Source organism: Nonomuraea terrae (assembly GCF_004348995.1).
Lineage (GTDB): Bacteria > Actinomycetota > Actinomycetes > Streptosporangiales > Streptosporangiaceae > Nonomuraea > Nonomuraea terrae.
This window is the reverse complement of record NZ_SMKQ01000050.1, coordinates 1-45,009: the sequence shown is the minus strand read 5'-3', so window position 1 is coordinate 45,009 and position 45,009 is coordinate 1. Positions and strand designations below refer to the sequence as shown.

45 protein-coding genes and 2 pseudogenes are annotated in these 45,009 nt (G+C 71.5%); 24 read left to right on the top strand and 23 right to left on the bottom strand.

What is annotated here, in order from left to right:
* Window positions 1-553 (bottom strand): annotated as a pseudogene (locus E1286_RS18630) (CPBP family intramembrane glutamate endopeptidase); the annotation flags it as partial.
* 99 nt (window positions 554-652) lie between these two features.
* On the opposite strand from E1286_RS18630, the gene E1286_RS18625 reads away from it, so the two are divergent.
* Both E1286_RS18625 and E1286_RS18620 read left to right on the top strand, forming a co-directional pair.
* Window positions 653-1,360 carry a hypothetical protein gene (locus tag E1286_RS18625; protein ID WP_132614171.1) on the top strand — a complete coding sequence of 236 codons (708 nt, stop codon included), beginning with the start codon at window positions 653-655 and terminating at the stop codon, window positions 1,358-1,360.
* The gene (locus E1286_RS18620) at window positions 1,357-1,905 is read left to right on the top strand and encodes a DUF6529 family protein (RefSeq protein ID WP_132614169.1); all 549 of its coding nucleotides are present in this window, start codon (window positions 1,357-1,359) and stop codon (window positions 1,903-1,905) included. Before E1286_RS18625 ends, E1286_RS18620 begins: the two co-directional genes overlap by 4 nt.
* On the opposite strand, the gene E1286_RS18615 is transcribed toward E1286_RS18620, so the two are convergent.
* Window positions 1,895-2,827 (bottom strand): HpcH/HpaI aldolase/citrate lyase family protein, encoded by a 933-nt coding sequence (locus E1286_RS18615; RefSeq protein ID WP_132614167.1) that lies wholly within the window; start codon window positions 2,825-2,827, stop codon window positions 1,895-1,897. The genes E1286_RS18620 and E1286_RS18615 overlap by 11 nt on opposite strands.
* 160 nt (window positions 2,828-2,987) lie before the next feature.
* Here E1286_RS18615 and E1286_RS18610 point away from each other — a divergent pair, with 160 nt between their 5' ends.
* Entirely contained in the window at window positions 2,988-3,416 is a 429-nt protein-coding gene (locus E1286_RS18610; RefSeq protein WP_246074967.1) for a hypothetical protein, read from the top strand.
* Window positions 3,417-3,473: 57 nt separating this feature from the next.
* Here the strand turns inward: E1286_RS18610 and E1286_RS18605 are convergent, their stop codons facing one another.
* Entirely contained in the window at window positions 3,474-4,418 is a 945-nt protein-coding gene (locus E1286_RS18605) for an EamA family transporter (protein ID WP_132614165.1), read from the bottom strand.
* Between the two features lie 96 nt (window positions 4,419-4,514).
* Here E1286_RS18605 and E1286_RS18600 point away from each other — a divergent pair, with 96 nt between their 5' ends.
* On the top strand, window positions 4,515-5,723 hold the full coding sequence (locus E1286_RS18600) for a magnesium transporter MgtE N-terminal domain-containing protein (protein ID WP_246074966.1): 1,209 nt from the start codon (window positions 4,515-4,517) through the stop codon (window positions 5,721-5,723).
* Entirely contained in the window at window positions 5,713-6,183 is a 471-nt protein-coding gene (locus tag E1286_RS18595; protein WP_132614163.1) for a DUF1003 domain-containing protein, read from the top strand. Before E1286_RS18600 ends, E1286_RS18595 begins: the two co-directional genes overlap by 11 nt.
* 7 nt (window positions 6,184-6,190) lie before the next feature.
* On the opposite strand, the gene E1286_RS18590 is transcribed toward E1286_RS18595, so the two are convergent.
* Window positions 6,191-6,637, bottom strand: a complete 447-nt coding sequence (locus E1286_RS18590) for a MarR family winged helix-turn-helix transcriptional regulator (protein ID WP_246074965.1) — start codon at window positions 6,635-6,637, stop codon at window positions 6,191-6,193.
* Window positions 6,638-6,797: 160 nt separating this feature from the next.
* On the opposite strand from E1286_RS18590, the gene E1286_RS18585 reads away from it, so the two are divergent.
* Window positions 6,798-7,934: an Mrp/NBP35 family ATP-binding protein gene (locus tag E1286_RS18585; protein ID WP_132614161.1), complete on the top strand. Its 1,137-nt coding sequence runs from the start codon at window positions 6,798-6,800 to the stop codon at window positions 7,932-7,934.
* 57 nt (window positions 7,935-7,991) lie between these two features.
* Here the strand turns inward: E1286_RS18585 and E1286_RS18580 are convergent, their stop codons facing one another.
* A complete protein-coding gene (locus E1286_RS18580) occupies window positions 7,992-8,357 on the bottom strand; it encodes a sec-independent translocase (protein ID WP_132614159.1) in 366 nt (121 codons plus the stop codon).
* A 196-nt stretch (window positions 8,358-8,553) separates the two neighbouring features.
* On the opposite strand from E1286_RS18580, the gene E1286_RS18575 reads away from it, so the two are divergent.
* The 6 genes and pseudogenes from E1286_RS18575 to E1286_RS18555 all read left to right on the top strand — a co-directional run bounded on the left by E1286_RS18575 (window position 8,554) and on the right by E1286_RS18555 (window position 13,590).
* Window positions 8,554-8,946, top strand: coding sequence for a GntR family transcriptional regulator (locus E1286_RS18575; protein ID WP_132614157.1), 393 nt, complete (start codon window positions 8,554-8,556; stop codon window positions 8,944-8,946).
* A 59-nt stretch (window positions 8,947-9,005) separates the two neighbouring features.
* Window positions 9,006-9,740: pseudogene (locus E1286_RS18570) on the top strand (ABC transporter ATP-binding protein); the annotation flags it as partial.
* An 89-nt stretch (window positions 9,741-9,829) separates the two neighbouring features.
* Window positions 9,830-10,882: an ABC-2 transporter permease gene (locus E1286_RS18565; RefSeq protein ID WP_132614153.1), complete on the top strand. Its 1,053-nt coding sequence runs from the start codon at window positions 9,830-9,832 to the stop codon at window positions 10,880-10,882.
* Complete coding sequence (locus E1286_RS18560; protein WP_132614151.1) at window positions 10,879-12,294, top strand: S41 family peptidase; 1,416 nt, start codon at window positions 10,879-10,881, stop codon at window positions 12,292-12,294. The genes E1286_RS18565 and E1286_RS18560 overlap by 4 nt, the downstream gene beginning before the upstream one ends.
* Before the next feature lie 73 nt (window positions 12,295-12,367).
* Complete coding sequence (locus tag E1286_RS50275; RefSeq protein ID WP_246074964.1) at window positions 12,368-12,745, top strand: hypothetical protein; 378 nt, start codon at window positions 12,368-12,370, stop codon at window positions 12,743-12,745.
* Window positions 12,742-13,590, top strand: a complete 849-nt coding sequence (locus E1286_RS18555) for an alpha/beta hydrolase family protein (RefSeq protein ID WP_246074963.1) — start codon at window positions 12,742-12,744, stop codon at window positions 13,588-13,590. Before E1286_RS50275 ends, E1286_RS18555 begins: the two co-directional genes overlap by 4 nt.
* Before the next feature lie 57 nt (window positions 13,591-13,647).
* On the opposite strand, the gene E1286_RS50270 is transcribed toward E1286_RS18555, so the two are convergent.
* The 3 genes from E1286_RS50270 to sigE form a co-directional block, all read right to left on the bottom strand.
* Window positions 13,648-15,525 (bottom strand): trypsin-like peptidase domain-containing protein, encoded by a 1,878-nt coding sequence (locus tag E1286_RS50270; protein WP_132614149.1) that lies wholly within the window; start codon window positions 15,523-15,525, stop codon window positions 13,648-13,650.
* Window positions 15,526-15,691: 166 nt separating this feature from the next.
* Complete coding sequence (locus E1286_RS18545) at window positions 15,692-16,213, bottom strand: anti-sigma factor family protein (protein WP_132614147.1); 522 nt, start codon at window positions 16,211-16,213, stop codon at window positions 15,692-15,694.
* A 1-nt stretch (window position 16,214) separates the two neighbouring features.
* Window positions 16,215-16,847 (bottom strand): RNA polymerase sigma factor SigE, encoded by a 633-nt coding sequence (sigE, locus tag E1286_RS18540; RefSeq protein ID WP_111181302.1) that lies wholly within the window; start codon window positions 16,845-16,847, stop codon window positions 16,215-16,217.
* 194 nt (window positions 16,848-17,041) lie between these two features.
* Between sigE and E1286_RS18535 the strand changes: the two genes are divergently transcribed.
* The gene (locus tag E1286_RS18535) at window positions 17,042-17,680 is read left to right on the top strand and encodes an O-methyltransferase (protein ID WP_132614145.1); all 639 of its coding nucleotides are present in this window, start codon (window positions 17,042-17,044) and stop codon (window positions 17,678-17,680) included.
* Here the strand turns inward: E1286_RS18535 and E1286_RS18530 are convergent.
* Together E1286_RS18530 and E1286_RS18525 are read right to left on the bottom strand one after the other, a co-directional pair.
* Window positions 17,677-19,107 carry a leucyl aminopeptidase gene (locus tag E1286_RS18530; protein ID WP_132614143.1) on the bottom strand — a complete coding sequence of 477 codons (1,431 nt, stop codon included), beginning with the start codon at window positions 19,105-19,107 and terminating at the stop codon, window positions 17,677-17,679. The two genes, E1286_RS18535 and E1286_RS18530, sit on opposite strands and share 4 nt — an antisense overlap.
* A gap of 70 nt (window positions 19,108-19,177) precedes the next feature.
* Window positions 19,178-19,345, bottom strand: coding sequence for a DUF3117 domain-containing protein (locus tag E1286_RS18525; protein WP_020545024.1), 168 nt, complete (start codon window positions 19,343-19,345; stop codon window positions 19,178-19,180).
* Between the two features lie 181 nt (window positions 19,346-19,526).
* Between E1286_RS18525 and E1286_RS18520 the strand changes: the two genes are divergently transcribed.
* The gene (locus tag E1286_RS18520) at window positions 19,527-20,303 is read left to right on the top strand and encodes a PaaX family transcriptional regulator (protein ID WP_132614141.1); all 777 of its coding nucleotides are present in this window, start codon (window positions 19,527-19,529) and stop codon (window positions 20,301-20,303) included.
* The gene (locus E1286_RS18515) at window positions 20,300-21,076 is read left to right on the top strand and encodes an enoyl-CoA hydratase-related protein (protein ID WP_132614139.1); all 777 of its coding nucleotides are present in this window, start codon (window positions 20,300-20,302) and stop codon (window positions 21,074-21,076) included. The genes E1286_RS18520 and E1286_RS18515 overlap by 4 nt, the downstream gene beginning before the upstream one ends.
* Window positions 21,077-21,253: 177 nt before the next feature.
* On the opposite strand, the gene E1286_RS18510 is transcribed toward E1286_RS18515, so the two are convergent.
* The 8 genes from E1286_RS18510 to E1286_RS18475 form a co-directional block, all read right to left on the bottom strand.
* Window positions 21,254-21,967, bottom strand: a complete 714-nt coding sequence (locus E1286_RS18510; protein WP_132614137.1) for a hypothetical protein — start codon at window positions 21,965-21,967, stop codon at window positions 21,254-21,256.
* A 110-nt stretch (window positions 21,968-22,077) separates the two neighbouring features.
* Window positions 22,078-23,397: a helix-turn-helix transcriptional regulator gene (locus E1286_RS18505; protein ID WP_246074961.1), complete on the bottom strand. Its 1,320-nt coding sequence runs from the start codon at window positions 23,395-23,397 to the stop codon at window positions 22,078-22,080.
* Between the two features lie 177 nt (window positions 23,398-23,574).
* Complete coding sequence (locus E1286_RS18500) at window positions 23,575-24,126, bottom strand: DNA-3-methyladenine glycosylase I (RefSeq protein WP_132614135.1); 552 nt, start codon at window positions 24,124-24,126, stop codon at window positions 23,575-23,577.
* On the bottom strand, window positions 24,119-24,916 hold the full coding sequence (locus E1286_RS18495; RefSeq protein ID WP_132614133.1) for a hypothetical protein: 798 nt from the start codon (window positions 24,914-24,916) through the stop codon (window positions 24,119-24,121). Before E1286_RS18495 ends, E1286_RS18500 begins: the two co-directional genes overlap by 8 nt.
* 79 nt (window positions 24,917-24,995) lie before the next feature.
* Window positions 24,996-25,580, bottom strand: coding sequence for an LOG family protein (locus tag E1286_RS18490; protein WP_132614131.1), 585 nt, complete (start codon window positions 25,578-25,580; stop codon window positions 24,996-24,998).
* 11 nt (window positions 25,581-25,591) lie between these two features.
* Entirely contained in the window at window positions 25,592-26,485 is an 894-nt protein-coding gene (locus tag E1286_RS18485; protein WP_132614129.1) for an LOG family protein, read from the bottom strand.
* A 248-nt stretch (window positions 26,486-26,733) separates the two neighbouring features.
* Complete coding sequence (dapE, locus tag E1286_RS18480; protein ID WP_132614127.1) at window positions 26,734-27,801, bottom strand: succinyl-diaminopimelate desuccinylase; 1,068 nt, start codon at window positions 27,799-27,801, stop codon at window positions 26,734-26,736.
* Complete coding sequence (locus tag E1286_RS18475; protein ID WP_132614125.1) at window positions 27,801-28,634, bottom strand: 2,3,4,5-tetrahydropyridine-2,6-dicarboxylate N-succinyltransferase; 834 nt, start codon at window positions 28,632-28,634, stop codon at window positions 27,801-27,803. The genes dapE and E1286_RS18475 overlap by 1 nt, the downstream gene beginning before the upstream one ends.
* A gap of 37 nt (window positions 28,635-28,671) precedes the next feature.
* Between E1286_RS18475 and E1286_RS18470 the strand changes: the two genes are divergently transcribed.
* Complete coding sequence (locus tag E1286_RS18470) at window positions 28,672-29,484, top strand: hypothetical protein (RefSeq protein WP_246074960.1); 813 nt, start codon at window positions 28,672-28,674, stop codon at window positions 29,482-29,484.
* 4 nt (window positions 29,485-29,488) lie between these two features.
* Here the strand turns inward: E1286_RS18470 and E1286_RS18465 are convergent, their stop codons facing one another.
* The 3 genes from E1286_RS18465 to fdxA form a co-directional block, all read right to left on the bottom strand.
* Complete coding sequence (locus E1286_RS18465) at window positions 29,489-30,145, bottom strand: DUF4178 domain-containing protein (RefSeq protein WP_165969792.1); 657 nt, start codon at window positions 30,143-30,145, stop codon at window positions 29,489-29,491.
* A gap of 92 nt (window positions 30,146-30,237) precedes the next feature.
* Window positions 30,238-31,308, bottom strand: coding sequence for a succinyldiaminopimelate transaminase (dapC, locus tag E1286_RS18460; protein WP_132614123.1), 1,071 nt, complete (start codon window positions 31,306-31,308; stop codon window positions 30,238-30,240).
* Between the two features lie 93 nt (window positions 31,309-31,401).
* Window positions 31,402-31,728 carry a ferredoxin gene (gene fdxA / locus E1286_RS18455; protein ID WP_132614121.1) on the bottom strand — a complete coding sequence of 109 codons (327 nt, stop codon included), beginning with the start codon at window positions 31,726-31,728 and terminating at the stop codon, window positions 31,402-31,404.
* A gap of 105 nt (window positions 31,729-31,833) precedes the next feature.
* Between fdxA and E1286_RS18450 the strand changes: the two genes are divergently transcribed.
* The 8 genes from E1286_RS18450 (at window position 31,834) to E1286_RS18415 (ending at window position 44,207) form a co-directional block, all read left to right on the top strand.
* A complete protein-coding gene (locus tag E1286_RS18450) occupies window positions 31,834-32,064 on the top strand; it encodes a putative acetyltransferase (protein ID WP_132614119.1) in 231 nt (76 codons plus the stop codon).
* A 17-nt stretch (window positions 32,065-32,081) separates the two neighbouring features.
* Window positions 32,082-33,152, top strand: coding sequence for an ABC transporter substrate-binding protein (locus E1286_RS18445; RefSeq protein ID WP_246074959.1), 1,071 nt, complete (start codon window positions 32,082-32,084; stop codon window positions 33,150-33,152).
* 99 nt (window positions 33,153-33,251) lie between these two features.
* On the top strand, window positions 33,252-34,028 hold the full coding sequence (locus E1286_RS18440) for a class I SAM-dependent methyltransferase (RefSeq protein ID WP_132614117.1): 777 nt from the start codon (window positions 33,252-33,254) through the stop codon (window positions 34,026-34,028).
* A gap of 111 nt (window positions 34,029-34,139) precedes the next feature.
* On the top strand, window positions 34,140-36,470 hold the full coding sequence (locus E1286_RS18435; protein ID WP_132614115.1) for a hypothetical protein: 2,331 nt from the start codon (window positions 34,140-34,142) through the stop codon (window positions 36,468-36,470).
* A 4-nt stretch (window positions 36,471-36,474) separates the two neighbouring features.
* A complete protein-coding gene (locus E1286_RS18430) occupies window positions 36,475-38,319 on the top strand; it encodes a UvrD-helicase domain-containing protein (protein ID WP_132614113.1) in 1,845 nt (614 codons plus the stop codon).
* A gap of 48 nt (window positions 38,320-38,367) precedes the next feature.
* Window positions 38,368-40,209: a sigma factor-like helix-turn-helix DNA-binding protein gene (locus tag E1286_RS18425; RefSeq protein ID WP_132614111.1), complete on the top strand. Its 1,842-nt coding sequence runs from the start codon at window positions 38,368-38,370 to the stop codon at window positions 40,207-40,209.
* 33 nt (window positions 40,210-40,242) lie between these two features.
* A complete protein-coding gene (gene cysS, locus E1286_RS18420) occupies window positions 40,243-41,622 on the top strand; it encodes a cysteine--tRNA ligase (RefSeq protein WP_132614109.1) in 1,380 nt (459 codons plus the stop codon).
* A gap of 98 nt (window positions 41,623-41,720) precedes the next feature.
* A complete protein-coding gene (locus E1286_RS18415) occupies window positions 41,721-44,207 on the top strand; it encodes a penicillin acylase family protein (RefSeq protein WP_132614173.1) in 2,487 nt (828 codons plus the stop codon).
* 75 nt (window positions 44,208-44,282) lie between these two features.
* On the opposite strand, the gene E1286_RS18410 is transcribed toward E1286_RS18415, so the two are convergent.
* Window positions 44,283-44,696 carry a hypothetical protein gene (locus tag E1286_RS18410; protein ID WP_132614107.1) on the bottom strand — a complete coding sequence of 138 codons (414 nt, stop codon included), beginning with the start codon at window positions 44,694-44,696 and terminating at the stop codon, window positions 44,283-44,285.
* 5 nt (window positions 44,697-44,701) lie between these two features.
* Window positions 44,702-45,009 (bottom strand): hypothetical protein (locus E1286_RS49235; protein ID WP_223190092.1); only part of this gene is annotated, 308 nt, incomplete at its 5' end.

Genomic DNA, 45,009 nt, shown 5'->3' with positions numbered 1-45,009 from the left:
CCTCCCACCCCGCCCAGCCGAACATCGCCGCGTCCTGGCCCGAGTTGGCCAGCACCAGCCACTGGGCGGCCTGCCCGAGCACCATCGCGGCCAGGGCCAGCCCCACGCAGCTCATCAGCCATGACCAGCGCAGCCGCCCCGCCACCGACGACAGCGTCCCCGGACGGCGCCGCTGGATGAGCGCCGCCACCCCGAACACGAGCACCAGCGCGGGGGCGATGGACAACAGCGTCATGGCCAGTCCGAGCGGCGTCGGCTCGGGCGCCCCCGTCTCAGGGTCCACCGGCGACGGCAGCCCGAACAGGAACGCCGGCACCGTGAACGCCACGACCACCACGACGCCGATCGCCAGGAATCCCACGGCGACGAGCAGCGTGCCGACGATCGACCGCCACAGCTGGGCGGCGGGGTTCCTGGCGAGATGGTCGAAGCGGACCCCGGCCGGCGACGGCAGGAACCAGGGCTGCGGCTGGTACGGGATGCCCGACGGCGCCGCGCCGTACGGGAGCGGCCCGCGGTTGTCGGGGTAGTGCGGCCCCGGGTTCTCCTGCATCTCTCCATTCTGTCCGCTTGGTGCGCATTAGTTCACAGACGGCGCGCTCTTTTGGCCGGATGCTCGGGAGCATACGGAATCCGACCACGGGAGCAGACCATGTCGAGGCTGGGACCAGTCATCACCCTCGCGGCGGGCGCGGTGCTCGCCGGGGGGCTGGGTGTCGCGAGCGTCATCGCGATGCCCACGGCCGGGAGCCCGGCCGTCAACACCGCCGCCGAAGCACCCGTCGTACAACAGAACGGCGCCGCGGCGCAGCCCTCCGCCGCGCCGACCCCCTCGCCCTCCCCCACGACGCCGAAGAAGACCGTCAAGGCCGACTACGGCGGCCGGGTGAAGGGCAGCGGCGCCCTCATCGCCCTGTCGATCAGGAACGGCAAGGCCGTCGGCTACTTCTGCGACGGCAGGACCGAGGCCTGGTTCACGGGCGTGGAGTCGGGAGGCGAGCTGAAGCTGACCGGCGTGGCCGACAAGCGCGCCAAGGTCAGGGCCGAGCTGAAGGGCCGCAAGGCCGAGGGCTCGCTCACCGTCGCCGGCCGCAAGTGGAGCTTCTTCGCGCCCACCGTCACCAAGCCGTCGGGCCTCTACCGCGCCACCGCGACCGTCAGGGGCGCCAAGGTACGCGCCGGCTGGATCGTGCTGAAGAACGCGAACGGCACCTACACCCAGGTCGGCACCGCCTTCGCGGGCGAGCGGCAGGTCGACGTGCCGCGGATCGACACCGCGGGCCCCACCGCGCCGGTCCAGGTCGGCGGCGCCACGATCTACCCCAAGGACGTCGACGGCTTCATCGGGGAGATGTCATGACCACCGCGACGTACCAGCGGCCGTCCCGCGGCCTGACCACGCTGGTGGTGCCGCTGCTGGCGGGCGCCCTGGTGGCGGTCGCCCTCGGCGTGTACGGGCGGGCGCACACGCCGACCGGGTTCGCCGTCGGCGTGGCCGGGTTCTCCGCCGCGCTGCCGATGAAGGTGTGGCTCACGACGGGCGCGTTCGTGCTGGCGATCGTCCAGGTCGTCTCCGCCCTGTCGATGTGGGGCAGGCTCGGGGTCGCGATCCCGCCCGCCGTGCACCGCTGGTCGGGGCGGCTGGCGTTCGCGCTCACGGTCCCCGTCGCCTTCCACTGCCTGTACGCCCTCGGCCTGCAGTACGACGTGCCGCGCGTGCTCGTGCACTCGCTGCTCGGCTGCTTCTTCTACGGCGTCTTCACCGCGAAGATGCTGGCCCTGCCGAAGCGGGACGCGCCCGGCTGGACGCTGCCCGTGCTCGGCGGGCTGACGTTCACCGCCCTCGTGGGGCTCTGGCTGACGTCGTCGTTCTGGTTCTTCACCGCCGTCGGCATCAAGGTGTGAAGCTCTTCGTACGGCTCAGCCCGGCCGCCCGCCCCTTGGCGGCCACGACGAGCGCCATCTTGCGGGAGGCCTCGTCGATCATCTCGTCGCCCAGCATGACCGCGCCGCGCTTCTCCACGGTGGTGTAGTACTCGTACGCCTCCAGGATCAGCTCGGCGTGGTCGTAGTCCTCCTGCGTCGGCGAGAACACCTCGTTGGCCGCCTCGACCTGCGACGGGTGCAGCACCCACTTGCCGTCGAACCCGAGCGCCGCCGCGCGGCGGGCGACGCGGCGAAAGCCCTCGACGTCCTTGATCTGCAGGTAGGGGCCGTCGATGACCTGCAGGTCGTACGTCCTGGCGGCCATGAGCAGGCGCATGAGGATGTAGTGGTAGGCGTCGCCCTCCTCGTAGCCCGGGGGCTGCTCGCCGACGACGAGCGTGCGCATGCCGACCGAGGCCATGAAGTCGGCCGGCCCGAACACCAGCGTCTCCAGCCGCCTGGACGACCCCGCGATGGCGTCGACGTTCACCAGGCCGCGGGCGTTCTCGATCTGCGCCTCGATGCCGATGCGGCCCGGTTCGTACCCCATGGTCTTCTCGATCTGGGTGAGCAGGGTGTCGAGCCAGACGACCTCGGTCGGATTCTGCACCTTCGGCAGCATCACGCAGTCGAGGTACGCCCCCGCGCCCTCGACCACCTCGATCACATCGCGGTACGTCCACTGCGTGGTGAGGTCGTTGACCCGGACGACCCGCGTCTTCCCCGTCCAGTCGCCCTCGCGCAGCGCGGTGACGATGTTGCCGCGCGCCTCCTCCTTGGCGAGCGGCGCGACGGAGTCTTCCAGGTCGAGGAAGACCTCGTCGACGGGAAGGGTCTGGGCCTTCTCCAGGAACCGGGGATTGCTGCCGGGCACCGCCAGCACCGAACGTCGTGATCGCATACGCCCACGCTACTGTCTGATCATCCCGGGGTCCCAGGTCTCAACCGGTCAAGCGGTGAGCGCTGAGCCGGCCGATGAGCCTGTCGACGCCGCACGGCTCGCTCCAGCCGGCCGGCGGCGGCGGTTCACCCGGCCGCACGCCCGGATTACAGTCGCATGTGTGAGCGACCACACCCCGCCCGCCGGAAAGACGACGCCGCAGACGGCCTTGGAGCAGGGCGTCCCCGAGAGGGCGGCGGCCATCGCGGAGGGCGCCAAGAAGTCCGGCATCCTGTGGCTCACCCTCGACCGTCCGCGTCTGGCCTGGCACACCTGGCACGACGGGGCGATCTACCTCGTGACGGGCGGCGAGGAGCAGGCCCTGCCCGGCCTCGACGCCCTCGACCGGGTCCACGTCACGCTGCGCAGCAAGGACAACGGCGCGCGGCTCGTGGAGTTCGACGCGACGGTGTCGGTCGTCGACCAGGCGGCCTCGGCCGACGTCGTCGCCGCCCTGGCCAAGGACCGGCTCAACGCCCGCGACAGCGAACACCTCCCCGACCGCTGGGCCCGCGACTGCACGATCGTGCGCCTCACTCCCGAGGCGTGAGGCGAGGAGTGAGCCGAGGAGTGAGGTCGGTCCAGGCCGGCCATGGGCGCCGGGCGGTCAACTCTGGGCGGGGAGCGGCTCGGGCAGCGGATCCGGCTCAGGGAGGGTCGTGGTGGCCGTCTGGGCGAGCAGGGCGCCCGAGAGCACGATCAGGCCGCCGACGATCTGGAACAACCCCAGCGTCTCGCCCACCAGAACCCAGGCCACGATGGCGCCCGCGATGACCTCCAGCGAGGCGACGGTGGCCCCGACCGCCGCCGACAGCCGCCGTACGGCGTTGACGCCCAGCGTGTAGCCCAGCACGGTGGCCACGACCACCATCCACAGGTACGCCCCCAGCACCGGCAGCGTCTGCCCGCCCTCCGGGGTGGCGGAGACGGTGAACGCCTCCCACGGGATGTCCCACGGCCGGGAGAACGGCGCCAGCACGACGGCCGCCCCGATCATCCCCCAGGCGACCAGGCCGAGCGGGTCGATATCGTCCCCGAAGCTATCGTTCATCAGGAAATATCCGGCGCAGCACGCCCCAGCCAGCAGCCCGAGCACCAGCCCCAGCGCGTCCAGGCGCATCCCCTGCCACGCCTCGACGACGATCCCGAGCCCCACGACGGCCACCACCGCACCGAGGTAGGCCGCCCGCGCGAGCCGCACCTTGCGGACCAGCCGCACCCAGGCGACCACCATGACCGGCGCCATGAACTCCAGCAGCAGCGCGATCCCCACCGGCAGCCGCGTGATCGCCACGAAGTACAGGGCCTGCACCCCGGCGACCGCCATGATCGCGTACAGACCGAAGAACGGCAGCCGCGACCTCGGGATGCGCAGCGCCCGGGGGCGCACCACGGCGAGCACCGCCACCAGCAACAGCCCCGCGCCCGCCATCCGCGTCCAGACCGCCTCCATCGGCTCCAGTCCGGCGGCGATGAGATATTTCGCCATCGGCCCGGAGAACGCGAAACACCACGCGGACACGAACGCCAGCGCGAGCCCCACCGACCTCATCGCACCCCACCCGTTGAGTAATGACCGTCAAACGGGTTTGATACTGACATGTACGGCGTCCCGGGCGCAATGGGTCGCCTTTGTTAGCCTGGCGACGTGCAGATCTTCGTGGCCCGGCTGGCGGGGACCCCGGTCTTCGACCCGGCGGGCGACCAGATCGGCCGCGTCAGGGACGTCGTGGTCGGGCTGCGCATCGGACGCCGGCCGAACGTACACGGCTTCGTGGTGGAGGTGCAGCCGCGCCGCCGGGTGTTCCTGCCCATCACCCGCGTGCGCCGCATCGAGGCCGGCTCCGTGGTCTTCACCGGCAAGCTCAACATGCGCAGGTTCGAGCAGCGTGTCACCGAGACCCTCGTCATCGGCGAGATGCTCGACCTCGCCGTCCATCTCGGCGAGCAGCCCATGACCGTCTACGACGTCGCCATGGAGGAGGTCACGCCGTCCACCTGGCAGATCACCAAGGTCGCCCTCTACAAGGGCCGCCGGCGCGAGCCGCGCATCGTCGACTGGGGTGAGGTGACCGGGTTCGACACCCTGCAGAGGGACCAGGGGGCGGCCGGGCTGATCGCCGCGTTCGAGTCGCTGCGCGCCGCCGACATGGCCAGCGCCCTGCACGACCTGCCGAGCAAGCGCCGCATCGAGATCGCGCGGGCGCTCAACGACACCCGGCTGGCCGACGTCCTGGAGGAGCTGCCGCCCGACGACCAGATCGGCATCCTCGGCACTCTCGACCCCGAGCGGGCGGCCGACGTGCTGGAGGAGATGGGCCCCGACGACGCCGCCGATCTGCTGCACGACCTGCCGGACGAGCAGGCGGCCCGGCTGCTGGCGCTGATGGAGCCCGGCGAGGCGGCGCCGGTGCGGCGGCTGCTGACGTACCCGGAGACCAGCGCGGGCGGCGTCATGACCAGCGAGCCGGTGATCCTGCCGCCCACCGCGACGGTGGCCGAGGCGCTCGCGCACATCCGCCAGCAGGACCTGTCGCCCGCCATCGCGTGCCAGGTCTACGTCACCCGGCCGCCGACCGAGACGCCGACGGGCACGTACCTGGGGGTGTCGCACTTCCAGCGGCTGCTGCGCGAGCCGCCCTCGACACTGCTCGGACGCGTGCTCGACCCCTCGATCGACCCGATCAAACCCGAGTTCACCCTGCACGAGGTGACTTACTACCTGGCCAACTACAACCTCGTGGCCGCCCCCGTGGTCGACGAGCTGGGCCGGCTCGTCGGCGCGGTGACGGTCGACGACGTGCTCGACCACATCCTTCCCGAGGACTGGCGCGAGAGGCCCGACCGTGACGACTGACCGCCTCGACCAGCCCCGCGAGCTGCGGCCCTCACTGCGGGCCCACTACGACCCCGAGGCGTTCGGCCGGCTCTCCGAGCGCATCGCCCGCTTCATCGGCACCGCGCGGTTCCTCGTCTACATGACGGTGTTCGTCGCGGTCTGGGTGATCTGGAACGTGGCCGGGCCCGAGCATCTGCGCTTCGACCCGTACCCGTTCATCTTCCTGACGCTGATGCTCTCGCTGCAGGCCAGCTACGCGGCGCCGCTGATCCTGCTGGCCCAGAACCGCCAGGACGACCGCGACCGCATCCAGTACGAGCAGGACCGCGAGGCCGCCGACCGCAACCAGGCAGAGATCGAGTATCTGACGCGCGAGATCGCCGGCCTGCGCCTGACGCTGAGCGAGGTGGCCACCCGCGACTACTTGCGCACCGAGCTCGGCAGGCTGCTCGACGAGCTGCGCACCCGGCCGGAGTGAGGGTCTTTCAGGCGAGCTTGGCGAGCATCGTACGCATCTGGGCGAGCTCCCCCGGCTCCAGCAGGTCGGCGAACTCGCCCTTGACGCCGCGCAGATAGGTCGGCGTCGCGTCGGCCAGCCGGTCGGCGCCGAGGTCGGTCAGCACCGCGAACAACCCGCGGGCGTCGTCGGCGCACGCCTCCCGGGTCACCAGCCCGTCGCGCTGCAGCCGGTCGATCAGCCTGGTCAGGCCGCTGCGGGAGAGCAGCACGCGGTCGGCCAGGTCGTTCATCCGCAACCGCCGCCGCGGCGCCTCCGCCAGCTGCATCAGCACGTCGTAGGAGGCCAGCGGGAGATCGTGGACGATGAGCAGCTCCCCTTCCAGACGACGGGTGATGCGCACCTGGGCACGCTGTAACATCCGCCAGACCGCGAGCTCCTCGGCGGTCAGGCCCTCGTCGCGCAGAAGTGTCACGGAGTAACCTTAAAACGTTATTGCACAGACATCTAACAAGACGGATTAACCCAGTGAGCGCGCCGGTTCATACCATGGAGGGGCATCCTCAACTGGCGTCCAGCGCCTGCCACACATAGACGACTAAGGAGGGACGGCACTCCCTCGTGCCGACACTTCGATGGCACCTACCCAGGAACAGGTGACCGCGGCCCTCGCCACGGTCATCGACCCCGAGATCCGTCGCCCGATCACGGACCTCGACATGGTCAAGAGCATCGACATCGCCACCGACGGTGCGGTGCGCGTGGGCGTCTACCTCACCGTGGCCGGCTGTCCGATGCGTGACACCATCACCCGCGACGTCACCACCGCCGTCTCCAAGGTCGAGGGCGTGACGGGCGTCAAGATCGAGCTCGACGTGATGAGCACCGAGCAGCGCAAGACCCTGCAGACCAAGCTGCGGGGCGACCGAGGGCCGGAGAAGGAGATCCCGTTCAACCAGCCGGGCTCGCTGACCCGCGTCTTCGCGGTGGCCAGCGGCAAGGGCGGGGTCGGCAAGTCGTCGGTGACGGTCAACCTGGCCGCCGCCATGACCGCGAGCGGCCTCAAGGTCGGCATCGTCGACGCCGACATCTACGGCCACAGCATCCCGCGCATGCTGGGCGCCGCCGAGCGGCCCACCAAGGTCGAAGACATGATCATGCCGCCGGTGGCCCACGACATCAAGGTGATCTCGGTCGGCATGTTCAAGCCCGAGGGCAACATGCCGGTGGTGTGGCGCGGGCCGATGCTCGACCGGGCGCTCCACCAGTTCCTGGCCGACGTCTACTGGGGCGACCTCGACGTCCTGCTGCTCGACCTGCCTCCGGGCACCGGCGACATCGCGATCTCGGTGGCGCAGCGGCTGCCGTCGGCCGAGATCCTGGTCGTGACGACGCCGCAGATGGCCGCCGCCGAGGTGGCCGAGCGGGCCGGCTCCATCGCCGCCCAGACCCACCAGCAGATCGCCGGCGTCATCGAGAACATGGCGTGGCTGCCGTGCCCCCACTGCGACGAGCGCATCGCGGTGTTCGGCGAGGGCGGCGGCCAGACCGTGGCCGACGCGCTGACCCGTACGCTCGGCGCCCCCGTCCCGCTGCTCGGCCAGGTGCCGATCGACATGCGGCTGCGCGAGGGCGGCGACGAGGGCAAGCCACTGGTGCTGACCGAGCCGGACGCACCGGCCTCCGTCGAGCTGCGCCAGATCGCGGCCGGCCTGAGCAAGCGCTCCGGCAGTCTCAAGGGCATGCAGCTGGGTCTCGCGCCGCGCCGCTGACGCCTTTTCGCCTCGGGCCCGTTCCGGTTCACCGCCGGGGCGGGCCCGAGCCGTCTCTCAGGTGGCTTCCCTGTCGAACGGGGGGATCTCGCCGTAGGCGAGCTCGTCGACCACCGGCTCGGGCACGTACGGCGTCGTGGTGGCCGGCGCCAGCTCCTGCGACTTGTTGTTCCAGTCGTCCTCGAGGTCGTCGAGGAGATGCTTGCGGACGAAGTTGCGCGGATTGAGGTCGGCCGGATCGAAGTTGGAGAACTCCGGGCCGAGGCCCGAGCGCAGGTCGTCGCGCGCGTTGTTGGCCATCCGGCGCAGATTGCGCAGCGTCCTGCCCGCCTGCGTGGCGGCTTGGGGCAGCCTTTCGGGACCGAAGACGAGCAGCGCGATCACGATCAGCGCGCCGACCTCCAACCATCCGAGTCCGAACACCGTGATCTCCTACCGCAGTCCAGCCTCTCCGAGGACAACCCCGGCCTCTCCACAGAGTAAGGGCTCGCGACCACAACCCGGTCGCCTCCCCTCCTCATATCTCCCACCAAAGCGCCCGAATCGGAAGAGGCATCTTTTACGACCGCTTAACGCCCAGCTCCCTAAAGTGCTAGGAGCTTAGATAAATGGAGGAAGTGTGATCGAGTTCCACCTGGACGGCCGGTCGGGGGTCTCGCCGTACCTTCAGCTGGTCCATCAGGTCCGGCACGCACTGCGGCTGGGCCTGCTGCGCGAGGGCGACCAGCTGCCGACCGTGAAGGACGTGGTGGCGCGGCTGGCGATCAACCCCAACACGGTCCTCAAGGCCTACCGGGAGCTCGAACACGAAGGGCTCGTGGCCGCCCGGCCCGGCGTCGGCACGTTCGTGACGAGGACACTGGCCGATTCCTCCCTGGCCGCCCACGGCCCGCTCCGGCAGGAGCTGCGGCGCTGGCTGACCAAGGCCCGCATGGCGGGGCTCGACGACGAAAGCATCGAGGCCCTGTTCATGACCACCTTCCGCACCGCCGCACAGGAGGACATAGCGTGAACGGCACCGCCGTCCTGCAGGCCCGGGGCCTGGGCAGGAAATACGGCAGACGATGGGCGCTGCGCGACTGCACCCTCGACCTCCCGGCCGGCCACGTCGTCGGCCTGGTGGGCCCCAACGGTGCCGGCAAGACCACCCTGCTGAAACTGGCCGCCGGCTGGCTTGCGCCGTCCTCGGGCGGCATCAGCGTGCTCGGCGGTTCTCCGGCGGGTGGCCCGGCACAGCTGGCGAAGATCGGTTTCGTCGCCCAGGACACCCCCGTCTATCCGGGGCTGACCGTCGCCGACCACCTGCGGTTAGGAGCCCGGCTGAACCCCGGCTGGGACGCCGCCCTCGCGCGGGAGCGCATCGCACGGCTCGATCTCGACCCCGCGCACCGGGCAGGGAAGCTGTCAGGCGGGCAGCGCGCCCAGCTCGCCCTCACTCTCGGCCTGGCCAAGCGGCCTCGGCTGCTCCTCCTGGACGAGCCCGTCGCCGCGCTCGACCCGCTCGCCCGCCGCGAGTTCCTGCAGACCCTGATGGAGGCGGTCGCCGAGCTGGACTTGAGCGTGGTGCTCTCCTCCCATCTGGTGTCCGACCTGGAACGGACGTGTGATCACCTGATCGTGCTGGTCGACTCGCGCCTCCAGGTGGCCGGAGAGGTCGACGATCTCCTCGCCACCCACCACCGGCTCACCGGTCCGCGCCGCGATCCCGGCCGGCTCCCCGCCGGCCAGGACGTCGTCTCCGCGCATCACACCGACCGGCAGAGCACCATCATCGTCCGCACGGACACCCCGATCCTCGATCCGGCCTGAACGGTCAGCCGGCTGACCTTGGAGGACCTCGTGCTCGCCTACATGGACCAGCCCTCCTCCGGGCACGCGGCCCTGGATGCGGTGCGATGATCTGGCTGACCTGGCGGCAGTTCCGTGACTCCGCCGCGATGACGTCCGCGGCTCTCGTGCCGCTCGCCGCCGTCCTGGCGCTGACCGGGCCCGGCCTGGCCTCCGACTACGCCACCGGGCTCGCGTCCTGCGCCCCCGCCGACTGCGTACGCTTCTTCGACCGGTTCTTCGAGGCGCATCAGGGCGCCTTCATGGCCGTCACCGTCGTCGTGCTGGTCGTGCCCGGCCTGGTCGGGCTCTTCTGGGGGGCGCCGCTGATCGCCCGTGAGCTGGAGAGCGGCACGCACCTGCTGGTGTGGAACCAGAGCATGACCCGCACCCGCTGGCTGGCCGTCAAGCTGACGCTCACGGGCCTGGCCGCCGTGTCCGCCGCCGGGCTGTGCAGCCTCATGGTGACCTGGTGGTCCGCACCCCTCGACCGGTCCGCCACCCCGGGTTTCGCCCTGATGGATCCCGCCGTGTTCGCCGCGCGCGGCATCGTTCCCCTGGGATACGCGGCGTTCGCGTTCGTCCTGGGCGTGGCCATGGGGACGCTGATGCGCCGCACCCTGCCCGCCATGGCCGTCACGCTGGCGATCTTCGCTGCGCTGCAGGTCGCGATGCCGCTGCTGATCCGGCCGCACCTGCTGCCTCCGGTCAGCGCGGCCTTCGAGCTCGATCCCGCGAACGTGGGAAATTTCGGCGTGCCGCCCGACGGGTCCCCACGGGTGTCGGTGGACCAGGCGGTGCCCGGCCACCCGGGTGCCTGGGTTCTGTCCAGCCGCCTCATCGACCCGTCAGGACGGCCTGCCGAGACCGATGCCGCGGGCGCCGCCGTTCAGGTGTCGGTGACGTCGGGACCCTGCGCGCCCCCAGAGGTTCCCGAGGCCGGACGGAGCCTGCGGGTGTGCCTCGATGAGATCAACCGGCTGGGGTATCGGCAGGCGGCGACGTACCAGCCGTTCGAGCGTTTCTGGGCCTTCCAGTGGATCGAGACGGGCATCTACGCCGTGCTCACGCTCGGCCTCACCGGGTTCTGCTTCTGGCGGGTCAGGAGGCGCGTGCCATGACCGTCAGGACCGTGACAGCCGGCCTCGTGCTGCTCCTGACGGCCGCGTGCACCGGGGCGACGCCGCCGCGCACCGGGCCGGCCACGGCGGCCTCGGGCGGGTTGCCCGCATGCGGGCAACCCGCCCAGGGGGCCGTTCTCCCGCCGGAGACCGCCACCACGATCGACGTGGTCGAGCAGGCGTACCTCTGCGTCCTCGGCGCCTACTACGGCGGGGCCGCGCTGGACGCCCGCGCGCTGCTGACGGCGGGGTTCGCCGCCTTCACACAGGAGCTCGACCGTGGCGGGCGCGACCTGCCCGGGGCCACCATGCCGGCGCTGAGCGGTGACCGTGAGGCCGACTGGGCCGCTTTCGAGGCGGTGTACCGCCGCCTTACCGACGCGTTGCCGGGGGACATCAGAGAGAGGCTGGCTGTCGTCACCCTGGAGGCCGTCGTGGCCGCCCTGGGCGACGATCACGCCCGCTGGACGCACGGCGTACGGCAGCCGCCCGGCTCCTACGACGACGACCGGTACGGCCTGGGCCTCAGGGTGAGCGGTGACCCGGGGACCGCCGTGCCGCCGCTGTTCGTCACGACCGTCCTCGGCGAACCTGCCAGGGAAGCCGGGTTGCGCCCCGGCGACGTCATCGAGTCGGTCAGCGGATCGGCGCCCTTCGTCGACGGCGTCGTCGTCCCGGCCGCCGTCGCCGCGCTCCACCCGCGGTATCCGGAGGACCGTCCGGTCCGGCTGCGGCTGCTACGGCAGGACACCGGCAGGCGCTGGAGCGTGACGCTGAAACCCGGTTTGTACCGGCCCGACCCGGCCGCTCTGCAACCCCTCACGACCGAACTGCCGCGGGACAGCGTCGCGTACGTACGGCTGAGCGGTTTCGCGCCCGACTCCGCAGACCGGGTGCTCCGGGCGATCGCCCGGCTGCGGGCCGGCCGCACGCTCACCGGCCTCGTGCTGGACCTGCGCGGCAACGGCGGCGGCAGCCCCGGCGAGGTGAACCGGCTGCTGGGCGCGTTCGCCCACGGCAAGGTCACCGCGTACCAGTGCGCCGCGGACGGCACGTGCGACGCCATGCGCACCGACGACACCGTGGCGCTGCTCGGCCTGCCGCTGGTGGTGCTCACCGACCGCGGCTGCGCCTCGGCGTGCGAGCACTTCGCCTCCGCGGTCAAGGACCTCCGCCTGGGCGCGCTGGTGGGGACGCGGACGGCGGGCGCCGTCTCGGGACCTGCGCAACCGCACGTGCTGGCGAACCACACCATCCTCACGCTGCCGTCGAAACGCCACCTGGCGCCCGGCCGCGAGGTGATCGACCGGATCGGCGTGGCGCCCGACCACCACGTGCCTCCGACGCCGCGGGACGCCGCGGCCGGACGCGACCCGGCACTGGCCGCAGCCCTGACCCTGCTCCCCGGATGACACCCCGCCTGCCGGACCCGCCTGCCGGGCACGCCTGCCGGGCACGCCTGCCGGGCACGTCGAAAGGACGGACATGAGCCTCGCCATCGGGCGGAGACCGACTCTGCTGGCCGCCGCCGGGCTGGCCCTCCTCGCCGCCTCCGCCTGCGCCCCGCCGACCCCTCCGAGGTCCGTCGCGGTGGCGTCCGCCGCGACGTCGGCCGCCACCTACCCGGTGCTGCCCGCGCCCACCGGCGCCCATCCGGTCGGCACCACCCGCCTGCACCTGAGGGACGCCTCCCGCCCCGACCCGTGGGTGCCCGAAGCGGCGGCCAGGGAGCTGATGGTCATCCTGTGGTACCCGGCACGGTCCCGGGGCGGGCCACAGGCTCCCTACATGACGCCGAAGGAGTCGGAGCTCATCCTGCAGAGCCGGAGGAGTCGGAGCTCATCCTGCAGAGCCGGAGGGTGACCGGCGCGCCGTACGACATCCTGAGCAGGACACGCACCAACGCAGTCCGCGACGCCGAACCGGACGGGCGCACGAGCACCCTGCCCCTGGTGGTGCTCTCGCCGGGGTTCACCATGCCCGTCAGCACGCTTACGGCTCTGGCCGAGGACCTGGCCTCCCACGGCTACGTGGTGGCCGGCGTCGACCACGCGTACGAGAGCTACGCGACGACCTTCCCCGGCGGGCGCGTCGCCACGTGCGTCGCGTGCGACAGCGACCGGGACCCCGGCTTCGGCTCGAAGGTGGTGGGGGTCCGGGCGGCCGACGTCTCCTTCGTGCTCGACCGGCTGACCGGGCCGCGGGCGGAGTGGGAGGGCTCGTCCCTGGTGGACCCGTCCGCGATCGCGATGGCCGGCCAGTCGATCGGCGGGGCCGCCGCCCTGGCGGCCATGCGGGCCGACCGCAGGATCCGCGCCGGGATCGACCTCGACGGCACCACGTACGCCCGCATCCCGGAGGGGCTGTCGCGGCCGTTCCTGTTCATGGGCTCGGCCGAGCACCGGCCCGGTGGGCGCGATGCCTCCTGGGACCGCGACTGGAAACTCCTGACCGGCTGGAAGCGCTGGCTCGTGCTCCCCGGCGCGAACCACCAGTCGTTCACCGACGTACCGCTGCTGGCCGGCGCCCTCGGCGTGAGCATCGCCGGCGACCTGTCCCCTGCCCGCTCCCTGACGATCACCCGCACGTACGTCCGGGCCTTCGTGGACCTGCACCTGCGTCGCGAGCCGCAGCCCCTGCTGGACGAGCCGTCACCCCGCTTTCCCGAGGTCCGGCACTGCGCTCCGGGCGGCAGGACCTGCGAATAGCCCCGCGCTCATGCGCGAGCGCCGCAGGAGACGGGCTCCTGCGGCGCTCGGGAAGGGTCAGGACCGGGTCGGGGTGGGCTCGTCCTCGGCCATCACCGTGAGCGAGGCGTTGCGTTCCTTGCCGTCGCGCAGGTACTTGACGTTGATCTTGGAGCCGGGAGCCTTGCTGCGGATCAGGGCGATGAGCTCGTTGCCGTCCTGCAGCGGCAGCCCGTCGATCTCGAGGATCACGTCACCCGCCCGCAGCCCGGCCTTGTCGGCCGGCCCGCCCGGCGTCACGGGCTGCTGGCCCGCCACGGCCTCGGTCGCGATCTTGACGCCCTGGCCCCGGAAGTCGCGGTCGAGCAGGATGCCGATCTTGGGGCGCTTGGCCCGGCCGGTCGTGATCAGCTCCTCGGCGACCCGTCGCGTCTGGTTGACCGGGATCGCGAAGCCCAGGCCGATGCTGCCGCTCTGGCTGCTGCTCATCGAAGGCCCGAGCGTGGCGATCGCCGAGTTGACCCCGACGACCTCGCCCCGGCCGTTGACGAGCGGGCCGCCCGAGTTGCCGGGATTGATGGCGGCATCGGTCTGGATGGCGCTGATGTACGCCGGCTCCTCGCTGGTGGCGCCCGTGTCGTCGCCCGCGATGACCGGACGGTTGAGCGAGCTGACGATGCCGGTGGTGACCGTGCCGGTCAGGCCCAGCGGGGAGCCGATGGCGATCACCGGGTCACCGACGACCACCTGGTCGGAGTTGCCGAGCGTGAGCTCCGGCGTGCCGAAGGTCTCTTCCGGCTTGACCACGGCCAGGTCGGAGCCGGGGTCGCGGCCGACGATGCGGCCCGTCGTGGTCTTGCGGTTGTTGAACTGGATCCGGATCTCGCCGCCGCCGGCCGCCAGGGCGACCACGTGGTTGTTGGTCACCACGTAGCCGTCCTTGATCAGGAAGCCGGAGCCGGTGGCGCCTTCGGTGCTGCTGCCGTTGCCGACCTCGAGCGAGACCACGCTGGGCAGCACCCGCGACGCCACGCCCGCCACCGAGTCGGGCGGGCGGTTGGTGGCGCCGCTGGGCACCGGGCCGAGGCTGTAGGAGGGGTCCTGGGCACTGCTCGTGGGCCTGGTCAGCAGGTACGTGCCGACGCTGCCGAGCAGCGAGGCCACCAGGGCGATGACCAGGGCCATCGCGATCAGGAACCCGGCGCCGGGCCCGCGCCTGGACGCACCCGCCCCCGCGCCGTGCGCGCCAGGAGGCGGCGGCCCCCAGCCCGGACCCATGCCGAGGGCCTGACGCGGCGGAGGAGGCGGGTTGCCGTAGGGCTGCCCGAACGGCGGACGCTCGTAGGCCCGCGTCCCGTTGTCGGGGCCGCCGAAGGAGGGATTCTCGAAGCGGGGACCGCCCTCGCCGAACGGGCTGTCATAGGCGTGCGTGCTGTTGTCGCGAGCGCCGAACGCCGGCCTCTCGCCCGGACTGTCAGGCGGCCCGAACGCCGGCCTCTCGCCCGTCTCGAATCCCGACGGGCTCTCGAATCCCGACGGGCTCTCGAAGCGCGCCGGGTTCTCGCGCCCCGACGGGTTCTCGTGGCGCGCCGGGCTCTCGTACGGGTTCTCGTAGCGCGACGGGTTGTCGATGGACGGGTTGTCGCGGGACTGGGCGCCCGGGTCGGGCGCGCCGAACGACGGCGCCCCCTCCTGCGGAGCGCTCGGCGCGCCGTCGTCCTGCCCCGGCCTGCCGCGCCCGGCCTCGCCGTACGGCCGGCTCTCGTACGGTGGCGCACCGGCGGCTTCCGACCGGCCCGACGGGTCACCCCACGTCGTACCGAACGAGGCGGGCGGCTCGGGCCGCCGGCCCTGTGCGTCGGACCCGTCCTGTGCGGGCAGGAACTCCGGCCGCACCTGTGGCTCGGGGGTGTCCGACGGCATGCGCTCCTCGTTGCGGCGCGTCTCGTCGGTCATCTCAGTCTCACCACTCCTTGGCTCGGCCACCGCAAATCCTCGCTCTTGCGGCATACGAGGCTTATAAAGCTTTACCGGGACTTGCCGCCGACAAATCCCGAACCCAGATCGTATGCCCCGCGCGCCGCGGACTACGCCAACCGACTATGCCCGGCTTCCGGGAGTGTCAAGGCGTGGTGGGTGCACTCGTAGGCGATGTACGGGCCTGCTGCTGGAAGAGTTCAACCGGTGGGGCCGGATTGTTCTGCCCCACGCCACTCACCGCGAAGAAGGTGCCGAGCGCGACGGCCGCCGAGACGACGCCCACCGCGACGTAGGTCGTGCGCCGCCTACCACCACGACCCGGGCCGGAAGACCCGCCGGTGGCGTCTCTGCGCGGCCGGTTGTCCAGCGGCGCGATGGTGTGCGGGCCGGGGATGGGCACCCCACCGAAGGTGCGGGCCGGAAAAGGGCGCTCCCTCGGGGGCAGCGGGCCGCCCGGCTCCGCCATCCGGAGCAGGGACATCGTCAGGTCGGTGGGCATCGCCGGGGTCTCGAGCGAGCGCAGGCGCGACTTCAGGGCGCGCACCGACTCGACCTCTCTCCGGCAGTCAGCACAGAAGGTCAGATGAGCAAGCGCACGCTCGCGTTCGGTGTGGCTGAGTTCACCGTCCACCAGTGCGGATACGCGTTCTCCAAGATGAGCCATGTCAGACTTCCTCCCCACGGATCACGGTCGGGGGGAGTTGGGAATTACGGGGGGCTCGATGATCGAGCGCCTCCCGCAACTGCGCCCGGCCACGGTGAATACGGCTTCGGACCGTACCCAGCTTGACGCCGAGCGTGGCCGCGATCTCCTCGTATGACAGACCCTCGATGTCACACAGCACGATCGCCGCCCGGAACTCGGGGGCGAGCGCGTCGAGGGCCGCCTGGATGTCGGGCTCCAGATGAGCGTCGTCGAACGCCTGCGCCGGGGACGGCTCGCGCCCGCGCAGCCGTTCGGCCGCGTCGTCGGCGAGCCCCTCGAACCTGATGCGCTGCTTGCGCCGCGCCATGTCGAGGAAGAGGTTGGTCGTGATCCGGTGCAGCCAACCCTCGAAGGTGCCGGGGGTGTAGCTCGACAGCGACCTGAAAACCCGGACGAAGACCTCCTGGGTGAGGTCTTCGGCGTCGTGGACATTGCCGGTCAGCCGGTAGGCGAGCCGATACACGCGTGCGGAGTGAGTCCGCACCACTTCCTCCCACGTGGGAGGAGTCCAGTCAGACGACACGGGAGTATCCGCCTGGTGGTCGCTTTCGTCCACCAGAACTCCTCTCTCTGGGACCACCGCTACCGCCATAGTGCCTGGTTTCGTCCCTTCGTGCGCACTGACTGCCCTCCGGACCGGCAAAGCCCGTTTAAACCTGCAACGCCTCAGCACCCTCCTGAGTTCCCGTCCGGGCGTGTCTCCCTTAGGCTGCGAACGGTGTCAATCACGCGTATACCTTGTGCGGCCCATCCGGCCAATCGCACGAAAAGTGGGGGAGGAGGCCGATGACCACTCCGGTGGAGGCCACTCTGGCCTATGCGGAGCAGTTCCATCAGGAAGATGAGGTTCTGCACGCGGCGCGGCAGCGCGGGCTGGAGATGGGAGCGCCGCCCATCCTTCCCGGGGGCGGGGCCGCCCTGTGTTTTCTCGCCACCGTCCTCAACGCCAAGTCCGTCGTCGAGATCGGCACGGGCTGCGGCGTCTCGGGGCTGTGGCTGCTGCGCGGCATGCGTCCCGACGGCACGCTGACGAGCGTCGACGTCGAGCCCGAGCACCAGCGGCTGGCCCGGCACGCGTTCACCGAGGCGGGCTTCTCCGGCAGCCGGGTGCGGTTGATCACGGGCCGCGCGCTCGACGTGCTGCCGCGGTTGTCCGACGGCGGCTACGACATGGTCTTCGCCGACGGCGCGAAGCGGGAGTACACCGACTACCTGGCCGAGGCCGTGCGGCTGCTGCGCGTCGGCGGCGTGGTGGCCTTCGACAACATGCTCTGGCACAACCGCGTGGCCGACCCCACGCAGCGCGACACCGACACGGTGGCGCTGCGCGAGGTGGGCAAGCTGGTGCAGGCGGACGACCGCCTGCGCTCGGTGCTCATGCCCCTGGGCGACGGGCTGCTGGCGGCCGTCAAGATCGCCGACTAGGCGCGGGTGAGCCAGTCCAGCAGCACCCGCACGCCGAACCCGGTCGCGCCCTTACTGAGCGTGCCCTCGTCCACGGTGCTGCGGCCGACACCCGCGATGTCGAGGTGCGCCCACGGGCGGCCGCCGGTGAACTCCCGCAGGAACAGCGCCGCCGTGATCGACCCCGCCCCGAACCGCGACCCCGCCTCGACGTTGGACAGGTCGGCGATCGACGACTCGAGCGCGGGCGTGTAGTCGTCGATCAGCGGCATCCGCCACAGCCGGTCGTCGGTGACCTCGCCCGCCTCCAGGAGCTGCTTGGCCAGCACGTCGTCGGAGGCGTAGACGGCGCCGACGTTGCGGCCGAGCGCCACCGAGATGGCCCCGGTCAGCGTGGCGATGTCGACGACCGCGTCGGGGTCGAGGACGGCGTCGGCGTAGGCGAGCGCGTCGGCCATCACGAGCCGGCCCTCGGCGTCGGTGTTGAGCACCTCGACCGTGCGGCCGCCGTAGTGGGTGATGACGTCGCTGGGCCGCTGCGCGGTGCCGGAGGGCATGTTCTCGGCGGCGGCGACCAGCCCGGTGACCTTCACCCGGGCGCCCAGCCGGGCCAGCGCGCCGAGCACCGCGATGACGACCGCGCCACCCGCCATGTCGGTCTTCTGCGTCTTCATGTTCTCGGTCGGCTTGAGCGACAGGCCGCCCGAGTCGAACGTGATGCCCTTGCCCACCAGCACGATGTGCCGATCAGTGGGCTCGGCGGGCGTGTAGGACAGCTGGATGAGCCGGGGCGGGCTGGCCGAGCCGCGCCCGACGGCGAGGATGCCGCCGAACCCGTCGGCCTGCAGCTGCTCTTCGTCCCACACCCGGACGGGGACGCCGCTCTCGGCGGCCCGCTCCGCGAGCCAGGCCGGGTTCTTCACGGAGGAGGGCGTGTTGGCCAGGTCACGGGCGAGGGCCACGGCCTGGGCGACGGTCTGCGCCCGCCGCACGGCCTCCTCGTCCGCCCCCGCGAAGGCCAGCGTCCGCACGGCCTTCTTACCGCTTTCACCGATCCTGAACGAGTACGCCGCCAGCAGCGCCGCCTCCGCGAAGGCGGCCACGTCGCCCTCGGGCGTCACGACGGTCAGCCGGTCGCGGCCCTTGACCCGCCGGGACAGCGCGGCGCCGGCCTTGCGCAGGGCACGCGGGGAGCCGTCGCCCACGCCGTAGAGCAGCACGCGGCCCACTCGGGGCGTGGCGCCGCCGGCCCGTGCCACGGGCACCTCGACGATCTCGCCCGCCTCCCCCTTGGCCTCGTAGTGCGCCAGCAGGTCGGGCACCGGCAGGTGCAGCTCGACCGGGTGGGCGGTCTGGAGATCGGCGGAGTACGGGACGGCAAGCAGGTCGGGGTCGTCGGGAACCTCGGCGACCACCGTCGCAGTGGTCTCAATGGGCACGGAAAACATCTCCTCAAACGTCAGCGACCCTGGCGCCGGACTACGCCAGGGTCGTGGATCAAGATTCTCTCGGGAGGGCTCAGCCGACGACGTTCTTCAGCGCCTCGCCGAGCGCCTTCGCCTCGTCGGCCGAGATCTCCACGACGAGCCGGCCGCCACCCTCCAGAGGGACCCGCATGACAATGCCGCGCCCTTCCTTGGTGACCTCGAGCGGACCATCGCCGGTCCGCGGCTTCATCGCCGCCATGCGTGCATCCCTTCCTGCCTTGGGCTCCCGCGGCCCGCGATTTCCGACCTCCCATGGGGGGTGGTCGGCGCATTCACGTCTTCTGTGATGTCCTATTCTCCCGCATCGAGAGCGCTCATGGGTAACGATCTCCTCCCAGAATGCGTTGTCCAGGCGTGCGATCACGTCCAAACTGGACTTCGTGCATGCTCGCGCCGCTCTGTTCGACCTCTATGGAGACCACCTGCTCTCGCGTGGAGGGCAGGCGTCCGTCGCGGCGCTCGTACGGCTGATGAAGCCCATGGAGATCGCCGCTCCCGCCGTCCGCACGGCGGTTTCGCGCATGGTGCGACAGGGGTGGCTGAGGCCGGTGAGACTGACGCAGGGGCCCGGTTACGGACTGACGCCGAAGTGCGTGAGGCGGCTGGACGAGGCCGCACTCAGAATTTACCGAGCAGGAACATTGTCCTGGCACGGCCGCTGGCATCTGATCATCGTGGAGCCCGTACGCGAGCGTGCGCGCAGGGAGCGGCTGCGGGCCGACCTGACGTTCCTGGGCTACGCGGCGCTGTCGGAGACGACCTGGATCGGCCCGCGCTCCTCCATCGAGCTGGACAACCTGCTCGACGGCGAGGGGGTGCGGGCCGACAGGTTCGACGCGGCGCTGGAGGGCGACCCGCGGGAGCTGGTGTCGAGGGCCTGGGATCTGGACGCCATCGGCGAGGCGTACGAGCACTGGCACACCGAAGCTGTCACGCTGATCAGCACGCTGCCCGAAGGGGCGCCGGACGACCAGGTCTTCGCCACGAGGAGCCGGCTCGTGCACGGCTGGCGCAATTTCCTCTTCCGCGATCCCGGCCTGCCGCCGGAACTGCTGCCGCCCGGCTGGCCGGGCGACAAGGCCAGGGCCTACTTCGAGCAGGAGGCCGCCCGGCTGCTGCCCGCAGCCGCCGCGTTCGTCGACAGGGAGTTATCGTGATCCGCTATGACGTGGCCGACGCCGTCGCCACCATCACGCTCGACCGGCCCGACGCCATGAACTCACTGACGGTCGAGGTCAAGGAGGCGCTGCACGGGGCGCTGCGCCGCGCCGCGGGCGACCAGTCCGTCAGGGCCGTGCTGCTGACCGGCTCGGGCCGGGCCTTCTGCGCGGGCCAGGACCTGCGCGAGCACGCCGACAACCTGGAGGCGGGCCGCGGCCTGGCCAACACCGTGCGCGAGCACTACAACCCGATCGTCGAGCTGATCGCCACCATGGCCAAGCCGGTGCTGGCCGCGGTCAACGGCGTGGCCGCGGGCGCGGGGGCGTCGCTGGCGTTCGCGTGCGACCTGCGGATCGCCTCGGACAAGGCGAAGTTCGCGCTGGCGTTCGCCGGCATCGGCCTGGCTCCCGACTCAGGCGCGTCGTGGACGCTGCAGCGCCTGGTCGGCCGGGGCCGCGCAGCCGAGCTGATGCTGCTCGGCGAGCCGCTCGACGCGGCCCGCGCGCTGGAGCTGGGCCTGGTCACGCGCGTGGTGCCGACCGGCGACCTGGCCAAGGCCGCTCAGGAGCTCGCCGTACGCCTGGCGCAGGGCCCGACGCTGGCCTTCGCCGCCACCAAGTGGGCCCTGGCGTACGCGGCGACGCACTCGCTGCCGGACGCGCTCGCCATGGAGGCCGACCTGCAGGACAAATGCGCCGCCACCCGCGACCACGTCAACGCCACGGAAGCGTTCCTCGCCAAGGAACGGCCGACCTTCAACGCCGAGTGACCGCCCGCCACGCCCGCGTGGGAGTCGGCGCCATGCGCTCATCCCGTGGAGCGGTTCGCGCGACAGCCGTGGGTCTGCTCACCTGCGGTGGCGCCGACGCGTCCGACCCGTGTCCGTCGCGGCCACCCGCCTTCGGCGAGCGGGTGGCCGGGTGGCCGGCAGTGCCACCGCGCGGGGTCAGCGCCTACCGAGCGCGGCGCGGAGCCCGAACCAGCCGATGGCGGCGACGAGCGTGACCTGCAACAGGTATGCGATGGCGGCGGCCACGGGACCGGACGTCTCGGCCGGCAGCGCGACGAACATGATGACGTACACGATGCCCGCGATCGACAGCCACCGCGGCATCGCCTTCGACAGCAGCGTCCCGATGAGCGCGGTCAGCACGCCGGCCGAGATGGCGATCTGGGTGCCGACGATCGCCGGGACGAGCAGACCGAGGTGCGCGTTCAGGATGTCGAAAAGCTCGCGTCCCTCGGACTCCGGCAGCACCATGGGATCGGCCGCGAAGGCGAACGGCAGCGCCTCCGCGGTGATCGTGAGCGCGAAGAGGATCCCGCCGGCCCCGGACAGCAGAGCGCCGATCAGGTTCAGCGCGCGGCCCCTGCCGTGGGCTAGCATCACGATGAAGATCGCGGTGGCGACCCAGGAAATCGCGTATCCGGGGCCGCCGAGGTACAGGTTCATCTGCCAGTAGGCGCCGCCGAGCGCTCGCACGTCGTCGTACCGGACCGTGCCGTCGAAGGGCGGTTCCCAGAACGCGAAGCAGGTACGGGCCGCGAGCGAGACCAGCAGCAGGACGAAGAGCCCGACGACGGCGGTACGCCGCGGGGCTGACGCGGCGGCCGGGGCGGGCGGCGGCATCGCGGTCCCGGCGAGTTCGGATGCGGTCACGGTCGTTCCCCTTCGATCGATCGGTGACAGCGCTGTTCACGCTGCCTCGATCGTCGGCAGAGGGCGTGCGCACCGCATCGGTGCCAGCACCTATTTCGAATCCGCCCTGTTCAGGTGCTCTGGCCGCGGTTCGTGGCGGCGTTGTCGAGCCAGATCCGCGCGGCCTGCACGCGGCGGTTCGTCCCGGCCTCCGGCTTGAGGTCGAGCTTGACGAAGATCGCGCGCAGGTGGGCGTCGACCGTGCGCTCGGAGACGACGAGCTGGGCCGCTATTCCGGCATTGCTGGCGCCCTCGGCGAGGACGGCGAGAACCTCCGCCTCACGGGGTGTCAGGCCCCGAACCGGTATCGCCCCGAGCGGTGCCGGAACATCCTCGTCCGGCGACGGCCGTTCTTCGGAGGTCAGGACGCGGGCGAGCCGTTCGGTCCCTGCCCAGGCGCCGCCGACGACGACGAGTGTCACGGCCGCGACGGCGATGGTGACCGCCGTGGCGCCGAGCCGGACGCCGGGAGAGGCGATGATCGTCCCGATGGCGATCACGACGAGGGCCGAGGCGACGAGCCCGGTGCCGCGTACGACGATCGCCACTTGCCGGGGGTTCACACCGCCACGTGCGACGAGCACCGCGCAGGCCGCGCTGAACGCCGAGGCCCCGGCGAGAGAGATGAGGAACGCGGCCGAGCCCAGTGACGGCTCCACGGCTCCGGGGTCGCGGGCGATGCCCAGCAGGAGGCAGAAGCAGACGGTGAGCGGGGCGCCGGTCGTCCCGGCCGCGGCGACGCCGATCCGCGCGCGGGCGGAGCCGGCGGAGCCGAGCGCGGCTCGCCACAGGGCGATCGGGATGAGCAGGAGGGCCAGCGCGCCCAGAAGCGTGGCGAGGCCACCGAGCGGTTCGAGGGCTGTCCGCCAGGACTCCGGCGCGATGGTCGGCAGGCCGACGAAGGGGTCGCTCGGCGTCGTCAGCAGGGAGTTCGCGAGCGTGACGGCGGCGATGGCCCAGACGAGCACCTGATGCGTCCACGGTGCCCGTCCGTCGGCCCGGATGGCCGCTGACGCGGCGAGCTGCATGAGCGCGAGCGGCGGGATCCACGCCGAACTCCAGATCGCGACCGCGAGTGCGGCGGTTGGGTTCCCGGTTGCGACCGCCCACACCGCCCAGGCGGCCACGCCAAGGTAGGTCAGCAGGGCGAGGCAGAGCCAGGTCGCGAGAGTGCCGGCTCTCCGGTTGGCCGCCGCGGTGAGCCGGGTGGCGGCGACGGCCGCGCTCGTCGATGCCGCCGCCAGCGCGAGCACGCCGACCGGGTCGGTGGGGAAACCGCCGTGGCCGGCCAGCCGGAGCGCGAGCAGGGCGGCCACCGCGGCGGCCCCGGCGACCCCGGCGACCAGGGGCAGGAGCCGGCCCGTGAACGGCAGCTGGGCGATGACGGTCATCCTGGACCCACCCTCGGCCTCGTCATGGGTAGTCAGGAGCCCGGAGGGCGGCCGTGCTCCGGATCGTACGGCGATCTTATGAGCGAACCCGCGGTCGGACCAGGTGGATTCCGTCGTTCATGGACGACCGCCGGGTCGATCCGCGGGGGTCATCCGGGCGCACCCACACCGCCGAGCTCAGCGCGTACGGGCCAGGCAGCATTCGATGTGATCGTTGACCAGGCCGATCGCCTGCATGAGCGCGTACGCCGTGGTCGGGCCGACGAACCGGAAGCCGTGCCGCTTCAGCTCCTTGGACAGCGCCGTCGAGGCCGGGGTGATGGCGGGCACGTCGGCCATCGTCCTCGGCGCGGGGGCGTCGGGGTCGGCGTAGCGCCACACCAGGTCGGAAAGGCCGCCGGGCAGGTCGAGCGCGGCCCTGGCGTTGGCGATCGCGGCCTCGATCTTGGCGCGGTTGCGGACGATGCCGGGGTCGGCGAGCAGGCGTTCGACGTCGTGCTCGGTGTAGGCGGCGACCTTGGGGAGGGAGAAGTGGTCGAAGGCGGCGCGGAAGTTCTCCCGCTTGCGCAGGATGGTCAGCCACGACAGGCCCGACTGGAACGCCTCCAGCACCACCCGTTCGTAGACGGCGTCGTCGCCCTTGACCGGGCGGCCCCACTCCTCGTCGTGGTAGGCGAGGTACATCGGGTCGGCCAGGCCCGGCCAGGTGCAGCGGATCAGCTCACTCACCGCCGCTCGTCCCCTTCCTCACCCGCACCCGCTCTTCCTCGTCTTCGGCCTGCTCGGCGTCGTCCGGCTTGTCGCTGTCGGCGGTGAGCGCGCCGTTGCGCTTGTCGTCGCGGGCCTCCGGCTCGCCGTCCTCGGCGGCGGGCTCGTCGCTCTCGTGCGCCTGCTCGGCATCGGCCGGCTCGTCGCTCTGGGGGGCTTCGGCGTCGGCGGGTTCGCCCGCCGCGGGCTCCGGCTCGGTGGCGGTCCGCCCGTTCTCGGACGCCTCCGTGTCGGTGGCGTCTTGCCCACGACCGGGGACGGCGACCGTGTCGACGCGCCACTCCGGGTCCTCCGCAGGAGTGATCGTCGCCTCGGTGTCCCACGACACCGCGGCGCCGCCGGCCGTCACCGGGTCGCCGGACTCGGGCAGCTCGCGCTGCGCCGGAGCCTCGGGCGCGTGCTCGGTACGCGGCCCCGCGCCCGGCGAGGCGTAGACCTCCTGCCGCGCGTACAGCCGGCTGGCCAGCAGTTCGGAGACCCGCTGCTCCAGCACGGCGATCCGGGTGTCGCGGGCGCTGATCGCGCCGGCGGCCCGGCGCAGGGTCTCGTCGACGCTGGCCGTGTGGTAGCCGACCAGGTTGACCGGCAGTTGCAACGCCATGACGTCGACCGCCGTGAGCTGACCCGCCTCCGGCAGGTCGAGCGGGGGCACGTCGGGCGGGAACTCGCTCAGCTCACCGCCCCGCCCCAGGGAGACCAGGACCACGCAGGCCAAGATGGCGATGGCGGCAATGGCGAGAATGACCAGCACATTGGCATCGTACTCATCCGGTGGAGCGCGTTCAGCGATCTACCGCAAGTAACGCATTCCACACAACCTGTGGAACGTGTCAGCCGGCGGCCTCGCCGAGTTCGGCGACGCTGGGCCGTACGGGGTGCGGACGCGACTCCAGGTGCGCGAACGCCTCCTCCACGGTCGAGGTGAACGAGATCGCGTCGAAGACGTCGGGACGCGTGAATCCCTCGTCGTACATGTGGCCGATCATCGCGCGCAGCGGCTCGTACAGGCCCCAGGGATCGAGGACGACGAGGGGACGGTCGTGGATGCCGAGCACCCGCGCGGTCCAGATCTCGAACAGCTCCTCCAGCGTGCCGATGCCGCCCGGCAGTACCAGGAACGCGTCGGAGCGGGCGTCCATGACCCCCTTGCGCTCGCGTATGTCGGCGGTGACGACGAGCTCGTCGGACTCCTCGTCGGCCACCTCGATGTCCACCAGCACCTGCGGGATCACACCGATCGTGCGCCCGCCGGCGGCGCGCGCCGCCGAGGTGACGGCTCCCATGCACGAGACCTTGGCCCCGCCGCTCACCAGGGTGTGTCCGCGCCTGCCCAGCTCGGTGCCCACCTCGGTGGCGAGGTCGAGGTATTTGCGGTCGATGTTCTGGCTGGAGGCGCAGAAGATGCAGATGTTCACAGGGGGGAAGCCTATTGCGGCTCGGCGATCTGGGCCGCGCAGGACTCCTCCTCCTCCAGGAGCTGCCGCGAACGGGCCATGTCGGATTCCACGATGATGCGCACGGCCTCGTCCACGTCGTCGGTGACGGTGATCAGGTCGAGGTCGTCCGCGGCGATCTTGCCGCTGCCCAGCAGCGAGCCCTTGACCCAGTCGAGCAGCCCGCCCCAGAACTCCGAGCCCATCAGCACCACGGGGAAGGAGGTGACCTTGCGCGTCTGCACCAGGGTGAGCGCCTCGAACAGCTCGTCCAGCGTGCCGAAGCCGCCGGGCAGCGTGATGAAGCCGCACGAGTACTTGACGAACATCGTCTTGCGCACGAAGAAGTAGCGGAACTCCACGCCCAGGTCGACGTAGTCGTTCATGCGCTGCTCGAAGGGCAACTCGATGCCGAGGCCGACCGACACCGCGCCGTCCACCTCGCGCGCACCCCGGTTGACCGACTCCATGACGCCCGGGCCGCCACCGGTGATCACCGCGTAGCCGGCCTCGGCGAGCGCCCGGCCGAGCCGCATGCCCGTCCGGTACTCAGGGGAGTCCTCAGGGGTGCGGGCGGAGCCGAAGACCGTGACCGCCGGCGGCAGCTCGGCGAGCTGGCCGAATCCCTCCACGAACTCCGCCTGGATGCGCAGCACCCGCCACGGGTCGGTGTGCACCCAGTCGGACGGCCCCTGGCGGGCCAGCAGCCGCTGGTCGTGCGTGGAGGTGGGCACGAAGCGACCGCGGACGATGGCCTGCCCCTGGCGGTGCTCCCGGCGATGTGCCCGGCCCTGCTCCCGGCCCTGCTCCCGGCCCTGCTCCCGGCCCTGCTCCCGGCCCTGCTCCCGGCCCTGCTCCCGGCGCTGTTCACGACGTGGTTCTTCCATGCGGATCACGCTAGTCCCTTCACCATCGGCCGGTTCCACCCGTGCGCCCCTACCCGGGCGGTTCGCCGCGAGTCGATAGGTTCTTCCCACCGGGCGAATCCGCAGGTAAACCGGGCGAAACGCACCGCTAAAAAATCTTGAAAAAACCAGGGAACCGGATTTCGACCCCCCTGCGTCTAACTGCCGAGGGTGCTGCTCGGGACTGAAAGTGGCTTTCCCCGCCAAATGGCCGGCGAGGAAAGCCACTTTCATGTGGAGAGCCAGTCGAGCATCGCCCGCTCACTCTCGACGATCTTCGACAGCGAGACGTACTCCCCCTGCTGGTGCGCGAGGTTCGGGTCGCCCGGGCCGTAGTTGACGGCGGGGACCCCCAGCGCGGAGAAGCGGGCGACGTCCGTCCAGCCCAGCTTGGCGCGCGGTTCGCCGCCGACCGCCCCGGTGACGGCCGCCGTGAACGCCGCCGCCGCCGGATGCGTCAGCCCGGGCCTGGCCGCGGGCGCGGCATCCACGACGCTCACGGCGAACCCGTCGAAGACCTCGCGTACGTGCTGCTCCGCCTCCTCGATCGACAGGTCGGGCGCGAAGCGGTAGTTGACGCTCACCACGCACAGGTCGGGGATGACGTTGCCCGCCACGCCGCCGCTCACGCCGACCGCGTTGAGCCCTTCGTGGTATTCGAGCCCTTCGACCACCGGCCGCCGCGGCTCGTACGCGTTGAGCCGGGCCAGCACCGGCTCGATGCCGTGGATGGCGTTGACCCCGAACCAGGAGCGCGCGCTGTGGGCCCGCTTGCCGCTCACCGTCACCTCGGCGCGCAGCGTGCCCTGGCAGCCGCCCTCGATCACGCCGTCGGTCGGCTCCATCAGCACCGCGAAGTCGGCGGCCAGCCAGTCGGCGTGGTCGCGGGCGACCCGGGTCAGGCCGTTGCGCTCGGCCTCGACCTCCTCGCAGTCGTAGAAGACGTACGTGACGTCGCGGTTGGGCGCGGGCAGGGCGGCGGCGAGCTTCAGCGCGACCGCGACGCCGGCCTTCATGTCGGAGGTGCCGCAGCCGTACAGCAGGTCGCCGTCGACCCGGCTCGGCAGGTTGCCGGCGACGGGGACGGTGTCGAGGTGGCCGGCGATGAGCACCCGCTCGGCGTGGCCGAGCTCGGTGCGGGCGACCACCGTCTCGCCCGAGCGCGACACCTTCAGGTGCGGCAGCGCGGACAGCGCCCGCTCCACCTGGTCGGCGAGGGCCTTCTCGTGACCGCTCACCGACTCGATGTCCACGATCGCGGCCGTCAGCGCGCGTACGTCCTGGGTCAGGTCGAGCATCAGATGTCCATCCCGTGTTCGCGCAGCACCTCGTTGAGTGCCGCCTTGTCGTGCCGCTGCCCCGGCTCCAGGCGCTTGAGCACCAGCACGCACGGCAGGCCGAACGTGCCGCCGGGGAACTCCTTCTGCCGTGTGCCGCTCACCGCCACACACCACGGCGGGATCCGGCCGCGTGACAGCTCCTCGCCCGTCGCGACGTCGATGACCGGGATCGAGCCAGAAAGGATCGTTCCCGCGCCGACGACCGCGCCCTCGCCGACCCTGGCGCCCTCGACGAGCATGGACCGGCTGCCGATCAGCGCGTCGTCCTCGACCACGACCGGGACGGCGCCGGGCGGCTCCAGCACCCCGCCGACACCCACGCCGCCCGACAGATGCACGTTCTTGCCGATCTGGGCGCACGATCCGACGGTGGCCCAGGTGTCGACCATCGTGCCCGAGTCGACGTACGCGCCGATGTTCGTGAACGACGGCATCAGCACCACCCCGGGCGCCAGGTAGGAGCCCCAGCGGGCGATCGCCCCTGGCACCACGCGCACGCCGTCGAACGTGCTCTTCAGCGGGATCCTGTCGTTGTGGTGGAAGTCGCCCACCTGCGAGCGGGCCAGTCCGAGCACCTTGAAGGCGAGCAGCACGGCGCGCTTGGCGCGCTCGTCGACGACGACCTCGCCGCCCGCCACCCGGGCGGCCCGTGCCTCGCCTCGGTCGAGCAGGTCGACCGCGCCGACCACCAGCCGGCGCGCCTCGGCGTCGGCCGGCGACAGCTCCGCCCTGCGCTCCCACAACTCATCCACGATCGCGGGAATCGGGGACGAAGTGCTCACATGACTCATGGCCACGGAGCTTATCCGTCCGGGTAGGTTCTTCAGCGTGCGCCTGCGCTTCTCCCGTGGAGTCATCACCATCGCGGTCATCGTGGTCGTACTCGCCGTCGCCGTCTCCCTAGGGCTCTTCCACCTGCTGAAAAGGGCGCCCGTGGTGGTGCGCGAGGCGTACTGCGTGGTCGACACCCCGCTGGGCGTGCGCGAGCTCGATCCCGAGCAGGCCCAGATCTCGGCCACGATCGCCGCCGTCGCGGCGCGCCGCAAGCTGCCCGAGCGGGCCGTGGTCATCGCGTACGCGACGGCGTTGCAGGAGTCGAAGCTCAGGAACGTCGCCTACGGCGACCGCGACTCGGTCGGCGTGTTCCAGCAGCGCGAGTCGCAGGGCTGGGGCACCAAGAAGCAGATCATGGACCCGGTCTACGCGACGAACAGGTTCTTCGCCGCGCTGGTCAAGGTGGCGGACTACCGCGAGCTGCCGCTGGCGGAGGCGGCGCAGGCCGTGCAGCGCTCGGCGGGCGGCTACGCGTACGCGCCGCACGAGGAGGAGGCGAAGCTCCTGGCCGCCGCCTTCACCGGGCGGGTGCCGCGGGCCTTGCACTGCTGGTATCCGCAGGCCCGCACGCCCGCGCCGGCGCCGCGTACGCGGGAGGCGCGCAAGCAGCTGGCCAGGGCGCTGGGCAGCACGGCGATCACCACGAAGAAGCGCGGCTGGCTGGTGGCCTCCTGGTGGGTGGCCCACGCCGAGAAGTACGGCCTCAGCAGGGTCGGCTACGGCGGCGCGGCGTGGGCCAACGACTACGAGACCGAGGGCTGGGAAGCCGACGGCAAGGCCGGCGCCCGCGGCGTGGAGCTGTCGTGACCCGTCAGGGCGCGCGGGTGACGATGGAGATCGAGCCCGGCGGCAGCGGCTGGGCATAGGCGGCCGTCCAGGCGCCGCCCTGGACGCGTTCGAACGACAGCAGCCGGCCGTCGGAGGCGCGGTAGTCGGCGAAGTCGAGCAGCCCTCGCTCCGGCAGGCCGGTGTCGCCCTCGCTGCGGAACGCGGCCGTCCCCCGCTCGATCGGGTGGAACTCCACGGCCTCCATGATCAGCATGCTCTTGGCCGGCACCATGCCCTGCGTGGGCACGTCGTTCCAGAGCTTGACCTCCAGATGCGGCGGGTCTCCCGGAAGCTCCTCGACGGAGAGCCACTGAAAGCGCCGGGAGGAGTCGCGCAGCAGGAACTCGGTCCACTGCTGGCCCTGCCACGAGACGTACATGGCGCCGAGGACGCGCGCGGGCGACCCGTGAATCTCGATCCGGTCGCCGACCCCGATCGTACGAGGGTCGGTGAAGTCGGTGCCGGCATGCCCGGGAGCGCCCACCGGAGCCGCCAGCGGGGTCTCGAGAGGAGCGACCTCGGCCGGCGGCGCGCTGACGCGGCCCCGCCTGTCTTGCCGCGTCGTGGCCCAGAAGGCCCCGAGCAGCAGCAGGACGGTGGCGATGCTCAGCCCGAGAACGACCATGGAGGTCACGCTCATCGATCAGCTCGCTCCACTCGCGGTCTGCCTCGGCATAAGCCCTTATCGATTTGTGCGAGACAAGCCCGTTTCGCGGGCTGTGCGGGGCGATCCTACTGGAGGCGGCGCACCGCCGCAGCGATCCGTTCATCTGTGCCGGTGAGCGCGACGCGAACGTGCCGCCCACCTGCGGATCCGTAGAACTCGCCGGGCGCGACCAAAATGCCGATCTCGGAAAGCTTTCCTACCTGATCCCACGCGCTCTGCCCGTTGGACGCCCAGAAGTACAGGCCCGCCGTCGAATGGTCGATGTGCCACCCGGCCCTTTCCAGCGCGGGACGCAGCACCTCACGGCGGGCGGCGTAGCGCTCGCGCTGCCGCTCGGCGTGCTCGTCGTCGGAGAGCGCCACCGTCATCGCGGCCTGCACGGGCTGCGGCATGAGCATGCCCGCGTGCTTGCGCGTCTCCAGCAGCCGCTTGACCAGGACGGGGTCGCCCGTCACGAACCCGGCGCGGTAGCCGGCCAGGTTGGAGCGCTTGGACAGGGAGTGGACGGCGAGCAGCCCCTCGTGGGAGCCGCCGCAGACGTCGGGGTGGAGGATCGAGACCGGCTGCTCCTCCCACCCGAGCTCGATGTAGCACTCGTCGGAGGCGACGACCGTGCCGCGCTCGCGCGCCCACGCGACGACCTTGCGCAGGTGTTCGGCGGGCAGCACCCGGCCCGTGGGGTTGCCCGGGGAGTTGACCCAGATGAGGTCGACGTGCTCGGGGCCGAGCGCGAGCGTGCTGTCGGAGGCCGTGCCGTGTGCCCCGGCGAGCCGGGCGCCCACGTCGTAGGTGGGGTAGGCCAGCTCGGGGAAGACCACCCGACGCGCGCCCAGGTAGGTGGGCAGCCAGGCGACGAACTCCTTGGAGCCGATCACCGGCAGGACGTCCTTCGAATCGACCGTCACGCCGTGCCTGCGCCGCAACCACCCCGCCGCGGCCTCGCGCAGCGCCTTGGTGCCGTGGGTGAGGGGGTAACCCGGGCTGTCGGCCGCCTGCGTCAGAGCGTCCTGGACGATCTGCGGCACGGGGTCGACGGGAGTGCCGACGGACAGGTCGACGATGCCGTCGGGGTGTGCCAGCGCGCGCTCCTTGTACGGCTCCAGCCGGTCCCACGGGAAGTCAGGCAGGGTGTTCACGGTTCTCCATGATGTCGCGGTGCCGTACTGCGGCGCGGCGGCCACGCGGACGGGGTGCATCCGGCCCGGATGCCCCCGTGCACGGCGTTCGTACTAGTGGTCCTCGCTCTGTGGCGGCAGAGCGGCGACCACCGGGTGGTCCCTCGCGATCTTGCCGACCTTCGAGGCGCCGCCAGGCGAGCCCAGCTCCTCGAAGAAGTCCACATTGGCCTTGTAGAACTCCTTCCACTGCTCGGGAAGGTCGTCCTCATAGAAAATCGCCTCTACGGGGCACACGGGTTCGCACGCGCCGCAGTCCACGCACTCGTCGGGGTGGATGTAAAGCATGCGCTCGCCCTCGTAGATGCAATCGACGGGGCACTCCTCGATGCACGCCTTATCCAGGACGTCCACGCAAGGCTGCGCGATGACGTAGGTCACCTCGAGCTCCTTCTTCTCCGCACCATGGCATGACTTCGACCGCGGTTTGCTACGCCCTAGTATTGCCGTGCTTCCCGGCTGGCCGAAACGGAGGGTGGCAAACTCGTGGCCGGACGCCTTGTCATCGCCATTACAACGCACGACGTGGGCGCTCGGGTCACCACCCGCAGGCGCGTCCCCGGTGGGTTTCGCGACGCTGTCGGGATTTTGGTGTCCTGGGAGAACGGCGTGCTCAAAATCCGGAAAAAAGACGGCACGGTGGTGGAGATCCCCGAAGAGACGCTGGTGGCGGCCCGAGTCGTTCCGGCCGCGCCTCCTCGACCTGGGCGGATGTAGCAGTAAGTATTCATTGTGTGACTGTACGTACCTGCGCCGCCGCAGCAGCCATCCTCGCCAGCGCCGGATGCGGCGCGTCGTCCACCGACTCCACCGCGACCGAAGCGAAGAACCTGCCGCCCGTCAACGTCCAGGCCGCCTCGCTGAAGAGCGGCTTCGGCACGATGGACCGGCTCGTCGAGGCCGCCAAGAAAGAGGGCCAGCTCAACGTCATCGCCCTGCCTCGCGACTGGGTCAACTACGGCGAGATCATCGACACCTTCGTCGACAAGTACGACATCAAGGTCAACGAGCTGGAGCCGAACGCGAGCAGCAGGCGCGAGCTCGACGCGGCCCCGCAGCTCAAGCCGGACGTGTTCGATCTCACCATGGACGTGGCCGTGTCGGGGGCCGACCGGTTCGCTCCGTACAAGGTGCAGGGGTGGCAGGACCTTCCCGACCACGTCAAGGACCCGTCCGGCTCCTGGTACGCCGCCTACGGCGGCTACATGTCCATCGGGTACGACCCCCGCGCGGTCAAGGCGCCCGTCTCCTTCAACGACCTGCTGCAGCCCAACTACCGCGTCGCGCTCGACGGCGACCCGCTGCGCTCGGCCTCGGCGTTCGGGGGTGTGATGGCGGCGTCCATGCGCGCGGGCGTGCCGCAGCCCGAGCAGGGCGTGGCGCTGTTCGCCAAGCTCAAGCAGGCCGGCCGGCTCACCGATCCGGCCAAGGCCAACGTCGTCGTCGCCTGGGACCACCTGAACGCGGCCCGCAGCGCTCACCACTCCGACGGCTGGCAGGTGACGATCCCGCGCGACGCGGCGCTCGGCGCCTACCACGTGCAGGCGATCAACAAGGCGGCCCCGCACCCGGCCGCGGCCCGGCTCTGGCAGGAGTTCCTCTTCTCCGACGAGGGCCAGAACCTGCTGCAGAAGGGGTTCGCCCGGCCGGCACGCGGCGAGGCGATGCTCATGAAGGGCACGCTCGACCGCGAGCAGGCCGCGAAACTGCCCAAGGCGCCCGGGCCGCCCGTCCTCATGACCATCCCGCAGACGGACGCCGCGAAGGCGTACCTGAAGCGGGAATGGGGGAAGAGTGTGGGCTGAGTCCGAAGTGACTTGATATGTCGTCGCGACGTTCAGGCTCTAAAGTGAACGGACAGCACGGCCACGGGGGCCCGAAGTCCGAGAAAAGAGCTGATCGTCTTGCGATACGACACACCGAGCTTGGAGCGGTGGAACAGTCGCGCCTACGACAGCAGCTTCGGCTACGTCTCGACGCAGGGCGCGCCACTGGTCGACCTGCTCGACCCGCGGCCCGGCGAGCGCGTGCTCGACCTGGGCTGCGGCACCGGGGTGCTGACCGCGCAGATCGCCTTCCGAGGGGCTGAGGTCCTCGGCATCGACGGCTCGCCGGCGATGATCGAGAAGGCGCTGGCGCAGTATCCGGGCATCAACTTCATCGTCGGGGACGCGCACGACTTCACCGTCGTCGATCCGTACGACGCGGTCTTCTCCAATGCGGCGCTGCACTGGATGACCCGCGACCCCGGCGCCGTGATCGCAAGCGTCCGCGAGGCACTCACGCCTGGCGGGCGCTTCGTCGCGGAGATGGGCGGTGCGGGCAACTGCGCGGAGCTGACCGCGGCCATGTTCACCGCCTGGCGCGAATACGGGCTGCGCGAGCCCGAGCTCCCGTGGTACTTCCCCACCCCCGCCGAGTACGCCCGCCGCCTGGAGCAGGAGGGCTTCGTCGTGCGGCTGCTCGAATACTTCGACCGGCCGACGCCTCTTGAGGAGTGCCCCGGCGGGGCCGCCGACTGGGTGCGCATGTTCGCCGGGTCGGTGCTCGAAGGGCTGCCGCCCGAGATCGTGGAGCCCCTGCTCCAGCGGGTCAACGAGCTGGCCGCGCCCGCGCTGCGCAGGGAGACCGGCTGGATGGCCGATTACGTGCGACTACGTTTTGCCGCTGTTCGGCGTTGATGCGACGGCATGATGCGTAGGGCTGTTTTGCCGGACTATGGTCTGTTCCGTGGGCGGCGAGATGATGGCTGCACCGCTGCCACGGCGTGAGGGGCTGGTGAACGGAACGGGATGAATTTCTGCCTGAGCGACCTCGTACCACCGTTGAGGTGGAGCGACGCGTCGACGATCACGCTACTCGCCGGACAGCCGGACCTGCCGGACGCGTGGTGGCGCAGCCTGCCCATGCCTCGGGTGCTCGCGGCGATCGGCCCCGAGTCGCTGGGCGAGCTGCTCACGGAGATCGCCCTGGAGCACTGGCCCGCGGCGGCGATCGGCGACGTCCTGCCGGCGCTTTACGTGCTCGACCCGGAAGAGGCCGACGAGCCCGCGGTCGCGATCGCGCTCGACCGGGCCGGGTCGTGGGCCGGGCTGCTCGCGCTGACCGGGCGGGAGCTGGTGGACCAGCCGTTCATCCAGGCGCGGCCGGTGATGAACATCCTGTTCACGGCCGTTCTGGCGCGCCTCGCACCTGAACGCCCCGGGATGGGCGCCGAGCCGTACGCGGCGGGCGGGCTGCCCATCGCGGACGACGCGTACGAGGAGGCCGCGACCGGTCGTGCCGAGGACGCGTTCCATGAGGTCGCGGCCGGCCATCCGTTAGTGGCCGAGAAGCCGGAGCCCCCCGCCCCCGCGTCGAAGCCCGGGGCGCCCGTCGAGGAGCCTTCGGCCCGCTTCGCCGCCTACGCACCCGCGTTCCGTGGCTCGGAATCCGCCGACGACTCCTACTCCACTGAGGACGAGGAGCCCGAGGACGAGCAGCCGGCGCAGGACGCCGTCCTGGAGCGGGCGCCCGCCGGCGACCGGGCCGGTGAGGACGCGGCGGAGGAGGCGGCGGCAGCTCCGGACGAGCCCGCCGCCTTGCCCGCCGAGGCCGCCGAGTGGCACGCTCCCGGCGAGCCCGCCGACGGCTCCGCCGCACGGGAAGCCGCCGGAGTTCACCAGGAACAGGAGCACGCCGACGCGGCGCACGCCGAGCCGATGCCCGCCGAGGCACAGGACGGGGCGCACGGCGAGGCGCACGGCGAGGCGGCGGATGGCGAGGCGGAGCACGCCGAGCCGATGCACGCCGAGGGCCTGCCGGCCGACGTGGAGGCCGAGCACGGCGAGGCCCTGCCGGCTGAGCCGGAGCACGCCGAAGCTGAAGACGCCGAAGCCGAGGACGACGAAGCCGAGGACGCCGAGCCGGAGGACGCCGAAGCTGAGCACGCCCAACCGGCTCAGGCCGAACCTGTGCACGCCGAAGCCGAGGACGTCCAGCCTGAGCAGCCCGTGCCCGCGCCCATGGGAAAGGGTGCCGGGGGCAGTGGCGGTCAGGGGCTGCTCGAGTTGCTCGAGGCGGCGTTCGCCGGGCTCGACGACAAGACGTGGGCCGTGGCGCAGAACCGGGTCTTCACCGACGAGCCGTCGGCCGTCGACCAGCTGGCCAAGCTCTTCGCCGTCCCCCCTGCCGACATCACCGCCACCGAGTACGAGCTGCGCACGCGCCTCGACCAGTGGCTGGCGAGCGACGAGGCGGCGCCCTTCCGGGCACATCTGGACGAGCTGATCAAGACGGTCGGGCCGGCCCCGTCCAAGGACCAGCTCACCGGCGCGGCGAGCTGGCACGGCGCGGAGATCCGCGCGCTGGAGGTGCCCGCCTGGCAGTTCGTGCTGGCGTCGTTGGCGGCGCACGCCCGGCAGCCGCAGGTGCAGCACGTGCCGCCGCAGGTGCAGTTCCCTCCGCCGCCGGGCGGGCCGCACTCGGCGTTCGGCCCCTTCCCGCCGCCCCCGCCCGTGGGCCCGCCTGCCGGGCTTCCGGTGGAGCCGCCTGCGGGGCCGCCGGTGTTCCAGGCGTTCACGCCGGTGACGCCACCCGAGGCCAACGGCGAGCCGGAGCGGCCGTACCAGCCGCTGAAGGACGTCTCCCAGACGCGGCGCTGCTTCCGGCAGCCGGACGGACGGTGGTGGCTGCGCGTCGACGTGACCGCCGAGCAGCTCGCCGGAGGCGAGTGCCCGCTGCCGACGGGGTTCGCCGCCTACCTGGGGCTGTCGCCGGGTGAGACCAAGACCGTCAGGAGCGCGGCGGGCGAGCTGACGATGACCTGGCACGGCAGGCCGGTGCTGGTGTCCGTCGCTCAGCTGCTCGTGGACGTGGGCGCCAAGGAGGGCGGACACCTGTTCCTGACCCTCTCGGACGAGGGCGTGCTGCGGGCCAGGCACCTGCCGGTCGCCGCTCAGGGCGCCGAGAAGATCACCAAGGCGCTGCGCCTGGTGGGCTACACGGCGCCGGGCGGCACCAAGGAGCAGGCGGCGAGGGTGATCGCCACGAGGATCGGCATGACGGGCCCCGTACCGCTGCCCGACCTGCTCGCCAGACTCCGCGAGCGCGGGGACCGCGACCTGCTCGAACTGCTGGACTGAGCCGGTGCCGCGGCTCGCGATCGGCCCAGAGTTCCCCACGGCACTCAGCGCCCTGGCCCCGTCGGTGCGCAGGGACGCCGTGGTGGCGCTGCGCCGGTTCCTGCTGAACGTCGCGGGCGCCCCGCACCCCGAGCGGGTGAGGGGCGCCAGGGATCCGCGCGTCGCGACCCTGCGCCTGGCGGAGGGCCATCGCGGCGTCGTGGTGCGGCAGCGGGACGTGTACTGGCTGCGGACGGTCCTGCCCGGCCCGGACGCCTGGTCGTACGCCCGCCGTCACCGCTACGGCGTCAACCCGGTGATCGGGGTCGTCGAGGAGTGGGACGCCGAGGCCCTGGAGCGGGTGGAGCCTGCCCTGCGCAGGTCGGCGGAGAGGTCGGCGGGCGCGTCGGGGCTGTTCGACCCGATCTGCGACGGCGACCTGCTGGGCCTGGGCCTGGACGTGCACGCCCTGCCGCTGTTCCGGCTGATCACCACCGAGGCGGACTTGGCCGCGCTGGAGCCGCTGCTGCCGCCCACGCAGCACGTCCCGCTGACGGTGCTGGCCAGCGGCGGCACGCTGGCGGAGGCGTGGCGGGCGCTGGAGGCATGGCGGGCTTCGTCCGAGCCGCCGGGCCCGATCGACGCCGAGGACCTGCACGCCGCGCTGCTGCGCACTCCCGACCGGGCGGTGTTCGTGCCCGACAAGGTGGCGCTGGATCGGGTGCTGCGGACGCCGGACTGGTGCACGTTCCTGCATCCGCCGCAGCACCGGCTGGCCAGGGCCTCCGTGTACGAGCACCCGGCGCTGGTGGTAGGCGGCGCGGGCACCGGCAAGAGTGTCGTCGCCCTGCACCGGGCCGCCCATCTGGCGGTCCACGGGGCAGGGCCGGTGCTGCTGGTGACGTTCTCGCAGAGCCTGGCCGAGGAGCTGTCGGCGAAGCTGGACCTGCTGCTCGAGGACGAGGTGGTGCGCAAGCGGGTCGAGGTGGACAATCCGGAACGCCTGGCCCTGCGGATCGTGACGGACGCGGAGGGCCGCCGCCCGGCGCTGGTCGGCCAGGGCGCGAGATCGCTGGCCGAGCTGACGGACGCGGCATTGCGGTTGCTCTCGCTCGCGACGGGTGATCTGCTCGACGATGTGGACCCGGGGCAGAAGCCGTACCGTCACATCGTGGTGGACGAGGCACAGGACATCAGCCCGGCGCAGTGGCGGCTGCTGCGCGCGGCGGCGCCGCACGCGCGCGACGACCTGTTCATCGTGGGCGACCCGCACCAGCGGGTCACCGACACCCGGGTGGCGCTGGCCACGGTCGGCATCCCCGCCGAGCACCACACGCTCGGGATCTCCTACCGGCTCCCCCACGAACTGCTCTCCTTCGCCGTACGGCTGCGCGGCGGCGGCCTCTCGACCGGCCTGGTGCGGGGCACGACCGACCTGTACGACCTGACCGCCATCCGCAACGGCGAACGCCCGGACGTCAGGGCGTACGCGACCCGGGAGGCGGAGCTGGCCGGGCTGCGCGCCACGGTGGAGTCGTGGCTGGCCGAGGGGGTGGCGCCGGCGGAGATCGCCGTGGGCGCGCGCAACCCGCGGCTGGTGCGCGAGGTGCGGCGGGCGCTCGACGGCCTGGAGGTGCGGGTGGCGACGTTCCAGCAACTGAAGGGGCTGGAGTTCGAGCGGGTGGCGCTGTTCGGGGTGGCGGAGGGCGTGGTGCCCGAGCCGCCGACGGAAGATCCGCCGGAAGATCCTTACGTACGGGCTCGTGCGCTGCAGCGCGAACGGAGCATACTGTTCGTCGCCTGCACCCGCGCCCGTTCGAAGCTTTATATCTCCCATTCCGGAAGAGGGAGCCCGTTTCTACCCCTCTGATCACATAGTCTGAACTGCGGATATCTCTCCTTTGCCGGTTGGACGTCAATGAACCTCAGCCTGAGCGACCTCTCGCCACCCCTGCGCTGGACCTCCCCTGGTCAGATCGCGCCGATCGTCGAGGAGCCCCAGCTGCCCGAGGCCTGGTGGCAGGCGATCCCTCTTGACCGGGCGTGCGCCCTCGTCGGCACGCAGACCGTGGCGGGCCGTCTGGCCGACCTGGCCGTGGCCTGCTGGGGGCATCTCATGCTCGGTGACATCCTGCCGCTGCTGCGGTTCTCCGACCCGGCCGAGGCCGAGCGGACGCCGGAGATGCTCGGCAAGGACGTGGTGCAGAAGTTGTTCACCGGCGTGTTCGAGCGGCTGCTGGAGCCGGTGCCGGACGCGGTGCCCCCGCCGGTGCGGGCGGACCGCCCGCTGCCCGAGCTGATCGACGAGCTGTTCGCGGCGCTGGACGACCGGCAGCGGGCGATCGCGCGCGACCGCCTGTACGCCGAGCAGCGCGCCACGCTCGACGAGCTGGCACAGCGGTTCTCGGTGACGCGCGAGCGCATCAGGCAGATCGAGCGTGACCTGCGCGACCACATCGAAGCCTGGCTGGGCAAGCCGGAGGTCGCCCCGCTGGTGGCCCACGTCGCGTGGCTGCGCGGCCGGCTCGGCTCGGCGGTGCCGGCCGACGACCTGCAGGCCGCCGTACCGTGGCACGGCACGGAGCTGGGCGCACTCGGCATCCCGGCCTGGCGGTTCGTCCGTACGCTGCTGACCGGTTACGAGCAGGCCGAGGGGTGGCTCGTCTCGGGCGGGAGCGACGAGCTGCGGGAGAAGACGCGCCAGCTGTTCACCGACGGCCCGCGCCCGCTCGCCGAGGCCGTGGCCATGGTGTCCCAGCTCGGGGTCCGAGAGGACGTCGCCGAGCGGTGGATCCTCGCCACGCCGCAGCTGCGGGTGCTCGGCCGGCACGTGGTGCCGTGGCCGCGCAGCATCAACGAGAAGGCCGAGGCGGTGCTGGCGGTGGCGGGCACGCCGCTGTCGCCGGAGGAGATCCAGGAACGCATCGGCGAGGACTACAGCCTGGTCGGCATCCGCAACCAGCTCACCGCCGACGACCGCTTCCTGCGGGTCGACCGCAACAAGTACGGCCTGACGCGCTGGGGCGGCGACGAGTACCTCGGCATCAGGGAGATGATCGCCAGGGAGATCGAGCGGGCCGGCGGCGAGGCGTCGGTGAGCACGATCGTGACGAACCTGACCTCCCGCTACGACGTCAGCGAGAGCTCGGTGCGCGCCTACTCGGGCGGGCCGGGGTTCGAGCGGACGCAGCGGGGCTGGATCCGGGTCGCGGGCACCTCGCCGAGCGGGGAGGTGACGTACCAGCCGCGCAAGGACGTCTCCGAGACCCGGCGCAGCTTCCGCTCCCGCGACGGCCGCTGGTGGCACCGGGTCGACATCAACGCCGAGCACCTGCGCGGGTCGGGCTCGCCGCTGCCCACCGGGTTCGCCGCCTATCTCGGGATGGCGCCGGGCGGGCAGCTCACCGCCTCCGCGCCGTCCGGCGACGTGGTGATCAGCTGGCACAACCAGCCCACCATGGGCTCGATCAGGAACGTGCTGGCGGAGTACAACGCGCGCGAGGGCGACCACGTCTTCCTGACCGTCTCCGACGGCGGCGAGCTGCTGACCCGCTACCTACCGGCCGCGCCCGTGGCGATGCCGCCCATCAACCGGGCCCTCTACCTGCTCGGCTACACCGCTCCGGTCGGCTCGGAGATGGAGGGCCTGCGGCTGATCGGGGCCAGGATCGGGCTGCCCGACACGGCCGCCCGCGAGGAGGTCCTGGCCAGGCTGCGCGAGCGCGGCGACCGCGACATCCTCGCCTACCTGGGGGCGTAGGGGTTCGCCGCGGCCCCCGACTAAGCTCGGGGGATGTTGCGGATCTACGACACGCGCGCCAGGCAGGTCGAGGAGATCGAGGCCGATCGGGCGGTACGCATGTACACGTGCGGGCCGACCGTCTACCGTCACGCGCACGTGGGCAACCTGCGCACGTACGTGCTGTCCGACCTCATCAGGCGGGTTCTGGAGCGGCGGCGGGTGCGCGTCGTGGCCTGCCGCAACATCACCGACGTCGGCCACCTCGTCGAGGATCCGTCGGGCGACGGCGAGGGCACGGACGAGGACAAGGTCGTCGCGCAGGCGCGGGCCGAGGGGCGTTCGCCGCGCGAGCTGGCCCGCTTCTACGAGGACGCCTTCGTCGCCGACACCGCCGCGCTCAACCTGCGGCCGCCGGAGCACGCGCCGCGTGCCAGCGAGACCGTCGACCTGATGATCGAGCTGATCGCGCAGCTGGTCGAGCGGGGTCACGCGTACACGGTGCCGGACGGGTCGGTGTTCTTCGACGTCCAGAGCTTCCCGTCGTACGGCGAGATATCCGGCAACCGGCTCGACGCGCTCAGGCCCGCGCACCGCATCGAGGCCGTCGACCCGCGCAAGCGCTTCCACGCCGACTGGGCCCTGTGGAAGCCCGGCGACGGCGAGCTGACCTGGGACGCGCCGTGGGGCCGCGGCTTTCCCGGCTGGCACGTCGAGTGCTCGGCCATGTCGCTGCGCTTCCTCGGCTCGCGCTTCGACCTGCACACCGGCGGCATCGACCTGCGCTTCCCACACCACGAGGACGAGCGCGCCCAGTCGAACGCGGCGACCGGCCACGAGGTCGTCCGCCACTGGGTGCACGGCGAGCACCTGCTGTTCGACGGGCGCAAGATGGCCAAGTCGACGGGCAACGTGGTGCTGCTGTCCGACGTCGTGGCGGCCGGGCTCGACCCGCTGGCCGTGCGGCTGGCGTTCCTGGAGCACCGCTACCGGCAGCAGCTGAACCTCACATGGGACACCCTGCGGGCCGCCGACCGCACGGTGCGCCGGTGGCGGGCGCGGGTGGCCGAGTGGTCGGAGTCGCCGAGCGCCCCCATGGCCACCGCGTACGCCGAACGCGTCGAGGCCGCCTTCGACGACGACCTGGACACGCCGTCCGCGCTGCGGATCCTGCGCGAGCTGGAGCGCGACGAGTCGGTGGCGCCGGGGGCGAAGTTCGAGACGTTCCTCCATCTCGACCAGGTGCTGGCGCTCGACCTGTCGTCGGAGATCGGCAAGCCGAAGGTGTTGCCGCCCGGGGCGGCCGAGTCGCTGGCGGCAAGGGAGCGGGCGCGGGAGGCCGGCGACTGGGCGGCGTCCGACCGGCTGCGCGACGAGCTCGCCGAGATGGGCGTCCGGGTGTCCGACACCCCGGAGGGCCAGATCTGGGCCTGACATCTCCTCGTGGCGGCGCGTCCGGAGTACTGATCGCGTGCTGTCAGACTTGATCCCAGTTCGGGGACAAGGAGGTGTCGGTGAGGCCCTATGCGTGGATGCCGTGGCCTTTGCGGTGGTTCGCCCGGGTGTTAACCGTTCTTCTCGCGCTGGCGGTCGTGCTGGCAGGGGTTGTGGTGTACACCGTGCAGAGATCGTTCCCACAGGTGGATGGGGCCGTACGGCTACCGGGATTAGCGCAGAACGTCGAGATTTATCGCGATAAATCGGGAATCCCGCATATCTATGCCGACACCGCGGCCGACCTCTTCATGGCTCAGGGCTACGTCCACGCCCAGGACCGCTTCTTCGAGATGGACTTCCGCCGGCACACCACCGCCGGCCGCCTCTCGGAGCTGTTCGGCGCGGCCACGCTCGACAACGACAAGGCGCTGCGGACCATGGGCTGGCGCCGGGTCGCCGAGCAGGAGCTGCCGCTGCTCGACCAGTCGACCCGCGACTACCTGGACGCGTACGCCAAAGGCGTCAACGCCTGGCTCGACGCCCATCCGAACGCCTCCAGCCGCAGCCTCGAGTACTCCGTCCTGAAGATCCAGAACGGCGGCGGCCGGCCGGAGAAGTGGACGCCGGTCGACTCGCTGGCCTGGCTCAAGGCCATGGCGTGGGACCTGCGCTCCAACATGGAGGACGAGATCGACCGGGCCCTCGCGCTCACCAAGCTGCCGAGGGAACGCGTCGACCAGCTCTACCCCGGCTACCCGTACGACCGGCACCTGCCGATCGTCAACCAGGGCACCATCGAGCGCAACCGCTTCGACCAGCAGGTCGAGCCCCGGCTGCGAGCCGGTGACGCGCTCGCCCGGGCGGCCGGGACGCTCGACGCGGTGCCGAGCACGATGGGCACGGCCGACCGCGACGGCCTCGGGTCGAACTCGTGGGTGGTCTCCGGCGAGTACACCGCGAGCGGCAAGCCGCTGCTCGCCAACGACCCGCACCTGGCCGCGCAGATGCCGTCCGTCTGGTACCAGGCCGGGCTGCACTGCCGCAAGCTCAGCGCGGAGTGCCCGTACGACGTGACCGGGTTCACCTTCTCCGGCGTCCCCGGCGTGATCATCGGGCACACGGACAAGATCGCGTGGGGGTTCACGAACCTGGGGCCGGACGTGTCCGACCTCTTCCTGGAGCAGGTGGACGGCGACACGTACCTGTACAAGGGCCAGCGGCTGCCGCTGGAGACCCGCAGGGAGCAGATCAAGGTGGCCGGGGGCAGCCCGGTCACGATCACCGTCAAGAGCACCCGGCACGGCCCGCTGATCGACGACGTGATCGGCGGTGCCCGGCCCAGCGGCGAGGCGAACGCCGTGGCGCTGCAGTGGACGGCGCTGACGCCCGGCCGGACGGCCGACTCGATCTTCCTGCTGAACAGGGCGGCCGACTGGGAGGAGTTCCGGGCGGCGGCCGCGCTGTTCGAGGTGCCGGCCCAGAACCTCGTCTACGCCGACACCTCGGGCACGATCGGCTACCAGGCGCCGGGGCGCATCCCCGTACGCGAGAGCGGCGACGGCACCCTGCCCGCCCCCGGCTGGACCGGCGAGTACGACTGGAAGCCCGCGCCCATCCCATACGACCAGCTGCCGTCGGTGCGCAACCCGGCGGACGGGTTCATCGTCACGGCGAACAACGCCGTCATCGACCCCAACCGGTACCGGCCGCTGCTGACGAAGGACTGGGCGTACGGCTACCGCTCCGAGCGCATCCGCAGCCTCATCACGGAGGCGATCCAGCAGGGGCCGATCGACGCGGCCGTCATGTCGCGCATCCAGCAGGACACCCACAACGGCTTCGCCGACACGCTGATCCCGGCGCTGCTGCGGGTGGATCTCGCGGGCCCCGGGGTCGCCGCCAGGGAGTTGCTGAAGACCTGGGACCGGCGGCAGGACCTCGGCTCGGCCGCCGCGGCGTTCTTCAACGCGGTCTGGCGGCAGGTGCTCGTGCGGACGTTCAACGACGACCTGCCGGAGTCGGCCCGGCCCACCGGGGGCGACCGCTGGTACGAGGTCGTCAGGCGGCTGCTGGACGCCCCCGGCGACCCCTTCTGGGACAACGTGACGACCCGGAACCTCAAGGAGACCCGCGACGACATCCTGCGCCAGGCGATGGCCTCGGCCTACCAGGAGCTGGCCGACCGGCTCGGCGAGGACGTCAAGGCGTGGCGCTGGGGCGACCTGCACCAGCTGGAGCTGGTCAACGGCTCCCTCGGGACCTCGGGCATCGCGCCGGTGGAGGCGCTGTTCAACCGCGGACCGCTGCGGGTGCCGGGCGGCAAGGACGCGGTGAACGCCACGGGCTGGAACGTTCAGACGGGGTACGCCATCACCACGGTCCCGTCGATGCGCATGATCGTCGACCTGTCGGACCTGGACAAGTCGCAGTGGATCAACCTGACCGGCGCCTCGGGGCACGCCTTCCACGACAACTACTGGGATCAGGCCGAGGCGTGGGCCCGCGGCGACCTGCTGCCGATGCGCTCGACGCCGCAGGCGGTCAGGAAGGCCGCGGTCCACACCCTCCGACTGACCCCCTGACTCGCCACGGCCCTGCCCCTCGCTCGGGGCAGGGCCGTGGTGCTCGCCGGGGGCGTTCTTCCTGACAGGAGGCTGTCAACCGGGGCGGCGCCAGCGGAGCGGCTCGCGAGGGTAGCCGCCGTCGTCCAGGCCGGCCAGCCGCTCAAAAATGTTGTACGAGGCCTGGTGGCCGCAGACGGCCACCGAGACGAGCATCGCCAGCAGATAGAGCGGGAGCATGGGCAGTCCCCCGCACCAGGCCCACTGCGTGGCGTGCCGGGATTCGTGCAGAATCAGCCGCTCGCTCAGAGCGTTTCGCCTGGTCAGAACCACATTTCCAACCGTGAAGGCACCCGCGATCGGGAAGCGGGGACGGTAGCCGAAGGCCAGGATGAGCCCCTCGGGGCCGCGCCGCGGGGTCGCCCCACCGGCGACCGCGAGCAGCAGGCCGAGCGGCGTGGAGAGATTGAGGAAGTTCGCCGCGGAGCGGAACCGGAAGCGCTTCTCCATACGTCTCAGTCTTGACCGATCTTGACAAGCCGGAATAATAACCCCTGTCCTGAAATCTCCCACAAGAGCAGGATTATGAGATTCTCCATCCTGGGCGCGCTGCTCGGCACCGTCGCACTGGCAGGAACCGGCGGAGCCGCGATCACGCAGGCGTCAGCAACCGAATCCCTCCGACTCACTGACAACCCTCCCCCTCTCCACCTGGCCTTAGCCGCCGATCCCTCCACACCGACGCCGACCTCTCCTACGGCGTCGCCCTCCCCCACGGAGACGCTCTCCCCGACGGCGACCCCCACCCCGACGGCCAGCCCCC

What these genes read in the sequence shown, in the direction of transcription:
- E1286_RS18625 (WP_132614171.1), top strand. Translation starts at nt 653, where the DNA reads ATGTCGAGGCTGGGACCAGTCATCACCCTCGCGGCGGGCGCGGTGCTC.
- E1286_RS18620 (WP_132614169.1), top strand. Translation starts at nt 1,357, where the DNA reads ATGACCACCGCGACGTACCAGCGGCCGTCCCGCGGCCTGACCACGCTG.
- E1286_RS18615 (WP_132614167.1), bottom strand. Translation starts at nt 2,827, where the DNA reads ATGCGATCACGACGTTCGGTGCTGGCGGTGCCCGGCAGCAATCCCCGG.
- E1286_RS18605 (WP_132614165.1), bottom strand. Translation starts at nt 4,418, where the DNA reads ATGAGGTCGGTGGGGCTCGCGCTGGCGTTCGTGTCCGCGTGGTGTTTC.
- E1286_RS18585 (WP_132614161.1), top strand. Translation starts at nt 6,798, where the DNA reads ATGGCACCTACCCAGGAACAGGTGACCGCGGCCCTCGCCACGGTCATC.
- E1286_RS18565 (WP_132614153.1), top strand. Translation starts at nt 9,830, where the DNA reads ATGATCTGGCTGACCTGGCGGCAGTTCCGTGACTCCGCCGCGATGACG.
- E1286_RS18560 (WP_132614151.1), top strand. Translation starts at nt 10,879, where the DNA reads ATGACCGTCAGGACCGTGACAGCCGGCCTCGTGCTGCTCCTGACGGCC.
- E1286_RS50275 (WP_246074964.1), top strand. Translation starts at nt 12,368, where the DNA reads ATGAGCCTCGCCATCGGGCGGAGACCGACTCTGCTGGCCGCCGCCGGG.
- E1286_RS50270 (WP_132614149.1), bottom strand. Translation starts at nt 15,525, where the DNA reads ATGACCGACGAGACGCGCCGCAACGAGGAGCGCATGCCGTCGGACACC.
- E1286_RS18545 (WP_132614147.1), bottom strand. Translation starts at nt 16,213, where the DNA reads ATGGCTCATCTTGGAGAACGCGTATCCGCACTGGTGGACGGTGAACTC.
- sigE (WP_111181302.1), bottom strand. Translation starts at nt 16,847, where the DNA reads ATGGCGGTAGCGGTGGTCCCAGAGAGAGGAGTTCTGGTGGACGAAAGC.
- E1286_RS18535 (WP_132614145.1), top strand. Translation starts at nt 17,042, where the DNA reads ATGACCACTCCGGTGGAGGCCACTCTGGCCTATGCGGAGCAGTTCCAT.
- E1286_RS18530 (WP_132614143.1), bottom strand. Translation starts at nt 19,107, where the DNA reads ATGTTTTCCGTGCCCATTGAGACCACTGCGACGGTGGTCGCCGAGGTT.
- E1286_RS18525 (WP_020545024.1), bottom strand. Translation starts at nt 19,345, where the DNA reads ATGGCGGCGATGAAGCCGCGGACCGGCGATGGTCCGCTCGAGGTCACC.
- E1286_RS18505 (WP_246074961.1), bottom strand. Translation starts at nt 23,397, where the DNA reads ATGACCGTCATCGCCCAGCTGCCGTTCACGGGCCGGCTCCTGCCCCTG.
- E1286_RS18485 (WP_132614129.1), bottom strand. Translation starts at nt 26,485, where the DNA reads ATGGAAGAACCACGTCGTGAACAGCGCCGGGAGCAGGGCCGGGAGCAG.
- dapE (WP_132614127.1), bottom strand. Translation starts at nt 27,801, where the DNA reads ATGCTCGACCTGACCCAGGACGTACGCGCGCTGACGGCCGCGATCGTG.
- E1286_RS18475 (WP_132614125.1), bottom strand. Translation starts at nt 28,634, where the DNA reads ATGAGTCATGTGAGCACTTCGTCCCCGATTCCCGCGATCGTGGATGAG.
- E1286_RS18465 (WP_165969792.1), bottom strand. Translation starts at nt 30,145, where the DNA reads ATGAGCGTGACCTCCATGGTCGTTCTCGGGCTGAGCATCGCCACCGTC.
- E1286_RS18435 (WP_132614115.1), top strand. Translation starts at nt 34,140, where the DNA reads ATGAATTTCTGCCTGAGCGACCTCGTACCACCGTTGAGGTGGAGCGAC.
- E1286_RS18425 (WP_132614111.1), top strand. Translation starts at nt 38,368, where the DNA reads ATGAACCTCAGCCTGAGCGACCTCTCGCCACCCCTGCGCTGGACCTCC.
- cysS (WP_132614109.1), top strand. Translation starts at nt 40,243, where the DNA reads ATGTTGCGGATCTACGACACGCGCGCCAGGCAGGTCGAGGAGATCGAG.
- E1286_RS18415 (WP_132614173.1), top strand. Translation starts at nt 41,721, where the DNA reads ATGCCGTGGCCTTTGCGGTGGTTCGCCCGGGTGTTAACCGTTCTTCTC.
- E1286_RS18410 (WP_132614107.1), bottom strand. Translation starts at nt 44,696, where the DNA reads ATGGAGAAGCGCTTCCGGTTCCGCTCCGCGGCGAACTTCCTCAATCTC.